Annotated in this window: 45 protein-coding genes and 2 tRNA genes (1 of these 47 cut by a window edge); 31 read left to right on the top strand and 16 right to left on the bottom strand. The window is 72.3% G+C overall.

Translation table 11 applies throughout. The features are described from left to right. Nucleotides 1-525 precede the first annotated feature (525 nt). Together VF092_19810 and VF092_19805 are read left to right on the top strand one after the other, a co-directional pair. Entirely contained in the window at nucleotides 526-1671 is a 1146-nt protein-coding gene (locus VF092_19810; GenBank protein ID HEX6749551.1) for a serine hydrolase domain-containing protein, read from the top strand. Between the two features lie 275 nt (nucleotides 1672-1946). Continuing rightward, complete coding sequence (locus tag VF092_19805; protein ID HEX6749550.1) at nucleotides 1947-2537, top strand: hypothetical protein; 591 nt, start codon at nucleotides 1947-1949, stop codon at nucleotides 2535-2537. 164 nt (nucleotides 2538-2701) lie between these two features. On the opposite strand, the gene VF092_19800 is transcribed toward VF092_19805, so the two are convergent. The 3 genes from VF092_19800 to VF092_19790 form a co-directional block, all read right to left on the bottom strand. After that, nucleotides 2702-3475 carry an energy transducer TonB gene (locus tag VF092_19800; protein ID HEX6749549.1) on the bottom strand — a complete coding sequence of 258 codons (774 nt, stop codon included), beginning with the start codon at nucleotides 3473-3475 and terminating at the stop codon, nucleotides 2702-2704. 301 nt (nucleotides 3476-3776) lie between these two features. Beyond that, entirely contained in the window at nucleotides 3777-5204 is a 1428-nt protein-coding gene (locus tag VF092_19795; GenBank protein ID HEX6749548.1) for a DUF1214 domain-containing protein, read from the bottom strand. Between the two features lie 187 nt (nucleotides 5205-5391). Then, nucleotides 5392-6420, bottom strand: a complete 1029-nt coding sequence (locus VF092_19790) for a formylglycine-generating enzyme family protein (GenBank protein HEX6749547.1) — start codon at nucleotides 6418-6420, stop codon at nucleotides 5392-5394. Nucleotides 6421-7257: 837 nt separating this feature from the next. Here VF092_19790 and VF092_19785 point away from each other — a divergent pair. Next, complete coding sequence (locus VF092_19785; GenBank protein HEX6749546.1) at nucleotides 7258-7830, top strand: HdeD family acid-resistance protein; 573 nt, start codon at nucleotides 7258-7260, stop codon at nucleotides 7828-7830. Nucleotides 7831-8208: 378 nt separating this feature from the next. Here the strand turns inward: VF092_19785 and VF092_19780 are convergent, their stop codons facing one another. The 4 genes from VF092_19780 to VF092_19765 all read right to left on the bottom strand — a co-directional run bounded on the left by VF092_19780 (nucleotide 8209) and on the right by VF092_19765 (nucleotide 16452). Continuing rightward, on the bottom strand, nucleotides 8209-8787 hold the full coding sequence (locus VF092_19780; protein HEX6749545.1) for a hypothetical protein: 579 nt from the start codon (nucleotides 8785-8787) through the stop codon (nucleotides 8209-8211). 9 nt (nucleotides 8788-8796) lie between these two features. Continuing rightward, a complete protein-coding gene (locus tag VF092_19775; GenBank protein ID HEX6749544.1) occupies nucleotides 8797-11691 on the bottom strand; it encodes an ATP-binding protein in 2895 nt (964 codons plus the stop codon). 747 nt (nucleotides 11692-12438) lie between these two features. Beyond that, nucleotides 12439-13530 (bottom strand): sensor histidine kinase, encoded by a 1092-nt coding sequence (locus VF092_19770; protein HEX6749543.1) that lies wholly within the window; start codon nucleotides 13528-13530, stop codon nucleotides 12439-12441. 576 nt (nucleotides 13531-14106) lie between these two features. Continuing rightward, nucleotides 14107-16452: an MASE1 domain-containing protein gene (locus VF092_19765; GenBank protein HEX6749542.1), complete on the bottom strand. Its 2346-nt coding sequence runs from the start codon at nucleotides 16450-16452 to the stop codon at nucleotides 14107-14109. Nucleotides 16453-16651: 199 nt separating this feature from the next. Here VF092_19765 and VF092_19760 point away from each other — a divergent pair, with 199 nt between their 5' ends. From VF092_19760 to VF092_19650, 23 genes are all read left to right on the top strand, one after another. Continuing rightward, entirely contained in the window at nucleotides 16652-16840 is a 189-nt protein-coding gene (locus tag VF092_19760) for a hypothetical protein (protein HEX6749541.1), read from the top strand. 1392 nt (nucleotides 16841-18232) lie between these two features. Further along, nucleotides 18233-18895, top strand: a complete 663-nt coding sequence (locus VF092_19755; GenBank protein ID HEX6749540.1) for a response regulator transcription factor — start codon at nucleotides 18233-18235, stop codon at nucleotides 18893-18895. A gap of 209 nt (nucleotides 18896-19104) precedes the next feature. Further along, the gene (locus VF092_19750; protein HEX6749539.1) at nucleotides 19105-19911 is read left to right on the top strand and encodes an AraC family transcriptional regulator; all 807 of its coding nucleotides are present in this window, start codon (nucleotides 19105-19107) and stop codon (nucleotides 19909-19911) included. A gap of 186 nt (nucleotides 19912-20097) precedes the next feature. Continuing rightward, nucleotides 20098-20265: a hypothetical protein gene (locus VF092_19745; GenBank protein ID HEX6749538.1), complete on the top strand. Its 168-nt coding sequence runs from the start codon at nucleotides 20098-20100 to the stop codon at nucleotides 20263-20265. A gap of 44 nt (nucleotides 20266-20309) precedes the next feature. After that, on the top strand, nucleotides 20310-20870 hold the full coding sequence (locus VF092_19740) for a hypothetical protein (protein HEX6749537.1): 561 nt from the start codon (nucleotides 20310-20312) through the stop codon (nucleotides 20868-20870). 333 nt (nucleotides 20871-21203) lie between these two features. Next, nucleotides 21204-22094, top strand: coding sequence for a hypothetical protein (locus VF092_19735; protein HEX6749536.1), 891 nt, complete (start codon nucleotides 21204-21206; stop codon nucleotides 22092-22094). 540 nt (nucleotides 22095-22634) lie between these two features. Then, the gene (locus tag VF092_19730) at nucleotides 22635-23129 is read left to right on the top strand and encodes a DUF3011 domain-containing protein (protein ID HEX6749535.1); all 495 of its coding nucleotides are present in this window, start codon (nucleotides 22635-22637) and stop codon (nucleotides 23127-23129) included. A 563-nt stretch (nucleotides 23130-23692) separates the two neighbouring features. Next, nucleotides 23693-24892 carry a DcaP family trimeric outer membrane transporter gene (locus VF092_19725; GenBank protein ID HEX6749534.1) on the top strand — a complete coding sequence of 400 codons (1200 nt, stop codon included), beginning with the start codon at nucleotides 23693-23695 and terminating at the stop codon, nucleotides 24890-24892. Next, nucleotides 24889-25977 (top strand): glutaminase A, encoded by a 1089-nt coding sequence (gene glsA, locus VF092_19720; GenBank protein ID HEX6749533.1) that lies wholly within the window; start codon nucleotides 24889-24891, stop codon nucleotides 25975-25977. Before VF092_19725 ends, glsA begins: the two co-directional genes overlap by 4 nt. A gap of 88 nt (nucleotides 25978-26065) precedes the next feature. Then, on the top strand, nucleotides 26066-27403 hold the full coding sequence (locus tag VF092_19715) for a hypothetical protein (GenBank protein HEX6749532.1): 1338 nt from the start codon (nucleotides 26066-26068) through the stop codon (nucleotides 27401-27403). 35 nt (nucleotides 27404-27438) lie between these two features. Then, the gene (locus VF092_19710; protein ID HEX6749531.1) at nucleotides 27439-28635 is read left to right on the top strand and encodes an amidohydrolase family protein; all 1197 of its coding nucleotides are present in this window, start codon (nucleotides 27439-27441) and stop codon (nucleotides 28633-28635) included. Between the two features lie 420 nt (nucleotides 28636-29055). Continuing rightward, entirely contained in the window at nucleotides 29056-30690 is a 1635-nt protein-coding gene (locus tag VF092_19705) for an L-serine ammonia-lyase (protein ID HEX6749530.1), read from the top strand. A 60-nt stretch (nucleotides 30691-30750) separates the two neighbouring features. Beyond that, complete coding sequence (locus VF092_19700) at nucleotides 30751-32118, top strand: hypothetical protein (protein ID HEX6749529.1); 1368 nt, start codon at nucleotides 30751-30753, stop codon at nucleotides 32116-32118. 425 nt (nucleotides 32119-32543) lie between these two features. Next, nucleotides 32544-35090: a BamA/TamA family outer membrane protein gene (locus VF092_19695; protein HEX6749528.1), complete on the top strand. Its 2547-nt coding sequence runs from the start codon at nucleotides 32544-32546 to the stop codon at nucleotides 35088-35090. Nucleotides 35091-35908: 818 nt separating this feature from the next. Then, nucleotides 35909-36625: a hypothetical protein gene (locus tag VF092_19690; protein HEX6749527.1), complete on the top strand. Its 717-nt coding sequence runs from the start codon at nucleotides 35909-35911 to the stop codon at nucleotides 36623-36625. A gap of 133 nt (nucleotides 36626-36758) precedes the next feature. Continuing rightward, nucleotides 36759-37553: an aquaporin gene (locus tag VF092_19685; protein ID HEX6749526.1), complete on the top strand. Its 795-nt coding sequence runs from the start codon at nucleotides 36759-36761 to the stop codon at nucleotides 37551-37553. A gap of 215 nt (nucleotides 37554-37768) precedes the next feature. After that, on the top strand, nucleotides 37769-38977 hold the full coding sequence (locus VF092_19680; GenBank protein HEX6749525.1) for a hypothetical protein: 1209 nt from the start codon (nucleotides 37769-37771) through the stop codon (nucleotides 38975-38977). A 156-nt stretch (nucleotides 38978-39133) separates the two neighbouring features. Further along, nucleotides 39134-39904 carry a DUF2092 domain-containing protein gene (locus VF092_19675; protein HEX6749524.1) on the top strand — a complete coding sequence of 257 codons (771 nt, stop codon included), beginning with the start codon at nucleotides 39134-39136 and terminating at the stop codon, nucleotides 39902-39904. A gap of 11 nt (nucleotides 39905-39915) precedes the next feature. After that, entirely contained in the window at nucleotides 39916-40650 is a 735-nt protein-coding gene (locus VF092_19670) for a hypothetical protein (GenBank protein ID HEX6749523.1), read from the top strand. Between the two features lie 416 nt (nucleotides 40651-41066). Further along, nucleotides 41067-41573: a sigma-70 family RNA polymerase sigma factor gene (locus tag VF092_19665; GenBank protein HEX6749522.1), complete on the top strand. Its 507-nt coding sequence runs from the start codon at nucleotides 41067-41069 to the stop codon at nucleotides 41571-41573. Continuing rightward, on the top strand, nucleotides 41570-42145 hold the full coding sequence (locus VF092_19660; protein ID HEX6749521.1) for a hypothetical protein: 576 nt from the start codon (nucleotides 41570-41572) through the stop codon (nucleotides 42143-42145). The genes VF092_19665 and VF092_19660 overlap by 4 nt, the downstream gene beginning before the upstream one ends. Before the next feature lie 133 nt (nucleotides 42146-42278). Next, the gene (locus tag VF092_19655) at nucleotides 42279-44489 is read left to right on the top strand and encodes a DUF5916 domain-containing protein (GenBank protein HEX6749520.1); all 2211 of its coding nucleotides are present in this window, start codon (nucleotides 42279-42281) and stop codon (nucleotides 44487-44489) included. A 322-nt stretch (nucleotides 44490-44811) separates the two neighbouring features. Further along, nucleotides 44812-45273 (top strand): hypothetical protein, encoded by a 462-nt coding sequence (locus tag VF092_19650; protein ID HEX6749519.1) that lies wholly within the window; start codon nucleotides 44812-44814, stop codon nucleotides 45271-45273. 258 nt (nucleotides 45274-45531) lie between these two features. Here VF092_19650 and VF092_19645 read toward each other — a convergent pair whose 3' ends face one another. Together VF092_19645 and VF092_19640 are read right to left on the bottom strand one after the other, a co-directional pair. Continuing rightward, nucleotides 45532-47697 carry a GMC oxidoreductase gene (locus tag VF092_19645; protein HEX6749518.1) on the bottom strand — a complete coding sequence of 722 codons (2166 nt, stop codon included), beginning with the start codon at nucleotides 47695-47697 and terminating at the stop codon, nucleotides 45532-45534. Nucleotides 47698-47986: 289 nt separating this feature from the next. Next, the gene (locus tag VF092_19640) at nucleotides 47987-48361 is read right to left on the bottom strand and encodes a DUF1259 domain-containing protein (GenBank protein HEX6749517.1); all 375 of its coding nucleotides are present in this window, start codon (nucleotides 48359-48361) and stop codon (nucleotides 47987-47989) included. Between the two features lie 88 nt (nucleotides 48362-48449). On the opposite strand from VF092_19640, the gene VF092_19635 reads away from it, so the two are divergent. The 4 genes from VF092_19635 (at nucleotide 48450) to VF092_19620 (ending at nucleotide 52805) form a co-directional block, all read left to right on the top strand. Next, nucleotides 48450-49496: a YncE family protein gene (locus VF092_19635; GenBank protein HEX6749516.1), complete on the top strand. Its 1047-nt coding sequence runs from the start codon at nucleotides 48450-48452 to the stop codon at nucleotides 49494-49496. Nucleotides 49497-49501: 5 nt separating this feature from the next. Further along, entirely contained in the window at nucleotides 49502-50494 is a 993-nt protein-coding gene (locus VF092_19630) for a chromate resistance protein ChrB domain-containing protein (protein HEX6749515.1), read from the top strand. A gap of 128 nt (nucleotides 50495-50622) precedes the next feature. Then, on the top strand, nucleotides 50623-51609 hold the full coding sequence (locus VF092_19625; protein ID HEX6749514.1) for an ornithine cyclodeaminase family protein: 987 nt from the start codon (nucleotides 50623-50625) through the stop codon (nucleotides 51607-51609). Further along, the gene (locus VF092_19620; GenBank protein ID HEX6749513.1) at nucleotides 51606-52805 is read left to right on the top strand and encodes a chromate transporter; all 1200 of its coding nucleotides are present in this window, start codon (nucleotides 51606-51608) and stop codon (nucleotides 52803-52805) included. Before VF092_19625 ends, VF092_19620 begins: the two co-directional genes overlap by 4 nt. A 147-nt stretch (nucleotides 52806-52952) precedes the next feature. On the opposite strand, the gene VF092_19615 is transcribed toward VF092_19620, so the two are convergent. From VF092_19615 to VF092_19600, 4 genes are all read right to left on the bottom strand, one after another. Further along, nucleotides 52953-53026: transfer RNA gene (locus VF092_19615), tRNA-Arg, on the bottom strand. Between the two features lie 34 nt (nucleotides 53027-53060). Continuing rightward, nucleotides 53061-53133, bottom strand: a tRNA-Lys gene (locus VF092_19610). A gap of 226 nt (nucleotides 53134-53359) precedes the next feature. Beyond that, nucleotides 53360-54571: a PepSY-associated TM helix domain-containing protein gene (locus VF092_19605; protein HEX6749512.1), complete on the bottom strand. Its 1212-nt coding sequence runs from the start codon at nucleotides 54569-54571 to the stop codon at nucleotides 53360-53362. A 174-nt stretch (nucleotides 54572-54745) separates the two neighbouring features. Further along, complete coding sequence (locus VF092_19600; protein ID HEX6749511.1) at nucleotides 54746-55930, bottom strand: acyl-CoA dehydrogenase family protein; 1185 nt, start codon at nucleotides 55928-55930, stop codon at nucleotides 54746-54748. Nucleotides 55931-56238: 308 nt separating this feature from the next. Here VF092_19600 and VF092_19595 point away from each other — a divergent pair, with 308 nt between their 5' ends. Next, nucleotides 56239-56430, top strand: a complete 192-nt coding sequence (locus VF092_19595) for a hypothetical protein (protein HEX6749510.1) — start codon at nucleotides 56239-56241, stop codon at nucleotides 56428-56430. 78 nt (nucleotides 56431-56508) lie between these two features. Here VF092_19595 and VF092_19590 read toward each other — a convergent pair whose 3' ends face one another. The 3 genes in view from VF092_19590 to VF092_19580 are tightly spaced (at most 11 nt apart) and all read right to left on the bottom strand, a layout consistent with a single transcriptional unit that may run on beyond the window. Next, nucleotides 56509-56730: a hypothetical protein gene (locus VF092_19590; GenBank protein ID HEX6749509.1), complete on the bottom strand. Its 222-nt coding sequence runs from the start codon at nucleotides 56728-56730 to the stop codon at nucleotides 56509-56511. Nucleotide 56731: 1 nt separating this feature from the next. Continuing rightward, entirely contained in the window at nucleotides 56732-57055 is a 324-nt protein-coding gene (locus VF092_19585; GenBank protein HEX6749508.1) for a hypothetical protein, read from the bottom strand. Nucleotides 57056-57066: 11 nt separating this feature from the next. After that, nucleotides 57067-57389, bottom strand: the 3' portion of a protein-coding gene (locus VF092_19580; protein ID HEX6749507.1) for an isocitrate/isopropylmalate family dehydrogenase. Its footprint extends 694 nt past the window's final position; only the last 323 of its 1017 coding nucleotides appear in the window; its start codon lies off the right edge, out of view — the gene reads right to left on this strand; the stop codon is at nucleotides 57067-57069.

Raw genomic sequence — 57389 nt, 5'->3', positions numbered from 1 at the left:
AGGCATCCGACCTGCCGAAGGGGCACCGCTACCGCAAGCGAACCCCCGCAATGGCCATCGGGCTGAGCGGCCACGTCTGGACCTGGGAGGAATTCCTGACTCGGAGAATTCATCACTGATGAGTAGAGTCACTACCGATCTGTGGGCGGCGCCCGCGCCGAAAGCGGCCTTCGGTGCCGGCGCAGGGCCACAGATCCTTCGGGCTGCACGGTATCGGCGTGGCCGAGGTTGCGGTCTGTCCGCCCTCAGGATGACGTCTCGTGGGGCCCCGCAGGGGTCATCCGGTCACCGCCTCCCACAGCCCCTGCAGGTACGCGGCGCCGAGGGCGCGGTCGTACAGGCCGAAGCCGGGGCGACCTGCAAGCCCGTCGCGGGAACGCCGGCTCCTAGACTAATCAGGTGATATTAGGAATGTGTGAGCGCAGGCTGTCCAGTGCGCCGGCCTCGGCGCCGGGCCTTAAACGCGGCGCGGATCCGGTGCATCCAAGCAGCGCGCGAGACCGTCACCCACCACCCGGAGAGTCCATGCCGCCGCTCGCCCTCCTAGCCATCCCCGCTGCGATCCTGCTGGATACCGTCCGTCCCCCGGTGCTCGGCCCGGAGATCTTCCGCGCGGCGGACTCCATCGCGGCGGCGGAGTTCGCGAAGGACAGCCTGGGCAGCATCAGCGTCGGCATCGTCTCGGGCCCGGCGCTCGTCTGGACCGCCAGCTACGGGTTCGAGGACCGGGCGCGCACCCGGCCGGCCACGCCGGCGACGGTCTACCGCGTCGCCTCCCTCACCAAGCAGCTCACGGCCATCATGCTGCTGCAGCTGGCCGAGGCGGGACGGCTGCAGCTTTCCGACCCCGCCGAGCGCTGGCTCCCGGAGATCCGCCGGGTGCGCGGGAGGCCGCCGGGGAGCGCGCCGCCCACCCTGGTGCAGCTCGCCACCATGACCTCGGGGCTCGCGCGCGACCCGGACGACGGGCGCCGTTCGCAGCGGGGCCTGCCCGCGGAGTGGGAACGGTCGCTCGCGGCCGCGCTCCCGGCGACGAGCTACGCGGCGCCCCCGGGCACGCGCTACCGCTACTCGAACATCGGCTACGCCATCCTGGCCGCGGCCCTGGCGCGCGCGTCGGGCGAGCGCTACGTGCCCTGGGTGGAACGCCACCTCCTGCGCCCGCTGGGGATGAGCGGCTCGGGCTTCGAGTTGACCCCCGCCTTGGCCGGACGGCTGGCCACCGGCGTGGACTGGGACGAGCTCCTCCCCGACACCCTCAACTACGCCGACGCCGCCGAGGACCACCGCACCGGGCTCGGCTTCGGCGTTGCCAGCGGCGGGCTCTACTCCACGGTGGGAGACGTGGCGAAGCTGGTGGCGTTCGAGCTCGGCTTCGGCCCGGCGGGAATCCTCCGCCCCGAGACGCTGGCCGCCCGCGAAACGGTGCCGGTGGCCGCGGCGGCGAGCCTGGACTACGGCTACGGCCTCGGGTTCCAGGCGTACCGCTGGGGTGACGTGACGGCGGCGGGGCACTCGGGGAACCTGGCGGGCTACACGGCGCAGGTGATGTACGACACCCGCCGCGGCTTCGGCGTGATCGTGCTGCGCAGCGCGGCGGGCGGCCAGGCCGATGCCGGACGGCTCGCCGTCCGTGTGTTCCGGCGGATCCGCGCGGCGCTGCCGGAGTGATCGCGACGTCGCGCCCTCAGGCGTGGTCCACCTCGCCGCGCGCCAGCGCCTCCCACAGGCCCTGCAGGTACGCGGCGCCGAGCGCGCGGTCATAGAGGCCCTCCCGGAGCGTTCGCACCTCCTTTTCCCACCCCTCCCGTTCTCCGCGCCGCGGCGCCAGTCCGCAGCGTGGCCCTGCAACTTCATACAAGACCCGACGGTGGCGGCGAGCAACACTGAGAGTGGCTGCCCGATCTTCCGTCCGCAGCCGCAAAGCGGGGACCGTGCCGGAGAAGGTGCTCACCGTGTCAGACATGTTCGTGCAGCTGATTGCCGCCGCCTTCCGCGACCGTACCGGCGCCTCGCGCGCGCTGGACGCGGTGCTCCGCGCGCGCGCCCACCTGCCGCGGGGGATTCTCGACGCGGCCGCCATCACCCGGGGCCCCGACGGCGCGCTGCTGGTGCAGGCCGCGGCTGAACGGGCCGGCGACGGCGGCTTCGCGGTGTGGTCGGTGACCGGCGTGGTGCTGGGGCTGATGGGAGGCGCCGCGGCGCTCGAGGCCGTTCCGCACGACGCGCTGCCGGCGCGGGCCACGCGCACCCTGAAGGGCCAGCTGCGCGACGTGGCTGCCCTGCTCACGCCGGCCACCTCGGCGCTGGTGGCGCTCGTGGGGCCCAGCGGCGCCGCGGAGGTGGCAGGCGTGGTGCTCGACGAGGCCGTGAAGCTGGCGGTAGAGGACCTCCCCGGCGAGACGGTGTTCGCGATGGCCGGCGAGCCCGCGCTGGTGTTCTCGGGCGCGCCCGGCGCCGCGGTGCTGCGCGGCACCCTTCCGGTTCCGCACACCGCGTTCGCGGGGCTGGCCCCGGCGCCGCTGCCGCCGGGGTGATTCGGCGGCCCTCCTCCTCCCACCCGTCTCCATCCCCATCCCCCCGCATCGCCCGAAGGCGGGCGACGGTCGACCCACCTTCATTGAGTGCTGAGTGCACTGGGCACTGGGCACTGGGCACTGGGCACTGGGCACTCAGGAACTTCCTCTCCCCAAATTGAACGTCAGGATCCACCGAGGATCCAGGTGACGGGAAGCGTGGCGCGCACCCGGACGGGAACGCCGTTCAGCGCGGCGGGGCGGAAGCGCATCCGCGCCAGCCCCTTGAGTGTGGGCTCCACGAAGCCGGGGTCGGTGGCCGAGAGGATCTGCACGCTGTCCATCTCCGCGCGGCCGTCGAGCCCGATGATGAACATCATCACCACCTCGCCCTCCGTCCCCCGCACGCGGAAGCGGAAGGGATACAGCCGCCCGAGCACCTGGGCGATCTCGTGGCGGTTCACCATCTGTGGGGGCTCGGCCAGGACCCCGGCGTCGACCACCGGCGTCCCGGCGCTCCCGGCGGCGCCCGCCCGGCTGGCGCCGCTGTCGGGAACGGCGCCCGCCTCGCCCAGGCCGCGCAGGCGCGCCAGGTCCAGCGCCGGCGGGTCGCCCGGGTGCAGCACCGCAACCACCGGCGCGCGAAGGAGCGGCTCCACCGCGTCGCGCGGGCGCTGCGGCTCGGGCGTAGGCGCCGCGGCGCGGAGCAGCCCGGGCTGCAGCGTGCGGGTGCGGGCGGGCGCGCGCACCTGGCGTGGCAGGGCGGGCGCCGGCGGCGGCGGCGGCGAGTAGAGCAGGAGGATGGTAGCCGTCTCGGTCGAGACCGGGGTGGGCTGCCCGGGCGGCGTGGCGACGATCGCGGCGGCCACCAGCACGTGCGCACCTACGGAAGCCGCGATCTCGCGGGGCCCGAGGCCGATCCGCCGATCCGCCCGCCGCCTGACGGCCTTCTCGAACATCGCTCCCTCCGGGCGGCTGCCGCGACCCGTCCCGCGCCGCCGCGGGTGCCGCGGAGGGGCGGATCGCACACCACATCTGTTCATGCCGCGGCGGCGCACCAGAGCGCGTAGCTCGTTGTGCCGCTTCGACTTGAGCATATTCCGGAGAGGCCGCGGCGGTCTTGCACGGGTTTGCCAGCGACCGGGAGAACGAGTTGGGGACGGGGTCCGGGAGAGGGGACGAGGGGAGGAGATCAGGCCGGAACGCGGACGGGCCGCTCCCGTCGCCGGAAGCGGCCCGTGGGCGGGGATGCGCGGCGGGTCACGCCGGCGCGCGGGCCACCGGCGGCGGAGTCCACCTGCCGTCGAGGATGGCGGCGTCGGGCCAGTAGGCGCGCAGCACCAGGGAGAAGTCGCGCCCCGGCGGCGAGGGGAGCCAGTTCGCCCGGTCCGCGGGATCGTCGGGCTCGTCGGGCTGCAGGTAGAGGGTGACCGATCCGTCCGCCGCCGTGCGGAGATCGTGGCTGCGGGTGCCGACGGAATGCCGGCCGAGGGCGTTCGCCGGGGCAAAGTGCCACTCGTCGTACAGGGCGAGCGACCACGGCCCCCGCACGGGCGGAAGCCGTCCCTTGAAGAAGGTGACCTCGTAGCGCGAGCGTGAGTTGAGGCGCACGCCGTGCGCGTCGCGGTCCTGGCAGAAGCACTTCACCTCGTTGGGGCGGTTGAGCGGGAGCTCCGATCTCCCCACGGCCGTGCGGGTGAAGTAGTCGGCGCCGAAGGCCGCGCCGTTCTCGGTGGTGGTCCAGTGGTGGGGGAGCGGGACGCCGTAGTTGCGGAACTCGGCCAGCGGACCCACCACGTCGCAGTCGGCCATGCGAACCTCGTGTAGCACCGCGCTCGCGAGCGCGTCGTCACCGGCCGCGGCGGCGAGGACGGCCAGCATCTCGGCGTAGTGCGCCTCCTCGCCGGGGAGCGGCGGCGCGTCGCGCAGCACCCGCGGCAGCCGCTCGAGGAACTTCGCCGGGTCCACCCGGCGGACCTCGTCCACGTCGCCGGGGAGCGTGGCCGCGCGGCGCCAGTCGCGGCGCTTCCAGCTGCCGTCGTACTCGGCCAGCGGGTACATCACCACGCCGCTGAGCAGCGACCCGGCGGCCTCCCGGTCGTCCTCGGTGTCGTCGACGAACACCTGCGCCTCGACCGCGCCGGTGCTGGTGGTGGCCTGGAAGACGCGGCGGATCCCCGTCGGCGCCTCGCCGCGCCAGGCCGGACCGGCCAGCAGGTAGAACCCCGGCGCCGTGCCGTACATCGCGCCCAGCTCGGCGAAGCCGTCGGTGCGCAGGTCGACCGCCTCGTACACCCAGAAGCGGCGGCCGAAGTCCGGCACCTGCACCACCACCGGCGTGTCGTCGAGCGCCAGCACGCCCATCCCGTGCACCACGTCCTGGTCGGGGCAGGCCCGCCAGCGCTCGCCGGGGTCGAGCACGTCGGCCAGCATCGCCAGCCGGCCGGGCGGCGCGGCGGGCATCACCCCGCCGATGCGCCCGGGGCGGCGCAGCCGGGCGAAGGCGAGGCGCTGGTTGTACAGGGCCAGCAGCGGCCACGCCCAGAAGTACGCCTCGCGCGCCACCATGCGCGCATATCCCTCGGTGATGCGGGTTCCCGGCGCCGGCGCGGCCGGCCAGCCGGGGCGCGACGGCGCCGGCGGGTCGGCCGGGGCCGCGGCTCGCGGGCGTGCGGCGGTGGTCCTCATCTCCAGATCTCCTCCTGCGGCGCTCCTCCCCGACCGTCGCCGGACTCGTGCACGCCCCCGGATGGTCTCCCGCGCGGACCGTGGAGCAGCGGGGAACGAGGGGCCCCGGCCAGGGATGCGCCCCCCGCGCCCCCGCTGCTCCAAGACGCCGCTCCTCCGGCCGCGTCCGGCGCGGCGGCGGCGCCCGTCACTGCGGCGGCGCCGCGCCTCCCCTCTCTGCCGGGACGCGGACGACGCAGCGGAAGCCGACGTGCCCGGTAGCCGTGCCCACCCGCTGCGGGATGCGCGCGGCCGGGCGGTAGCGCGCGCAGTAGTCCGGCGCGCACAGGTACGAGCCGCCCTTCAGCACCTTGCGCGGAAAGCGGAGGTCGGGCGTGTCGAGGTCGACGCTCGCCTTCCGGTCGGCGCCGGAGGGAACGACGCCGGTGCAGCAGGGGCCCTTGGCCCCGGCGTGCCACCGCCACCAGTCGGCGGTCCATTCCCACACGTTGCCGATGACGTCGTACAGCCCGTAGCCATTGGGCGGGAACGCGCCCACCGGCGAGGTGCGCTCCCACCGCCGCCCCGCCGCGCGCGCCGACGCGAAGCCGTCGCGCCACACGTTGGCCATCGCCCGCCCGCCGGGCGCCAGCTCGTCGCCCCAAGCGTAGGCGCGGCCGTCCAGCCCGCCGCGCGCCGCGAACTCCCACTCGGCCTCGGTGGGGATCTCCTTGCGCGCCCAGCGGGCGTAGGCGGCCACGTCCTCCCACGCCAGGTGCACCACGGGATGCCGCTCGAGCCCCGACAGCGAGCTGCCGGGCCCGGCTGGCCGCTGCCAACTGGCGCCGGGGACCCACGTCCACCAGTCGACCGGGTTGCGCAGCTCGGCGCGGTCGGGCGGTGGCAGGAACACCAGCGAGCCGGGCACCAGACGTTCGGGAAGGGCGCCCGGATAGTCGGCCGGGTCGGGGGTGCGCTCGGCCACGGTCAGGTAGCCGGTGGCCGCCACGAAGCGGTTGAAGCGCGCGTTGGTCACGGGATGGCGGTCGATCCAGAAGCCGCGCACGACGACGCGGTGGACGGGCGCCTCCTCGGGATAGAAGTCGTTGGAGCCCATGCGGAAGCTGCCGCCGGGGATCCACACCATCCCCGGCTCCGGCGGCGGGCCGGGGGGGCGGCGGTCCACGGGCGGCCCGGGAAGCCAGACTAGCCTGGTGGTCTGCAGCGGCCTGCGCACGCGCTCCTCCCTTTCCTGGCGTTGGCCCAGCTTCTCGCGTCTCCCGGCGAGCGACGGCGGCCATCCGGGCCTCTCCCGCGGCGGCGCATCGTGCCGCGCCCCGCCGCCCGGCCACCGCCTCGCCGCCATGCGTCCCCCCGAAGTCCGCTTCGTGCCGGGGCGCCGCGGGACCGCGGACGCCGGATCTCCCTTTCGCGAAGGATGGGATCCACGCGTCCGCCCCGCTTGCACGATGTTGCCGAACCCCGCCGCACGCCGGAGCCGGTCCGGCCGCGAGGGATGCAGCGCCGCGCATCCGGCCGCTCCCGCTGCGCGACGAGGGGCAAGGACGTACAACCGAAGCCGCCGGCCGGCGTCCCGACGCTGGTGCGGGTTCAGGGTGGGATGGTCCGCGGCAGGACGGCCGAAGGGGCGGTGGCGTTCGGGGGGATCCTGTCCGCCGCGGCCCGGCGGCGCCGTGGACAGGCACGCGCAACGCCGCATCCGGGGAAGAACTCGTCCCGGGCCGCGGCTCAGGGAGCGCGACTCGAGATCGCTAACTGCGTCATCAGGGGAGATCGGTGCGGGGCGAGCCCTCGTAACCTGCGTCCGAGCGACAGGCGGACTGTGGCTCGGGAGCCGGCCACAGATTCCTCAGGCGCCACGGCTTCGGCATGGAGGATAGGTCGGTGCGGCGCCTTCGGAATGACATTCCATTCCTGTTCCTTCCTCCCATGCACAGTCGATCCGACGGTTCGGTGTGAGACGTCCCGCCGGGCGAAAAGTTCGTGCAAGCGCGCGAGCCGCGGCCGCGCCGAGACTGGTGCGACGTGACCGCGAGAGGCAAAGGAGGAGGAGATGGAGACGATCAGGAAGCGGCTGGCCACGATCCTGTCGCGCAACTGGTGGGTGCTGCTGGTGCGTGGCCTGGCGGCCGTGGCGTTCGGCATCCTCTGCTGGCTCCGACCCGGGGTCTCGCTCGGCGCGCTGGTGGCGCTCTTCGGTGCCTACGCGCTGCTGGACGGCCTCCTCCTGGTGTGGACCGCCTTCGGGGGATGGGAACCGGACGAGAACGGCTGGGTGCTGCTGCTCGGCGGAGCGGTGGGAATCGGCGTGGCGGTGCTGACCTTCGCCGCGCCCGGCGTGGCGGCGCGGGCGCTGCTCGCCTACATCGCCGTGTGGGCGCTGGGCAACGGCGTTCTCCAGCTGGTGGCCGCAATCCGCCTGCGCAAGGAGATTTCGGGCGAGTGGCTGTACATCCTGGGCGGCCTGTCACTGGTGGCGCTGGGCGTCCTGCTCGTTGCGCGGCCGGGAGAGGGGGCGCTGGCGCTGCTCTGGGTGATCGGCGCGTGGTCGATCGGCTTCGGCGTGCTGCTGGTGGTCATGTCCTTCAAGGCGCGCGGATTCTCCAGGCGGCTGGCGTCGTCCTGACCGCTGTCAGCGCGCGGAGGGAACGGACGCAGCGAAGGTCGGAGCGCGAATCCCCCCTCTCCTGCCGCCCGTCCCTCCGCGCGCCACGTCCGTGCTCCCCTCGAGGTCCCCGATCCCCGTCGGACTCCCCCAATCCCGCAGCGAATGATCCCCGCGGTCCTCCGAGGGATCTCCGTCCCCCTGAGACTGGAATCCGGCGGGGAATGCCGAGGCATCGCACCAGCTCACGTGCGGCCTCGACCGCAGGTTCTCCATCCTGCAAGCTGTTGTGTAGCCGCGAGTTACGGCGTGGCTGGCATCGAGATGATGTCATGCCGTCGCGGTGCGGATGCGTCGACTGAATGCGATCGTGGAGATCCCCCGATCCTCATCCCGCGATCACGGCCCGCTCGGAGCGAAGCGGCGGGCGGTGCGGGCCAGGAACAGGAGCATGGCGCCCGACGCCAGCAGGTCTCCCCCCACGAACAGCCCCACGGGAGAGAGGGAGTTGGCCGGGCGCACGGCCCACAGCCCGAGGCCGAGGAGGAGCGTGACCGCGCCGTGCGCGGCCGAGGCGCGGCGCCCCGGGACGGCGGCGCGGAGCGGCCAGAGCAGCCGCAGCGCCCCGCCCGCGATCAGCACCGCGGCCATGGTCAGCGTGACGGCCGCCACCGGCGCCGGCCCGCCCGCGGTGACCAGCACGCCGCACACCAGGTACAGCACGCCGGCCACCAGCGCGGGAACCACGCCGGCCCAGCCGCTGCGCCAGAGGCGGAGCCCCTGCGCCGTTTCCACCACCCCGGCCAGCACCAGCAGCCGGCCGAACACCCCCAGCGAGAAGAAGGGGGTGGCCGCCGCCAGCAGCACGGAGAAGGCGCCCAGCACCGCCAGCGCGCCCCCGGGCACCAGCAGCCGCCCCCGGCTGCGCCACAGCTCCGCCGGGGGCGAGGCCGGGTCGACGCCGGCGCGCGCGGTCATGGGCGGGGCCTAGTCGGCGGGGAGCGGGAGGGCGAACCAGAAGGTGCTTCCCACGCCCGGCTCGCTCTCCACCCAGATCCGCCCGCCGTGCGCCTCCACGATCCCCTGGGCGATGGCCAGCCCCAGCCCGGCGCCGCGGCGGTCGCCGTTGTCGGCCTTCCAGAAGCGGTCGAACACCCGCACCCGGTGCTCGTCGGGGATCCCCGGCCCCTGGTCGGCCACTCCCACCCGCACCTCGCCGTCGGCGGCCTCGGCCAGCAGGTGGATGGAGCCCCCCCGGCGCGAGAACTTGACCGCGTTCCCCAGCAGGTTCACCAGCACCCGGCGCAGCTGCCGCTCGTCGAAGCTCGCCTGCGGGAGCGCGTCGGGAAGGTCGCACTGCAGCACCAGCTCCTGCGACTGGCAGAGCGGGCGGAACTGCTCGCAGCACTCGGCCAGGAGCGTGGTGAGGTCGCTGCGCGCGGGCGCCACCTCGAAGCGCCCCGCCTCCATGCTGCTCACGTCCAGCAGGTCGCCGATCAGCGAGTCCATCTGCGCGGCGGCGCGGCCGATCACCCCCAGCCAGCGGCGGGTTTCCTCGCGCCGCTCGCGGGTGATCTCGGACAGGAGCGTGGCCGTGGTGACGATGGTGCTGAGCGGGCTGCGCAGGTCGTGCGACACCACGCCCAGCACCTCCTCGCGGGCGCGCAGGGCGTGCTGGGCCGTCTCGTAGAGGCGCGCGTTCTCCAGCGCCAGCGCGCCGCGCTGCGCCAGGTCCTTGGCCAGCATCAGGTCCATGGGCCCGTAGCGGCGGCCGCGCTGGCTGATCCCCAGGGTGAGCACCGCCAGCACCTTCTCGTGCGCGGTCACGGGCACCACCATGTACGAGTGGGTGCCCAGGCGGCGGGCGTTCCCCGCGCCCAGGGTGGCGTCGAGCACGCCCAGCGCCGGCTCGTCGCACTCGGCGCACAGCACCGGCTCGCCGGAGCGCGCCACCTGCGCCACGGGGTTGCCGCGCCCGTCGGCGCCCGGCGGCACGGCGGCGTCGGGGGCCAGCAGCTTCTCGCGCGAGGGGCGCACGTGGGCCACCGCCTGGCGCTGCACGCCGCCGTCGGGCTCCACCGTGTCGAGCATGCAGAAGTCGCCCAGCACGGGAACGCACAGCCGGGCCAGGCTGGCCAGCGTCACCTCCACGTCGAGCGCCGAGTCGAGCACGGCGCCGGCGCGGGCCAGGAAGCGCTGGCTCTCTTCCGCGCGCTTGCGCTCGGTCACGTCCACCATCCACCCCGTCACCCGCACCGGCTCGCCGCGCTGGTTGCGCATCACGTAGGCGCGGTCGTGCACGGTGGCGTAGGTGCCGTCGCCGCGCAGGAAGCGGTACTCGTCGGTCCAGGCGGCGGCCACCCCGCTGATGGCCTCGTGCAGCCCGGCCACCACCCGCTCGCGGTCGTCGGGGTGCACGCGCTCGAAGTGCCACTCGGGCGAGGCCCGCACCTCGTCGGCGGTGTAGCGCAGCCGCAGGGCGCCGGCCTCGTTCCACGACAGGCGGCCGGTGGCCAGGTCCCAGTCCCAGGTCACGTCGTTGGTGGCCAGCTCCAGCAGCCGCAGCCGCTCGTCGCTCAGCTGCAGCGCCTGCTCGCGCAGCGCGCGCTGGGTCACGTCCACCAGGTAGGCGCGGAACTCCAGCGGGCGCCCCGCCTCGTCGAAGTCGGCGGCCAGCCGGGCCACCACCCGCACGCGGGTGCCGTCGCGCCGGGCGAACTCCAGCTCGTCGGGCCCGGTGACGCCGCCGCTGCGGCGCAGCCGCTCGACCCGCGCGGCCAGCTCGCCCGGCTCGGCCTCGAGCCGGTTCAGCTCCACCCCGGCCGCCGACTCGGGCGAGGGGAACCCCGCCAGGCGCGCGAACTCGGCGTTGCACACGATGATGCGGCAGTCGGCCGAGGCCACCACCGCCCCGCACAGGTCGTCCTCGAAGGCCCGGCGGTAGCGCGCCAGCTCGGCGCGCAGCGCGTCGTCGCCGGCCAGCGCGGGACCCAGCTCCTGCGCCGCGCCCACCACCGCCACGCGGTCGCCCAGGGCGATGCGTCCCAGGTGCAGCTCCATCCGCGCCTCGCTGCCGTCGCGCCGGCGCACCGGGGTGCACACGTGCACGCTCCCGGCGCCGGGCTCCAGCGCGCGCGCGGCGGCCAGCAGCCGCTCGCGGTCGTCTCCCTCGAACAGCAGGTCTTCGGGGGCGTCCATCGCCGTGATCTCCTCGAGCGTGTGGCCCACGATCCGCGCGAACTCGGGGTTCGCCCAGCGGACGCGGCCGCCTTCCAGCATGAACAGCCCCACCAGCGGCTGCTCGGCGATCCCGCGCATGGCGTCGGCGCCGGTCAGCGCCTCGCGGGCCGCCCGCAGCGCGTCGCCCACCTGCCGCGCCTGCTCCTCCACGTCCATCCGCTCCACCTCGTGGCAGGCGAACGCAGCCAGCTCCTGCAGCACCAGCACCTCGTCGTCCACCCAGGCGCGGGGGAGGTAGTCGAAGGCCGCCAGCGCCCCGCGCACCTTCCCGTGCCCGTCGAGGAGCGGCTGGGCCAGGCACGCCACCACCCCCGCGTGCGAGAGCGACGCCAGCCGCCGCCCCGCGCCGCCGCGGCGCGAGTCACGCACCGACAGCAGCCCGTGCCCGCCGCTGCGCCGCGGGAAGGCGCGGGTGAGCGGGAGCGCGGCGCCCACCCCCAGCGCGTCGCGCAGCCCGGCGCCGGCGGCCACCGTCTCGCCGTCCTTCCCCACCAGCGTGACCACCGCCGTGGGCGTGTCGAGCACCCGCGCCGCCAGCCGCGCCACGCGCTCGAGCTCGGGCCCCGCCTTCCCGTCGGCCGCCGGGGGGGCGGCCGCCGGCGCCTGCGGCAGAATGACAGCGGGTGCGGCTGTAGTCGTCACGGTGGTACCATCCCCTCGTCGAGCCAGGGCCGGGCACGCTGGGTGGAACTCGACTAAACATCTGGGAGATGGCGGTTTGGAGATTGCATAATGTTGTCGGGAGCGCACCGGTCCACCGCGCCCGCCGGCTCCGCGGCACGGAGACCGTGGTCGCCGGCGGCAGCGGGGGGATGGAGACGGGCGGGACGAGCGAGCGTCGACGGGCGTACGTTACGGCCGCGCCGCCCCGGGCGATTGGACAGGATTGGCAGTCGGCGGAAAAAGCCGTCCCCTCGCGGGCGACGGCCAACCCGGTGCCGCCGGTCGGCGGTGCCGCGCCGGCGGGTCACACGGATCGGGGAATCTGTCGATGCCTCCGGACGATGCCCCGGACGTCATCCCGAGGCCGGCCAGACCGTAATCAGCGCCTGTGCAAGCGATGCAGGCCGAAGGATGCATCGCGCGCCGGCACGGGGATTCGGTCGGACGCATCGCGATCGTTTCACCCGGACCTGGCCTCAGTCATAACGGCTGCCGCAATTATTCAGCGACGCCGCTGCTCTGGATCTCAGATCGCGCCGAAGCCGGGCGGCGCCCGGGGAATCGGTGGCCTGCGTCCGAGCGACAGGCGGACTGTGGCTCGGGAGCCGGCCACGGATTCCTCAGGCGTCACGGCTTCGGCATGGAAGACAGGGCGGCGCAGCGTCTTCGGAATGACGAGCCGATTCCTCCCTCCAATGCACGGTTGATCCGGCGATTCGGCATCAGTCAGGTGGCCTCGTCGTGGTCGTCGGCCTCGGGCTCCGGCTCCGCCAGCGGGATCCAGGCGCGGATCACCGTCCCCTCGCCCGGGTCGCTGTGCACGGAGAAGGTGCCGCCCAGCAGCCACACGCGCTCGCGCATCCCCACCAGCCCCAGCCCCGGCGCCGCCAGGTCGGGGTCGAAGCCGATCCCCCGGTCGCTCACCACCAGCTCCAGCCCCTCGCCCAGCGGCGCCACGGCCAGGGTGGCCCGCTTCACGCCGGCATGCGCCAGCACGTTGCCCAGCGCCTCCTGCGCCACGCGGAACAGGCACAGCGCCGCGTCGGGCTTCACCGGCGGGAGGTCGTCGGCGGCCACCTCGACCTCGAAGCGGGCCAGGGTGCGCAGCTCGTGGCAGTGGCCGCGCAGCGCGGCGCCCAGCCCCGCCAGCTCCAGCACCGGCGGGTGCATGGCGTGCGACATGTGGCGCACCCCGTGCACCAGCTCACCCAGCACGTCCAGCACCTGCTCGAGCTGCCCCGCCGCGGCGGCGTCGTCGCGCAGCCGGTACTGCAGCCGGCGCAGCGAGATGCAGACGGCGGCCACCCGCTGGCTCACCGCGTCGTGCAGCTCCAGCGAGATGCGCCGCCGCTCCTCCTCCTGCGCCGCGATCAGCCGCCCCGCCAGGGTGGGGGAGCGTGCCTGGTCCCCCATGGGCAGCGGGTATCCGGCGTCACGCCAGCCGCGTTCCCGCTCCATCCGGCTGCGCTGCACCGCCACCGCGCTGCGCTCCAGCTGGATCCGGCACTGCTCCATCAACGTGAGATGGCGGTCGACCAGCGCCTGGACGAGCTCGGCGTCGCCCCCCTCCCGCTCCACCCCGTCGGCCTCCGCCGCCTCCGGAGCGGCCTCCCCCGCGCCGGCGGGCGGTGAGATCGCGTGGCCGGGAGTCCCGGCGTCGGCCGCCTCGGCGGGGGCCGCCTCCGCGGTACCGAGCCCGCGCGGCGGGCCGTGCTCACCCTTGCGTTCGGCGCCCGCCATCGCCTTGCGACTCTTTCCGATGCCTTTGGGAAGGGGGCCCGCCGCCGGCGGCAGCCGCAGCCATCCGGGAACCAGCACGATCACTTCCGCCCGGCCCGCTCCGCTCCGGGGCGGAGGCTCGCTTCGCGGGGTCGAGCACTCCAGTGCGTCCATGGGATTTCGCCGGGTGGAGGTGTGGCCCGTCTGCCGAAAGCGTCCGTATGGAGCACTTTCCTCCAACGTTGGTGGATAATATGGACGCGTCAATCCGTAAAAATAACAATTATCGAAAAACGTCTGATACCATCTTCTGTATCAGGCTCTGAAAAAGTGGCGTGGCCGCTCGCCGTGTGAGTTGTAACGAGGTAATTCGACAATCGCTGCCCGGAGCTCAGGTGAAGGAAGTAGACAAACATGTTTAAACCCTAAAAGATCTTTAACGAGGAAATCGACGCTCGCTTGTAAATGGACACCTGCGGAGCCGGAGTTGTTAAGGGTTCGTCCAACGGGTCTTCGCGTCGATGCCGACAAAGCCTGCTCGGCTAGCGGAAGGAAGGGCGGAACACGCTGCGCCGCATCCCCCTGGATGCCGGTGCGGCTCCCCCTGCCTGTGCGGCCATTTTGAGCGGACGGGGGATGGAGATGAAAGGGTGGGCCCCTGCGACGACGTCCGGCTCAATCGCCACGCGCGGGCGCCGGGTGCCCGGGGGGCGGGGCGGGGAGCGGGAAGGTGCGTACGGGGAGGCGGGCCTCGATCGAGGTTCCGCCGCGCGAGGGCGAGGTCACCCACAGCGTGCCGCCCACCAGGCGGGCGCGCTCGCGCATGCTCACCAGCCCCAGCCCGCCGGGCGCCGGCGGCCCGTCGCGCATCCCGCGGCCGTCGTCGCGCACGCGCACCCGCAGCTCGCGCCGCACGCGCGACACCTTCACCCAGGCGTTGGCCGCGCCGGCATGCCGCACGTTGCGCAGCGCCTCCTGCACGATGCGGTAGGCCGCCAGCGCCGTGTCGTGGGGAACGCGCTCCATCCGCGGGCCCACCTCCAGGTGGATGGCGATCCCCATCCCCTCCGCCGCCTCGGCGCAGTGCGAGCGCAGCGCGGCCGCCAGCCCGGCGAACTCGAGCACCGAGGGGTGCAGCCGGTGCGAGATCCCGCGGATCCCCGCCGCCAGCGCCTCGATGGAGCGCTCGAGCGTGGCCAGCGCGTCGGTCTCTTCCGGGTGCGCGGCCTCCAGCCGCCGCTGCAGCGCGCTCACCTCGAAGGCCAGCGCGGCCAGCTGCTGCCCCGCGTCGTCGTGGATCTCGCGCGCCACCCGGCTGCGCTCCTCCTCCTGCGCGGTCAGCAGGCGCGCGGTGAGCGCCCGCAGCTGCTCCTCGCGCTCGGCCAGCGCCGCCTGCGAGCGGCGCTCCTCGGTCACGTCGCGCACGATGCTGAGCACCGCGTCGGTGCCGCAGCGCACCAGCCGCGCCTCGTAGTGCCGCGTCCGGCCGTTCATCGGCAGCGCGTACTCGGTGACCTCGGGGCCGCCGGTCCTGAACGTGGCCTGCAGCACGGGGCGCAGCTGCGCCGACAGCTCCGGCGGCAGCACCTCGTCGAGCCGCTTTCCCAGGAACTGCTCGGGGGGCACCAGCAGGTCGGCCACGTCGCGCGCGTAGTAGTCGAGGTAGCGCCCCTCGCGGTCCTGCAGGAACATCAGGTCGGGAAGCGCGCGCAGGATGGCGCGCGTGCGGGTTTCGCTGGCGCGCAGCGCCAGCTCGGCCTCCTTGTGCTCGGTGATGTCGACGTTCACCCCCACCAGGTGCTCGGCCCGGCCGTCGCCGCCGGCCACGGCGCGCCCCGAGGTGCGCACCCAGCGCACGCGGCCGTCGGGGTGCAGCACCCGCAGCTCGGTGGTGAACCCCCCCTCGCGCAGCGCCACGGCGGCCTCCATGCGCACCCGCCTGCGGTCGGCGGGGTGCACCCGCGCCCAGAACTGCCGCGCGCCCGCCGGCTCGCCCTCGGGAAGCCCGAAGATGCGGTAGTTGGTCTGCGAGCACACCACCCGCCCGGAGTGCACCGCCCACTCCCAGGTGCCCGTGTGCGACGCCTCGAGCGCCAGGCTCACCCGCTCGTCGGCCAGGCGCTCCCGGGCCGCCGCCGCGTTGCGGTCCTCGACCAGCGCCGCCAGGAGCAGGACGGGAAGCGACACGGCCACCAGGAACGCCTGCACGGGAAGCGGCTCGCCCGACGCCGCGCCCGCCTGGTGGGCGGCGCCCATCAGCGTCACCGTCAGCAGCAGCAGGGCCGTGGCCGCGCCGACCCGTCCGAAGCGCACCGCCGCCCACACCAGGAACGGCAGGGGCAGCGTGGTCCGCTCGGCGTGCACCGCGGGGCCGCCGAACAGCTCGGCCGCGGCGGACAGCCCCGCCCCCACCAGCCCCAGCCCCAGCACCGCCGCCTCGGCCACGCGCGCGGGGGGGCCGCGCCACACGCGCGGCCACTCGCGCACACCGAAGGCGGCGGGCACCAGCACCGCGAACCCCAGCGCGTTGGACAGGAAGTCGCGCCACCAGAGGACTCGGAGGGCCTCGCCGCTGGTGGGAACGCGCAGCCACGCCGCCAGCAGCGCCGCGGCGGCCGGCGCGGCCAGCGCGCCCACCCCCAGGTACAGCGCCATGCACCGGAACCGGTCCAGGGGGGGCTGCACCCCGTTCAGCCAGCGCACGCCCCCGGCGGCCAGGAGCGCCAGGACGCAGTTGTGCAGGTACTGGAGGGCCTGCTGCGGGAGGGGAACGCCGGGGTGGGTGAGCAGGTGCGCCGCCGCGCCCGCCGCCAGCAGGAGCGGCCACAGCCGGGTGCGCGCCGCCAGCAGCGCCGCCAGCAGCACGGCGTTGGGCGGCCACGCCAGCGCGATCCCCGCGACCGCGAGCGACCGCCCGGCCCATACGCCCAGCGCGTAGGCCGCCGCCACCCCCAGCATCCACCGGGCCGGGGGAGCGCCGTCGTGCGTGCGTTGAGGCTGCCGCGCAGGGTCCTGGATCATCTCCCGATCTCCGCAGGCGCACTAACGTTTACGCTCGCGGGCGACGCGGCACAACCTGCGCCGGAACGTTCCGGCCGCGGCGGCGCAAAAACCTCCAAGCCCCGTGCCCGGCCGCGCGCTATCCTGGGGAAAGGCGCCGGGGCCGGGCACGCCGGCCGGCTCCGGGTGGACACGTCGGGTCGAAGGAAGGAGCGACGCCATGCCGTACCCGGCCGAATGGCCGCGCGAGCGGATCGACAGCCCCTACTTCGGGTCGGGATGGGACGACGAGCCCGTCCTCCCGCTCCGGGGCCTGGACGCCCACGACGCGCCGCGCACCGACGAGGCGCGGCGGGCCGCGGAGCCGCGCCGCCGGCGCCGCGCCGGCGACCGGCGGCGGGAGAGCTGACCGGGCCTTCACGCGCGTGTGGTGCGGGCCGGCCTGCTGTCGGCCGGCCCGCGAGCCGGGTGCGGGTCCGCCACGCCTGTCCCGGAGCGGCGACCGTCCGGCGCAGTACCGGAGCCTGCCGGTCGGTCCCACCCGCCGCGTGAAGGCCGCGCCGCGGTCCCCCCCTCGCCGGTTCGACGCGATGATCACGAGGACGCGCGGGAGAGGCGGCCGCTCCACCGCTGGGCGGAGCTTCGGGGGCGGTGCGATCCGCACCGTCCGCGGCCGGCGAGTCAACCTCCGCGAACCGCCGCCGCCCGCCTCCCCCGCCCCCGGGCCGCCGCCGCACGCCGGCCGGCTCACCGCGGCCATCCGCCGCCTCTTTCCCCTCCCCGGATGAGCGCGCCGGCGCACGGGCCCCCACGAAGCGGTGGGAAGGCCCGGCGCCGCGCGCGGAGCTCGTATCGCCAGGATGGGGATGAGCGAAGGTCCGGCCGGGAGTGCGGGACGAGGGGTGCCGCGACGAGCGAGCGGCGGCCCCCCGTCCCGCGTGCCTCGCGGGTGATCCCGCCGCGCGAGGCGGCAGGCGGGCGGGAGATGGGCGTCTCCCGTGGAGAGGAGGGTGCGGCGGGCCCGGCCCGCAGCGGAGGGGGCGGGTCCGGGAATCTCCGCCGCGGGGAACGAGCGGGCTCGCGCCCGCGCCGAGGCGTGGAGACGGGGTGCGCGCCCGCCGCCGGAGCCGGAGTCCGACGACAACCCCCACCCGGACGGGACGCCCGGCCGGCGGCGGACGCGCACGACCAAGGTGCGGCCGGGCGAGGCGGGGGTCTTGTACGTCCTTGCCGCTGCCTCCCTACCCTCACCTACTGCGCCGGTCTTTTGCGAAAAACGGGCAGAGCGCCCCCCTCTCCTCTCCCCCTCCATGCGCCGTCACACGAGGCGTAAGCGGATGAAACGGATTGCGTCGCTTCTCCCGCCAAGTGGACCAGTTTCGAGGATTCGTCTTCCCGGTCCGCGCGTTTTCGGCCGGGGCGGGCGCTTCTCAGCGCATTTTTTTGTTGCCCTGCGGCCGGAATGTCAGCATAGTTGTGCAGGGAGCACTCCGAACAGCTTGGCATCCGGCACAGTTCCGCGCGTCGCGGTTCGATCCCCCGTGGCGCCGCTAGGCAGCCGCGTCTCCGCCGCCTTCCCGGCGCCGCCGGGGAGACGCACGGGCAAGGAGATCCTAGGGAGGGCGGCGGAGCAGGCCGCAGAATTACGGAGTGGAGTTTACGTGGCTTCCACCGTGCCCCGGGCCTGGGAGATGCGTTCCGTGGGGAGTCCGCCTCGGAGGGCGGCACCGCGCGAAACGGCTCCGCCCGCGGCCGGGAAGAGGAAGGTCCCCCATGGCGTCGAGAGACGAGAGGAGGACGCGTGGAAAAGCGGGTACGAGTGCTGCTCGCCGACGACCACACCCTGGTGGCCGACGGGATCGCCGCGCTCCTGCGCGAGGAGTACGAGCTGGTGGGGCGGGCAGCCGACGGGCGCGAGCTGGTGGAGGCCTCGCGCCGGCTGAAGCCGCAGGTGGTGGTCACCGACATCTCCATGCCGGTGCTGAACGGGATCGACGCGTTGCGCGAGCTGAAGCGCGTGGTCCCCGAGACCCGCGTGGTGGTGGTGACCATGCACGCCGACTCGCACCTGGCCGCCGAGGCCGTGCGCGCCGGCGCCGCGGGATACGTGCTGAAGCACTCCGCCGGCGGCGAGCTGCTGCAGGCGGTGCGCGAGGTGATCGGCGGACGCGTGTACATCACGCCGCTGATCGCGCGCGAGCTGCTGGACACCCTGTCCACCGTGCAGGGGATGGACCCGGGGCCGCGGCTGACCGCCCGGCAGCGGCAGGTCCTGCAGCTGGTGGCCGAGGGGCACACCATGAAGCAGGTGGCCGCCATCCTCAGCGTGTCGCGCCGCACCGCCGAGGCCCACAAGTACCAGATCATGGAGCTGCTCGACGTCCACTCCACCGCCAAGCTGGTGCAGCACGCCATCCGCATGGGACTGGTCTCGATCGACGGGCCGGAGCTGTCTCCGCGTTAATAGCCGCTCCTTCTAAGCACAATTTCGGATAGCCGCACCCCCTGTTCGATGCGTACTCCTTCATCTGCGGGGCGCTGATCCGCGAAGCCTGTGGCCGCACCGGGCGGAAACGGTGTACCGGACCCTCAGCGTTCTTTACACGACTTTACGTTCTTGGCGATGGCACTCCCGGGGTCCGGTGGGAGAGGCGCGCCGGAGGGGAGGCCATCATGGAGGCAACCCATGTCGGAGCGGGCGCGAACGGCGTGCGGCGGCTCCCGGGGGGGATCGAGATGCAGGCGGGGACGGCGCGGGGGCACGCGCAGCGGGTGCTGGACGGGCGCGACCTGCTGCTGCTGATGGACCACCCGGGCGCGCGGGTCCGCTGCCGGCGCCGGGTGGACCCGCTTCCCCCCGCCCTGCTGGCCCTGGGCGAGCCGGGCGAGGTGCTGGCGCTGGACCTTCCCGCGCCCACCGGCTTCCGCGCCATGCGGATGGCGCCGGGGCTGCTGGCGGCGGCGGCGGGGCACCGCGCGCCCCCCGCGGCCAACCACGCCAAGCCGGGGGTCGTGGCCTGCCTGGCCGCCGCCGAGGGGCTGTGCGACGAGGCCGACGCGGTCGACGGCGAGGCGGCGGCCTGCCGCCTGGCCGAGCGGGTGCTCTCGTCGTGCGGGTGCACGGTGCGGGTGCCGGCGCACGAGCGCATGACCCACGCGGTGATCGCCCGGGTGCGCGACCACCTGCGCGCCAACTGTGGCCGCCGCGTGACGCTCGACGAGCTGGCGCGGCTGGCGGGGATGTGCCGCTTCGCGCTGGTGCGGGCCTTCACCAAGGAGGTGGGGATCCCCCCGCACGCCTACCAGACGCACCTGCGCGTGGCGCTGGCCCGCGAGCTCATCGCCGGCGGCCGGCGCCTGACCGACGTGGCGCTCGAGGTGGGGTTCACCGACCAGAGCCACATGAACCGCCACTTCAAGAGCCTGGTGGGAACCACGCCGGGCGAGTTCGCCCGCCTCTTCGCCGCGCGCCGCGCCTGATCCGGGGGGATGGCACGGATCGCGGACCGGCGGCGGGCGACCGGCCCGTCGCCGGCCCGCGACGGGCGGCGGGTGACGGGCGCGGGCAAGATCCTTCAAGCCCGCGGCGGCCGGGGCGGCCACCTTAGCCGGCGGAAACGGACGCGGCCCCGCCGGCGCCGCCCCACCGCCAGGAGCCAGGGAGCGATGTGGTTCTGCAGGCAATGCTGCAACCCGGTCGGCCTCGCCGCGCGGCGCTGCCCGCGCTGCCGCCGCCGCTGGCCGGCGGTGACCGGGCGGCTGCTGCGCCGCGACTTCGCCCTGGTGCTGGTGGGGGTGGTGCGGCTGGCGTGGTGGGCCGCGCCCGGCCGCTGAGCCTGGCGGTCCCGCGCACCCCGTACAGCGTTGAGGGAGACACGATGGATGCGACGATGCCCACCCGCCCGTCCCTCCTGGGCGCCTCGGAGCTGGACCACGAGGCGGGCCCCCCCGCGCTGATCCGCGAGCTGGGCGCGGTGCTGCACCTGCAGCACGAGGACGGGCCGCGCGGCGGCAGCTGGGCGGTGCGCGACGAGGTGGGGAAGCAGGTGTACTCGCTGGGCCACCGGCCCAACGGGGGAACGCGGGTGGGCGTGCGCGACGCCTCCGGCGCCGAGCTGGCGTCGCTGGGCGAGCGCGTGCTGTCGCTGGTGGAGCACTTCACCATCTGGCACGGCAACCGCCCCTGCGCGCGCGTCTACCGCCCCGGCGGCGGCGCCCACCGCGGGCGCTGGTTCGTGGAGGTGGGCGGCCAGCAGGGATGGGTGGTGCTGACCGACGCCTCGGGGTTCCGCGTGTTCAGCGGCGGGGCCGAGGTGGCGCGGTCGCTCCGCCGCGAGCTGTCGGGGATGCCCAGCCGCGTGGACCTGGCGCCCGGCGTCGACGTGCCGCTGGTGCTGCTGCTGGCCGAGCTCCTGTCCGTGGCGGGCGAGTTCCCATAGGCGGCCCGCGTTCGGGCGCGCGGGGACAACGACGTCCAAGACGATCCGCGCGCGCCGGGGCAACTTGCATCACGGCGCGCCGGCCTTCCGCAAGAACGATCCGGCTTGGGGGGTGAACGGGAGGTCGGCGCGCCACCATCTCCATCCCCCTCTCTCATATCACAGCCGTCCTCGCTCCACACCTCTCCTCCGCGGCACCGCCTCTTCTCCATCGCCAACCTTCTCCAAGCCGCCGGGTCTTCCGCGCGCCACTGTTCGCGTGCGCCGGGGACGGGTCCCCGGCCAGGGCGAGCGCGTGGGGAAACCCCGCGCCCGGTGGAGAAAGGCGGGGCGATGACGCTGGCGAAGGTGATTCCGCTGCTGCTGCAGGCCAGCATCGTGCTGACCGTGGTGGGGCTGGGGCTGCAAACGAAGAGCGGCGACCTGCGGGCGCTGTTCCACGACCGCCGGCGGCTGGTCCGCTCGCTGGTGGCGATGAACGTGGTGATGCCGGCGCTGGCGGTGGCCATCGCCGTGGCGTTCCACCTGCACCCGGCGGTCGACGTGGCGCTGGTGACGCTGGCGGTGTCGCCGGTGCCGCCGCTGCTGCCGGGGAAGGAGCTGAAGGCGGGCGGCAGCGGCCCCTACGCGGTGGGGCTGCTCTTCGCCACCGCGCTCCTCTCCATCGTCACCGTTCCCGCGGCCGTGCTGCTGGCCGGGGCCTCGTCGCACCAGGCGCGCCCGCTTCCCCCGGCGGAGGTGGCCCAGCTGGCGCTGGTCACCGTGGTGGCCCCGCTCGCCGCCGGCGCGGCCCTGCGCGGGCTGGCGCCCGGCGTCGCCGCGCGGGTGGCGGCGCCGATCGGGCACCTGGCGTCGGTGCTGCTGGTGGTCAGCTACGTGCCCATCGTTGCCACCTCCTTCGGGCAGCTCGTGTCGCTGGTGGGAAACGGGACGCTGGCGGCCATCGCGCTCTTCATCGCCGCCGGGCTGGCGGTGGGGCACGTGCTGGGCGGCCCACACCCCGAGGACCGCGTGGTGCTGGCGCTCTCCACCGCCTCGCGGCACCCGGGCGTGGCCGCCGCCGCCGCCACCGCCATCGCGCCGCAGGAGAAGCTGGCGCTGGCGGCGGTGCTCCTCTACACGCTGATGGGAATGCTGGGCACCAGCCTGTACGTCCGCCTGCACCACCACGCCCCGCCCGGCGAGCCCGTCCCCACCCCGCCCGTGGGCGGAACACCCTGCTGACCGATGGATCCTGGCGGATCCGGAAAAACAACGGGTCTCATACCGAATCTGCGGATTAATTGTGCAATCAGATCAACAGGATGACTCACACGGAGGGAACGGAGGAAACGGAGGATGATGAGTAAACCTCCGTTTCCTCCGTTCCCTCCGTGTGAGACTATTCTCATCCGTGGCATGCGTCCGAGCGCCAGGTGGACTGTGGCTCGGGAGCCGGCCACAGATTCCTCAGGCGCCACGAGTTTGGCATGGAGGACAGGGCGGCGCAGCGCCTTCGGAATGACATTTCCTCCTCAAGTGCACAGTTGATCCGGAGATCTGGTCTCACACGGAGTCAGCGGAGTCAGCGGAGGGGATGGCCCCGACCCGGGTCCTCCGATGACTCCGTGTGATTCCTTCTCATTCTTCCGAATCCCCGCGGCAAGTTCCTCCAAGACGATCGCCGCGCGCCACGAGGAGCTTATCCCGTGGACGCGCCGGGGCTCGGTGCCGGCTCGAGGCGCGCGGGGCAACGCGAGGGACCGCGAACCCGGGGGGTCTCCGATGAGAAGGACGACGTTCTGCGCGGCGCTGTCGGCGGCGTGCCTGGTATTGCTCCCGTTCCGCGCGCACGCGCAGCGCAAGATCGAATGCGAGTCGCAGGCGGGGCGCCGCACGATGTGCGAGGCCGATACCCGCGGCGGCGTATACCTGCACGAGCGGGAGAGCGCCGCGCCGTGCACCTACGGCCGCACCTGGGGCTACACGGGCAGCGCGGTGTGGGTCTCCGACGGGTGCCGCGCCGAGTTCATCGTCGACCTCCCACCCGTCGTCGCGCCGCAGCGGCCGCTGAGCGCCGCCGACGCCCTGCGCGTCTGCCGGAACGCCGCGGCGGCGCGCCTGGGGCTGACCGACCCCTCCGCGGTGCGGATCGACGTGCAGCCGCCGGACGCGCAGGGCGGGCGCGCCATCGGGTGGAGCATTGGCCGGCGCTCCGGAACCTGCCGCGTGAGCGCCACCGGCCAAGTCACCGGCTGGACCGTCCGCACCCAGCGCTGAGAAGCCCTTCCTCGTCGCGGAGACGTCCGGCGAAGGTGACCACCCCGATCGTCCCCTCCGCCGCGGCGGCCGCCGGGGGCGCCCGGGCGGCTCCGGCACCCCCGATCCCATCTCCGGAAAATGCCGGATTCCCGCACGATCCGGCCGCGCTCCGGTACGCCCTGGAATCCCCGCATCTCCACGCGGAACGCGCCGATCTCCCCTCCCGCCCCGCGCGGCAAAATCCTCCAAGACGCCATCCCCATCCCTGGCGAAGTTCCGCTCCACGGATCGCCCGGGCGGCCCCGCGCTCCCTCGCAGACGGGGGATGCGCACCCGCTCGAGGCAGCCTCTCCGCCTGCCCCGTCGCCACGCGCCGCGGCGGCCGGACCGGCGGCCGGCCGGGATGGCGGGGAGCAGGATCGCAGCTTCGGCCGCACGGGTGCGGCCGCGAGACGGCTACGTGGTGGTGGCGGTGAGGGGACCCACGACTCGCACGCACCACGGAGACCGCCGTGACGTGCCTGACGCGGGCGCCAGGAGCGTCGTTCATCGCCCTCATCCCTCCACCGAAAGGAGGCGGCGTGAAACGCACCACCCTCACAACCATCCTCTGCGGGCTGGCCATGCCCGTGGCGGCGCAGGGGAACGCGCCCAAAACCACCTTCGAGGTCTACGGCCACGTGATGACCGACGCGGGATACCAGGTCGAGACCAACGACCCCCTGTGGTTCGACGTCCTGCGCCCCACCAAGCTTCCCTCGGAGCCCGGCGAGTTCGCGCCCGACGGCAGGAGCTTCTTCGGCGTGCGGCAGAGCCGCTTCGGCGTGAGGACGAACACCCCCACCCCCGCCGGCCCGCTCAAGACGCACTTCGAGTGGGAGCTGTTCGGCACCGGCGTGGACGCGGGACAGACCACCCTGCGCCTGCGCCACGCCTTCGGCGAGCTGGGGCACTTCGGCGCCGGGCAGACCTGGAGCCCGTTCATGGACATCGACGTGTTCCCCAACTCGCTGGAGTACTGGGGGCCGAACGGGATGGTGTTCTTCCGCAACATCCAGATCCGCTACATGCCCATCCAGGGCCCCTCGCGCGTGAGCATCGCGCTGGAGCGGCCCGGCGCCAGCGGCGACGGCGGCGTCTACGCCGACCGCATCGAGCTGGCCGACGTCCGCCCGCGCTTCCCGTATCCCGACCTGTCGGCCGAGGGGCGCTTCGCGCGCAAGTGGGGATACGTGGAGCTGGCGGGGATCCTCCGCTGGATCGAGTGGGAGGACGTGGGCGACGACGCCTTCGACCTGTCGGGTGACGCGTGGGGATGGGGATTGAACCTGAGCTCGAACCTGAAGCTGACCAAGAACGACGTGGTGCGGCTGCAGGCCGTGTACGGCGAGGGGATCGAGAACTACATGAACGACGCCCCCGCCGACGTCGGCATCCGCGACAACCCGGGGAACCTGGTGACGCCGGTGACCGGCGAGGCGCTGCCGGTGCTGGGGCTGGTGGCCTTCCTCGACCACACCTGGGGCCCGCGCTTCAGCACCTCGCTGGGCTACTCGCGGGTCGACATCGACAACTCGCCGCAGCAGGCCCCCAACGCGTTCAAGACCGGGCAGTACGCGCTGATCGACCTGCTCTACTACCCGATCAAGAACGTGACCATGGGGATCGAGGGGCAGTGGGGGCACCGCGAGAACCACTCCAACGGCTTCGACGCCGACGATTGGAGGATCCAGCTCGGGTTCAAGTACAACTTCTCTCACACCTGGGAGGTAACCCCATGAACGCGTGGAAGCTTCGCATACGGCGGTCGGCGTGGGCGGCGGGGCTGGCCGTGCTGGCGGTGAGTGGATCGGCCGCGGCCCAGCCCACCCCCGCCTCGCAGCGCATGCCGCGGCCGGCCGCGCCCGCGGCGCTGTCGCCCCCCGACATCCAGGCGGCGGTCGACGCGGCGTTCCAGCGCTACCGCGGGCTGCAGGAGGGAAAGAACGCCGACTACATCCCCGTGCTGGCACAGGTGGACCCGAAGCTGTTCGGGATCGCGCTGGTGACCGCCGACGGGCGCGTGTACACCGCCGGCGACGCGCAGACCGAGGTGTCGATCCAGTCGATCTCCAAGGTCTTCACCATGGCCGAGGTGATCCGCGAGCTGGGCCCCGACACGATCGAGAAATCGATCGGCGTCGACGCCACGGGGATGCGCTTCAACTCCATCGTGAGCATCGAGCTGGCGCAGAAGACGGGGAAGTCGGAGCTGAACCCGCTGGTGAACCCGGGCGCCATCGCCGCCACCAGCATGGTGCGCGGGAGCACGGCCGACGAGGTGTGGGCGCGCATCCTGGGGATCCACAACGAGTTCGCGGGGCGGCCGCTGCGCGTGCTGAACGACGTGTACCGCTCCGAGTCCGACACCAACCAGCGCAACCAGGCCATCGGCGCGCTGATGCTGGCCTACGGCTACATCAAGAGCAACTGGCAGCAGGCGGTGGACCTGTACACCCGGCAGTGCTCGATCGGGGTGAACGCGCGCGACCTGGCCACCATGGCGGCCACGCTGGCCTTCGGCGGGCACAACCCGGTGACGCAGAAGCAGGTGATGGACCCGGCGCAGGTGCCCAACGTGCTGGCGGTGATGGCCACGGCGGGGCTGTACGACGACTCGGGGAAGTGGCTGTACACCACCGGGCTGCCGGCCAAGAGCGGCGTCGGCGGCGGGATCATCGCCGTCTCGCCGGGGAAGTTCGGGATCGCGGTGGTCAGCCCGCCTCTGGACGAGGCGGGAAACAGCGTGCGGGCGCAGCGCGCCATCGCCGACATCTCCAACGCGCTGGGCGGCAACCCGTTCGCCGCGGGCACGCCGGCGCGCTGAGCGCCGCGGCGGGCCGCCGCTGGAGGCGCGCGGCCCGCCCGGCGTGGTGCCATCCATCGACCGATCAACGGCAGACAAGGAGGAGGGGATGGCGGGACGGATGCTCACGGCCGCGCTCCGGCGGGCGGCCCTGCCGGCGATCCTGCTCGCCGTCCTCGCTCCCCGGCTCGCCGCGCAGGACGAGGCGCCGACCACCGCGCCCGCCGAGGCCGCGGCTGACACGGGGTACCAGAACACCTCCGCCGGCGAGTTCACCCCCGCCAAGGGGTTCGACATCCTGCGGACCGAGCGGGGGAGCCTGAACGTGAGCTTCTACGGGCTCTTCCGGTACATGAACCAGCTCCCCGGCGAGCAGACGTTCACCGACCACCTGGGGCGCGAGCGCACGGTGAAGGCGCGCAACGACCTGAACTGGCACCGCACCTTCATCTGGCTCACCGGCTTCTTCTGGACCCAGAAGTTCCGCTACAACATCTCGCTCTGGTCGCTCCCCACCACGCAGCAGACGCTGCTGTTCGGAAACCTCCAGTACCGCTTCGGCCGGGCCGCCACCATGGGCGTGGGGATCGTGCCCAACCTCACCGCGCGCTCGCTGCAGGGCTCGTGGCCGTTCTGGGCGTCGAGCGACCGGCAGATGGCCGAGGAGTTCTTCCGGGGGGGCTTCTCGTCGGGGATCTGGGTCACCGGGCAGCCGGTGCCGCGGCTCTACTACAACGTGTCGCTCAGCAACAACATCAGCCAGCTGGGGGTGGTGGCGGCCAACGACACGCGGAACCTGTTCTACAGCACCAGCGCCTGGTGGATGCCGACCACGGGGGAGTTCGGCCCCCGCGGCGGGCTGGAAGACTTCGAGCACCACGAGCGGCTGGCCACCCGCTTCGGCGTGTCGGCCGGCGCCAGCCGCGAGGCGCGCTACGCCAACGACAGCGTGCCCCCCAACGCCACGCAGATCAAGCTGGCCGACGGGGTGAACCCGTTCGACACGGGCGCGCTGGCCGAGGGGGTGACGGTGCAGAAGCTCGACTACCGCGAGATCGCCGTGGACGTGGGGCTCAAGTACCGCGGCGCCTCGTTCCAGGGCGAGGCGTACTGGCGCACCCTCTCCAACTTCCAGACCGACGTCCCCCTCCCGCCCGCGGCCGCGGCCGACGTGGACGACCGCGGCTTCCAGCTGCAGGCGGCGTACATGGTGGTGCCGCGGCGGGTGAACCTGCACGCCACCTACGGCTACGTCGACGACCAGTACGGCCGCAACCCGTGGGAGCTGTCGGGCGGGGTCAGCGTGTATCCCAGCGGCACGCGCAGCTGGCGGCTGAACCTGCACCTGATCCGCATCGAGCGGAGCCCCACCGCGTCGAGCTTCGGCTTCTACGCCGCGGGGCAGAGCGGCACCACCGTCTCGATCGGCACCGACATCCTGCTCTGACGGGCAGCGGGCCCCCGATCCGGAGGAATGCTTCGATGGCACCCTCGCGTCCTCTCCGCCGCGCCGCCGCGGTCCTCGCCGCGGCGCTGGCGGCCGCCGCGGGCCCGGCCTCCGCGCAGGCCGCGGCCGCGCCCGAGTTCGACGACTCGCACTTCCACCTGACCAACTACGTGCAGGAGGGGACGGACGTCCACGACTTCCTGCGCATCATGGGCACGCGCGTGGGGCGCTCCACCCTGTTCGGCATCCCCCTGCAGCAGATGTGGTCGTACGCCAACTCGGGCGACCAGGCGCCGACCTACTACCTGCAGAGCGACGCGCCGCTCTACTACTACTCCTTCACCGACGCCTACATCGCCCAGGCGTACCGCTCGCTGACGGCCGCCGAGCAGGCGCGGCTCGACCCCATGATCACCGGCTTCAACCCGGCCGACATGTACGCCGCCGACCACATCCGCCGGGTGCTGCTGACCTTTCCCGGCGTGTTCAGCGGGATCGGCGAGTTCAGCGTGCACAAGGAGTTCGTCTCGTCGAAGGTGGCGGGCGAGGTGGCCAGCCTGACCAACCCGGCGCTCGACCGCATCCTGGCGCTGGCGGGCGAGGCGGGGCTGGTGGTGATCTTCCACAACGACATGGACGTGCCCTTCGCGCGCGCCGGGGCCGAGCCGGCGTACCTGGCGCAGATGAAGGCGCTGCTGCGGCGGCACCGCAACGCCACCATCATCTGGGCGCACATGGGGCTGGGGCGGGTGGTGCATCCGGTGCAGGCGTCGAGCGTGGCGCCGGTCACCGAGTGGAACCCCAACCACGGCACCATCGTGGAGGGGATCCTGGCCGACACCACGCTGCGGCACGTGTACTTCGACCTCAGCTGGGACGAGGTGGCCAAGTACCTGCTGGCCACCCCCGAGGTCACCCGCCGCTCGGCCGCGCTGATCAACCGCTATCCCAGCCGCTTCCTGTTCGGCACCGACGTGGTGGCGCCCAGGGACTCGGCCCAGTACTTCGCCGTGTTCGACCGCTACCGCCCGCTCTGGGCGCTGCTGACCCCCGAGGCCGGCGCCATGGTGCGCCGCGGCAACTACGAGCGGCTGTTCGACGCGGCGCGGCAGAGGGTGCGAGCGTGGGAGGCTCGCGCGAAGCAGACGGAGGCCAACCACACCTCCGCGCAGATCGTCATCCCGCCGTCGCCGCCCCCTCCACCCCCGCCGTCGCTGCCGCCGACGCCCTGACGGAGCCCGGCGGCCTCCGCTTCCTGAAAGGGATTTCACGCAGAGGCACAGAGACACGGAGGCACGGAGAACTCATCGCGGGGAGTGAGATCATCCCGGTCGATCGGCCATGCATTTCCCACCGGCCAACAGCATGTCATCACACGGAGGGAACGGAGGGAACGGAGGGAACGGAGGAAAAACAATGATCCTCCGTTCCCCTCCGCGTGACCGCTGCCAGCATTCCCAGCAACCGCCCGCGCCGCGTCCAAGTGGCGCTCCTGGCGCAACTTCCGCCACCCGGCCATCCACGCGTCCGGTCATGGGCCAATTTCTCCCAATACCAGTCGCCACGGCTCGCCTAGCTTCGCAACGAGTCATCGGACGGCCCGAACCAGGTGCGCCGTCGTTCCCTGAACGTACCACGAGCTGAGGAATGCCATGTCCAGCAGAGACGACATCAAGGACGATGACAGCGATCTGTTCGACCCCGCGCCCCAGGTGGCCATGGTTCCGGCCGGCCTCGACCGTAGGAAGTTCCTCATGCGCAGCGCCGTGATCTCGGCCACTGCAGTGATGACCGGCTGTGAGCGATCGGACGTGGAAGCAAAAGCCCCTCCGCCGGCCGCCGAGGGCGAAGCGGCACCGCCGGCCGGTGGCCCCCAGGTCCCCTTGTCTCCCGACCTGGACGTTGTGAAGAAGGGACAGGGGCCGGTGCTGACGACCGTGGACGAGTTCTACAAGGTGGGCCCGGGGCCTTCCAGCTCGCACACGATCGGTCCGATGCGCATCACTTACGATTTCTACCAGCGAGCTGCCAAACTGCCCGCCGAGAAACTGGAGAAGGCTACGAAGCTTCGGGTGAACCTGTTCGGAAGCCTCAGTGCGACAGGAAAGGGCCACGGCACGGAACGAGCCGCACTCGCAGGGCTGGTGGGGAAAGAGCCGGCTACGGTCGACCCTGCGTTTCTGGACAGCCTGCGAGACAAGCCCGGTCAGGTGTTCCCGGTGAAGCTCGGCAACAAGTCGATCAACGTGAGCCTCGCAGACGTCGTCTACGATGCCACCAAGGGCAATTTCAAACACCCGAACACGATGACGGTCAAGCTTCTCGCCGGGGACGAGGTGTTGCTCGAGCAGGAGTACTACTCGGTGGGCGGTGGATTCATCGAGTGGAAAGGCTATACGCCCCCGAAGAAGAACCCGCCCAGGTACCCGTTCCGCACCATGAAAGAGCTGCGGGCGCATGCCGACCGCAACCACACCACGATCGCCAGGATCATGCTGGCAAACGAGATGTCGATTGCGGGCAGGTCGGAAGCGGAGGTCTACGCCTTCGTCGACAAGATCATCGACGCCATGCTCGCGACCGTGAAGTCGGGGCTTTCCATGCCGGAGAACAACGTCCTCCCCGGCCCGATCAAATTGCACAGCAAGGCCGCGTCGGTATACAAGCGCGCCCTGGACGACAGGTACGAGTCGGATCGCGGGATCGGCGCACTGTCGGCGTTCGCCCTGGCGGCCTCGGAGGAGAACGGGCGAGGACACCTCGTCATCACCGCGCCGACGGGCGGTTCCGCCGGCGTCATGCCGTCGCTGGTCTATGCGCTGATGGAGGTCCGGAAAATCGACCGGCAGAAGATCCGCGACGGCATGCTCGCCGCGGCTGCGGTGGGCTACCTTTGCAAGCACCATGCGACGCTGTCTGCGGCCGAGGGCGGTTGCCAGGCAGAGATCGGCGTGGCCTCGTCGATGGCCGCAGCCCTGACCGCTTCGGCACACGGCGCCCCGTCACTGGTCGTCGAGAACGCGGCCGAATCCGCCCTGGAGCATCACCTGGGCATGACGTGCGACCCGGTCGCCGGTTACGTGCAGGTTCCCTGCATCGAGCGATGCGCCTTCGGCGCGGTCAAGGCCTGGACGGCCTACCAGATCGCCAGCAACGAGATCGCGTCCAGGCACCGCGTCGATTTCGACGAGACGGTGATGGCTCTCGCCCAGACGGCAAGAGACATGAACTCCAAGTACAAGGAAACCAGCGAAGCCGGCCTCGCTCAATCCGTGACCCTCTGCTGACGCAAGGGGGCTCCTCGCTCGAACCTGGCTCGCGGAACAGTTCTGCGGAGAGGCCGCACCATGGCCCGTCGAATGTCGATACCCGGCGCATTCGTCATGCTTTCGGTCGCAGTCGAGTTGACGTGCGTGACGCTCTTCGTGCCTTCGGTCCATGGACAGTCTCCGGCCCCTCCGGCGGCGGCGGATTCAGCACGCGCCGGCGGGCAGCCGGAAGCCGCCGATACGACCGAGCCCAACGGCGGTCGTTTCGACGGAATCATCATCGCGCAGAGCCCCAGGGGCGCCCGCGTGCCGTTTCTGCTGAAGTTCAACGACGATACACAGCTCCGGTATCTCAACACGGTTTCGTCCGACAGTACGTTCACCGATCACCTCGGCAATGTCCGTGAGGTTCATAGACGGAACGACATCACGGTCAATCGCCAGATGTTCAACTTCAGCGGCTACGTTTTCGACGAAAGGCTCCTCTACAGCCTGAAGATCTGGACCTCGGCCGGCGCCGCCTCGATCGTGATCACCGGCAACCTCGGCTGGCGCTTCAGCAAAGCCTTCACGCTCACCGCGGGCTACACCGGGGTCCCGGGCAGTCGATCGCTGGTCAACACCTTCCCGTATTTCCAGACGATCGACAGGACCATGGCGGACAACTTCTTCCGTCCCGGTTTCACCCAGGGGGCCTGGGCCAGCGGAGAGCTCGGGGCGGGGGTGAGCTACCTGGCGTTCGTCGGCAACGGGATCAATACGTTGAACATCTCCGCAGCCAAGATCGATACCCGTCTGGCTCTTTCGGGAAGCGTATGGTGGGAACCGCTGGGGCCCTATGGAGAACCGGGCAAATCACGCCAGATGTACGATGATTACTTCTCCTCCAGAACACCGCGCGTTCGAATCGGTACCTCGTATACGAGATCCCGCGAGGACCGTTTTTCGAGTCTCGATCAGTCGATTCCCGAGAACACGTCACTCTACAATTCCGACGGCGTGCTCGCCTTCTCGACGGGAGCGTTTGCGACGGATGTAACGCTCGCGGAGGCGTTGTATCAGATGTGGGCGATCGATGCAGGCGTCAAATGGAACGGGCTGACGGTCAACGGCCAGCACTTCATGCGCTGGCTGAACGATTTCGTCGCCGACGGACCGCTTCCAGTCGAATCCACCTTCGACCGCGGCTTCGAGCTGACGGCGGGGTATTTCGTAGTGCCCAGGAAGCTCCAGCTCTATGGCCGCGGGGCTCAGGTCTTTGGAGAATTTGGCGATTCTTCCGAGTATGGCGGTGGGGCAAGGTGGTATTTCCTTCCCACCGAGCGGATGTGGCTCAACGCGGAGCTGCTCCGGGTCAACCATGCTCCCTATAGCGGGACCTTCACTCCGTACACCGCGGGTATGAACGGCTGGGTGCCGATGCTCCAGGCGGTCCTCGCTTTTTGAAGATCGGCACCGACACCGGGGGTGATATCATCCCGGTCGATCGGCCATGCATTTCCCACCGGCCAACAGCATGTCATCACACGGAGGGAACGGAGGGAACGGAGGAAAGACAACGAACCTCCGTTCCCTCCGTTTCCTCCGTGTGAACCTTTTCGATGGATCGTGATGCGCGGTCGCCTGTCTGCTCCGGGATGAGTTCTCTGTGTCTCCGTGTCTCTGTGCCTCTGTGTGACAAAAGATTCTGTTTCTGCTGACTCTGCTAACTCTGCGTGAGACAATCTCTTCCCTCACCCCGCGCCGCCCATCAACCCCATCCAAGCGTCGGCTCCGATCGCCCCGGTAGCGTTCGCAGGACGGCGCACCGGCGGCACCGCGCATCGCCGTGCCCCGCGCGGGGCCCGCGTGCGCCCGGGAGGAGATTGACGATGACGCCGAGACTCCGTTCGCTGCGAGCGGCGCTGTGCGCCGTGCTGGCCCTGGCCCCCGCCGCGGCGCGCGGCCAGCCGCCCGCCGGCTCGGGAAGCGCGGACCTGCCCGCCGGGTGGGCGCGCGCCGCGGCGGGCCCCCGGTACCGCGCCTCGGGCTTTCGCCTGTGGCTGATGGGCGAGAGCTACCGCCCGCTGTGGGACACGCCCGTGGCCGTCCCCGTGCTCCGCCCCGACACCTTCGCCGGCGGGCTCGCCGTGGACCGCGCGGGCGGCGGGCGGTCGACCGAGGCGCTGCGGCTGAAGGGGCGCAACGGCGTGGAGTACGTCTTCCGCTCCGTCGACAAGAACCTCACCCCGGCCATGCCGCCGGACCTGCGCGGCACCCTCCCGCACGCCATCGCGCAGGACCTGGTGGCCGCCGAGCACCCCGGCGCCGCGCTGGTGGCCGCCCCGCTCCTCGACGCGGCGCGCGTCCTCCACGCCACGCCGCGCCTGTACCTGATGCCGCCGCACCCCTTCCTGCGCGAGCACCGCGAGCGCTTCCACGACCGGCTGGGAGCGGTGGAGGTCCGGCCCACCGACGGCTTCGCCGGCGCGGCCGACGTGCAGGGGTGGGAGGACTTCCGCAAACTGCTCGAGGACGACCCGCGCAACCGCGTAAACGCGCACAACCTGCTGGCCGCGCGGCTGATGGACGTGTTCCTGGGCGACTGGGACCGGCGCTGGGACCAGTGGCGCTGGGCGCGCTTCGACGCCGACGGCATCCGCTGGTGGAAGCCCGTCCCCCGCGACCGCGACAACGCCTTCTTCGACGCCGAGGGGGTCGTGGCCTCCCTCGCCCGCGGCTGGGTTCCCACGCTCACGCGCTTCGGGCCCGAGTACGACGCCATGATCCGCTACCACTCGCATTCGGCCGAGGTGGACCGGCGCCTCCTTTCCGAGCCCTCGCGCGCGGTGTGGGACTCGCTGGCCCTCACCCTCCGCACGCGGCTGACCGACGCGGTGATCGACGACGCCGTGCGCCACCTTCCCCCCGAGTACCTGGCGCAGGGGGGCGAGGAGCTGGCCGCCACGCTCAAGGCGCGGCGCGACGCCCTCCCCGAGGCCGCCGGCCGGCTCTACCGCCTCCTCGCGCGCGAGGTCGACGTGCACGCCACCGACCGGGCCGACCGCGCCGAGATCGTGCGCCGCCCCGACGGCTCGGTGGACGTGGTGGTGCACGCGGCGGCGGATCCCCGGGGGTGGCCGTACTTCTACCGCCGCTTCGTCCCCGGCGAGACGCGCGAGGTGCGCGTCTTCCTGCACGGCGGCAACGACGTGGCCATCGTCCGCGGCGCGCCGGGCGGCATCCTGGTGCGCGTGATCGGCGGCGGGGGAAGCGACGAGCTGCGCGACCAGGCCGCGGACCACGGCCGCACCGTGTTCTACGTCGACCGCGGCGAGAACCGCGTCTTCCCCGGCACCGGCGCCAGGGTCGACACCCGCGCGTGGGAAGAGCCGCAAATGCGCTCGCTGGTGGGGATCCCGCCGCGCGACTGGGGGACGGCGTCGTCGCTCTTCACTCCCTACGCCACCTGGGAGCTGAACGTGGGCCCGGTGGTGGGCGTGGGGCCCAGCTGGACGCGCTACGGCTTCCGCCGCACGCCCTACGCGCGGACGGTGGGGGTCCGCGCGCTCTGGGCGCCGCTGGAGGGTGGGTTCGGCGGCATGCTGCGCTACGACCGGAAGCTCACCAACCGCCCGGCCGAGGTGTGGCTGAGCGCGCGCGGCAGCACCTTCGAGAACGTGCGCTTCCACGGCCTGGGAAACGACTCGCCCGAGGATCCCGACAACGATGCGTTCGAGGTGCAGCAGACGCAGGTGCGCGCGCAGGCCGCGTACGAGGCGCGCCCCGCCCCGTGGGTCACGCTGTTCGCCGGCCCCGCCGCGAAGTGGACCGACCCCGGCGAGCTCGACGCGCCCCACGCGGGGGTGCGGGGCGACGAGTCGTTCTGGCAGGCGGGGCTCGCCGGCGGCGTGGACGTGGACGAGCGCGACGACGTGGTGGACCCGCGCCACGGCGCGCGCATGTGGATGACGGCGGAAGGATACGGCAGCGACCTGGGGAGCCCGTTCGCCCGCCTGGAGAGCGAGGCGTCGGGGTTCCTCTCCGTTCCCGGCTACGCGGGACCCACGCTGGCCCTGCGCGCTGGCGGGCAGGTGGCCATGGGCGACTATCCCTTCCAGGAGTCGGCGTTCGTGGGCGGGCCCGGCAACCTGCGCGGCTTTCCCTGGCAGCGCTTTCGCGGCGACCTGGCGCTGTACGGCTCGGCCGAGCTGCGCGCGCGGATCGCCTACGTGAACCTGGGGCTGGCGCGGGTGCACCTGGGCGCGTTCGGGCTGGCCGACGCCGGGCGCGTGATGCTGGACGGCGACTCGCCCGGCGGCTGGCACGCGGGCTTCGGCGGGGGCGTGTCGCTGCGGACGCTGGGCCACTCGGGCACCATCGCCTACGCGCACGGCGAACGCGGGATCATCTACGTCACCTTCGGGATGCCGTACTGATCCGGGGACACTGCGATTCCCGGCGCGATGCCCGCGGCCGGATCACGGGGAGGCACGGAGGACCGCGGCCGGTTCTCCGTGCCTCCGTGCGTGTCGCCGCCACGGACGTCGTCCCGGGCCCCGGCTCAGGTAGCGCGGCGCCAGATCGCCAACTGCGTCATCAGGGGAGATCGGTGCAGGGCCAGCGCTCGGCCGTGCCCGCCGGCCCCTTGCCGGATGACGATCGGCCTGGCTCCTCCCCTCTCGCATCCGATCCGACATGCCGGAAATTTCCGGCACGTCGATTTCGAACACCGCTCCCCACTCGATCTCCCCACCTCGATCTCCATCCGCGCCGCGAAGTCCGTCCGCCGTCGCACCTCGATCTCCTCGAAGCGCCAATCTCCGCCGCATCCCCGCGTCACGGCAGCGCGCGCCTGCCGGTCGGGGTCGCCGCGCCGCCAGCTTTGCCAGCACAGTAATCACCATCTGATGACGCAGTTGAGAGCGCCGAGGCCCACGCCGGAGCCTGGGAGGAGGGTGAGATTGCCCGGCAGGCCGGCGATCTCTCCCGTCCGGCGCAGAAATCTTCCAGCGCCGCTCGGGATGAGGGCCATCGGGAGCGCGCGATCGATCCTGGAAGAAGGGGACGACCGGCCGGCGGGGGATGGCGGATCGGGGTGGAAATCCTTCCCCGGCAACGATATCCAATCCTCCGTCCCGTGGGTGGCCCGATCTTACGGGGCGACCTGGACGTGGTGCCGCGCGACGCCTCGCGCGACCCCGCACCGGGCGTATTCCGGGAAGCAGATCGGACACCACCGAAGGGAGGGGGGCACATGCAGACCCACCGGCTACGCCTGGGCGGCGTAATCGCCGCCGCCGTCGTCGGCCTGGCCATGATGGCCGCGTGCGGCGACGATGACTTCTCCAACCTCACGCCCGAGCAACGGGCCCACGCCATCCGCACACTGGTGCAGTTCACCCAGGGGGGCGGCGACCGCGTGCTGCGCGCCGGCCACGACACCCGCGTAGGGGCCCTGGTCACCGACGTGGCCGGGCTGCCGGTGGAGGGCGCCGGCGTGATCTGGTCGACCGCGCAGGGAAGCGGCTCGGTGGCGGCCGACGCCTCGGACACCGACGCCGACGGGTCGGTGCGCGGCACGTGGACGCTGGGCACCATCGCGGGGATCCAGGAGGTGGTGGCCACGGTCGACGGCACCAACGTTCTGGACCGCAACGACGTGGTGGTGTTCCCCGACTCGGTGGTGGGGTCGCTGACCGTCGCCTCGCGCGCCTCGATCGTGCACGGCGACACCACGCGGGTGCTGGTGACCGACGCGCGCGACCGCTACGGGAACGCGTACGTGCTGACCGGCACCTCGGCCGCCAATCCCCCGCCCATCGAGTTCACCAGCCTGACCCCGTCGATCCTCACGCTGATCTCCACCACCTCGCGCAGCGCGCTGGTCAGCGGCGTGGCGGCGGGCACGGGGGTGATCGTGGCGCGCAGCGACGGCAAGGCCGACACCGTCACCATCCAGGTCACGCCCTGACGCCCCGGGGCGGGAAGCTTCCCGGCGCGGCGCCCTCCGCCCGGCGCCGGGAGCCGCTTCCCTCCTCCACGCCGGCGGAGAAGCGCGCCGGCGCTACCCTTCGTCCTGTCGATCGATTCGCACGGAGGCCGCGATGGAACGCATTCCGCCGATGAGGAGCCTGCCGCGCCGGGCGGCCGCCGAGGCCGTCGGCACCTTCGCGCTGGTGCTGGTGGGCACCGGCGCCGCCATGGTCGATGCGGGGACGCGCGGCTCGCTGGGGCCCGTGGGCGTGTCGCTGGCCTTCGGCGGCGTGGTGGCGGCGATGGCCTATGCGCTGGGCCACGTCTCCGGCGCGCACATAAACCCGGCGGTCACGGTGGCGCTGTGGTCCATCGGCCGCTTCCCGCGCGGCGACGTGGCCGCGTACGTGGTGGCCCAGTGCGCCGGCGCCACCGCGGCGTCGCTGGCGCTGCGGGCCGTGCTGGGGATGGTGGGCGGCCTGGGCGCCACCCTTCCCGCGCTGGGCGAGGCGCGCTCGTTCGCGGTGGAGTGGCTCCTGTCGTTCCTGCTGATGTTCGTGATCGTGGCCGTCACCACCGACGAGCGGGTGGCGCCCGGGTTCGCGGGGCTGGCGGCCGGCCTGGCGGTGGGATTCGGGGTGATGGTGGGCGGCCCGCTCACCGGCCCGTCGCTGAACCCCGCGCGCTCGCTGGGGCCGGCGCTGGCCGGCGGCCCGTGGACCGGCCACTGGGTCTACTGGGCCGGGCCCGTCGCGGGGATGCTGGCGGCGGTCCGCGTCTACGACTTCCTGCGCCCGGGCGGCACGGTCGCCCCCGCCGCGGACAAGCCGCTGGGCGTGGAGGGCCCGGTGATGCCGTCGCACGCCTGGCCGCCGCCGCGGGTCACCGAATGGCAGGCCGGCGGAACGCACGTCCACGGCGGGTGACCCGCATCGGCCGCGGCGTGGCGAACCGCGGCCGTGGCCCGGGGAGAGGGAGACGAGAGTGGCGGGAGGGTGACGTCCTGCCCCACGCGTGGCGCGCCGGACGTATCGGTGGACCGGATCCACGGATCCCTGGCGCGCGCCTGCAGCCGGTGTTCCGAACGCGAAGGCGTCGCCCCACCGCGCCGCGGCAGGTGAAACCCCGGAGGCGTGACTCGATGCAGCCGCGAGACCATGCGACGGCCGGGGCGGACGCCGGTCACCCGCGCGAACCGTCGCCCGGATACCCGTTCGACGCGGGGCCGCTGCCGCGGCTGCGCGCCGCGCTGCACTGCCCGGCCGAGGCCCGGCGCCTGGCGTGGCGCCGAGCGGCCGCGGCGGCCGCCGTGGCGTGGCTCCCGCTGCTGGTCCTCTCCTCGCTTCCGTGGACGGCCGGGCCCTCCGCCCGCCCGCTCTTCCTGCGCGACGTGGCCGCGCACGCCCGCTACCTGGCCGCCATCCCCCTGCTGGTGGGCGCCGAGCCGTGGTGCCTCCCGCAGCTGGCCTCGATCGTCCGCCACTTCACCGGCAGCGGGCTGATCGCCGGCGCCGACCGCGCGCGCTGGGACGCGCTGGTGGCCCGCGCCCGGCGGCTGCTGGACGGCCGCGGCGAGGAGGTGGCGCTTCCCGTGGCGGCGTACCTGGCCACGGCGCTGCTGGCCGGCGTGGTGTACCCCCACGCCGGCGCGGGGTGGGTGGCCCCGGGGGGCGCCATCTCGGCCGCGGGGTGGTGGCGGGTGCTGGTCAGCCAGCCGCTCTTCCTCCTCTGCCTGCTGGGGTGGCTCTGGCGGGTGGCGGTGTGGGCGCGGCTGCTGTGGGGCGCCAGCCGGCTCCCGCTGCGGCTGGTCCCGTCGCACCCCGACCTGGCGGGCGGGCTGCGCTTCGTGGCGGTGTCGCTGCGCGCCTTCGCGCCGGTGGCGCTGGCCATCGGCACCGTGGTGTCGGGCACGCTGGCCGGCGAGATCCTGGCGCACACCGATCCCGCGCCCCGGCTGGGGAGCGTGGCCACCGTCGCGGTGGCGCCCGCGCTGGCGCTGGCGCTGTTCGCCGCGCCGCTGCTGGTGTTCGCGTGGCCGCTGCACCGGGCGCGGCTGCGCGGGACGCTGGACTACGGCGCGCTGGCCGGCGCGCTGGGCCGACGCTTCGAGGAGCGCTGGATCCGCCCGGCCGACGCGGTGGACCCCGGCGCCCTGGAGGTGCAGGACTTCTCGGCCACCACCGACCTCTACTCCATCGTCGCCAACGTGCGCGGCCAGGTGCTGGTGCCGGTGGGGGTGAGGGACCTGCTCACGCTGGCGGCGTGGGCGCTCCTCCCCTTCATCCCCCTGCTGCTCCTGCTGATGCCGCTGAGCGAGGTGCTGTCGCGGATGGCCGAGCTGCTCCTGTGATCTCCCCAGCCCCTCGTCCGCTGGCCGGAGACCCGGGACGGACGGGCGGGGGCAAGAGCCTCCTATCACCTGTAAATGGCTGCCTTAGCTTGAGATGCAGCCGACGCCCGGCCGGGTGGCCCGACGGCGCGGTTCAACCCCGGGAGGAGGAAGACGATGATGAAACACCGGACCAGAGCTGCCATCGCGCTGGCGCTGGCCGGCACGGTGCTCGGCGGGGGCCGGGCAGCCGGCCAGCAGGCGGTGATGGACACGGCCGCGACCAACGCGCTCGGGCGGATGGGCCAGTACCTGGCCCAGCTGACCGAGATGCAGGTGAACGCCACCATCACCAAGGAGGACGTCCTTCCCGACGGCCAGAAGGTGCAGACCTCGGGCACCGCCGACCTGGTGGCGGTGCGCCCCAACCGCCTGCGCGTGGCCATCGACGGCGACCGGCAGCAGCGGCTCCTGCTGTACGACGGGACGACCTTCACCGTGTGGGCGCCCAAGCTGCGCTACTACGCCAGCGCCCCGGCCCCCCCCAGCATCATCCAGCTGGCCGATACCCTCGAGGACCGGTTCAACATCGAGCTGCCGCTGGTGGACCTGTTCCGCTGGGGCACGCCCAACGCGCCGCTGTCCGAGATCCGCGGCGCGCGCGACATCGGGCCCAGCGCCGTGGGCGGCGTGACCTGCGAGCACTACGCCTTCCGCCAGAACGGCCTGGACTGGGAGGTGTGGATCCAGAAGGGCGAGCACCCGCTCCCGCGCAAGCTGGTGCTGAACACGCTCAACGACCCCGCGCGGCCCCAGTACACGGCCACCTACACCTGGAACCTGGCGCCGTCGTACGGCAGGGACTCGTTCACCTTCGTGGCGCCGCCGGACGCCCGCGCCATCCCGTTCAGCCAGATGCGTCCGGCGTACGCACTGGGACAGCAGTGAAGGAGGGAGAGATGATGAAGCTCGCGCGGTGGCTGGTGGTGGTCTTCGCCACCCTCCTGCTCGTCCACCTCGAGGTGTCGGACCTCGCGGCGCAGCGGCGCGGCGGCGGCGGCGGGCGTGGCGGTGGTGGGTTCCGCGGCGGCGGCGGCGGAGGCCGTGGCGGCGGGGGATTCCGGGGCGGTGGCGGGGGCGGGTTCCGCAGCGGCGGCGGGGGGTTCGCGCGGAGCACGGCGCGCAGCTCGGTAAGCGCGCGTCCCTCGCGCCCCAGCTTCGACCGGGGATCGTCCCGCCCGTCGTTCGGCAGCGGCGCCTTCGGCAACCAGAGGCCCAGCCGGCCCGAGCGCCCGGCCCGCCCCGAGCGTCCGGCACGCCCCGAGCGTCCGCAGCGTCCCGAGCGGCCCGACCGCCCCGACCGCGGCGACATCAACAGGGGAGACTTCAACAGGGGAGACTTCAACACGGGCGACATCAACATCGACCGTGACATCGACATCGACGACGGCGGCTGGTGGGACAACGACTACGGCTGCTGCGACCATCCTCTCGCGGCGACGGCGGCGCTGGGCGCCGCGGCGGCCATCGGCTACGGGGCGGCCAGCTACGGCGATGTCTACACCACGCTTCCGGGGTCGTGCGTCGAGACCATCGTCAACGGGGTCTCGTACTGGCAGTGCGGGAGCGACTGGTACCAGCCGCAGTTCTACGGGACCGATACCACCTACATCGTAGTGGCGCCCCCGCAGTAGCCCGCGCGAGCCCTCGGGGGCGCTCGAAACCAGGACGGGGCCGCCGGCATCGCGCCGGCGGCCCCTTCTCTCGTTCCTCCTGCGGGACGGGAGATTCGGTCATGAGAATGACTCACACGGAGGGAACGGAGGAAACGGAGGATTTACTCATCATCCTCCGTTCCTCCGTTTCCTCCGTGTGAGTCATTCTGTTGGTCTGATTGCACAATGAATCCGCAGATTCGGTATGAGGCGCGCCCGGAGAGATTCGAACGCCCGAGCTTCTGATCCGTAGTCACCCCTCCCCTGGATGCGGAAGGCATCACCGCGGCGATCCGCGAAAAGCTTGCGCCAGCCGCTGCGGGTGGGGAAGCTTTCCCTTGTGAACGGCGTGTCGCGGGCCGTCCGGCCCCGGAGCTCTCGTCCTGTTTCCGCGCATGCAAGACGTCGCGGGCCCGGCCCGGCGGTTCGACGAGGTCGTGCGGGAGCACGGCGCGGCCCTCGCGCGCCTCGCCGCGGTCTACGCGGCCGAGCCGGCGGACCGGGACGACCTGCTGCAGGAGATCTGGGTGGCGCTCTGGCGGGCGCTCCCCCGCTTTCGCGGGGAGTGCTCCCTGCGCACGTTCGTGTACCGGGTCGGCCACAACCGCGGCCTCACCTTCCGCGCGCGGCAGCGGCGGAATCCCTCCGCCGAGCTGCCGCCCACGCTCGCGGACCCGCGCCCCGGACCCGACGCGGAGCTGGCGAGATCGCGCCGCCACGAGCGTCTGCTGGACGCGGTGCGCCGCCTCCCCGAGCCGCAGCGCCAGGCGGTGACGCTGTCGCTGGAGGGGCTCTCTCACGCGGAGATCGCCGAGGTGGTGGGGACGACGGAGAACAACGTCGCGGTGCGGCTCTCCCGCGGGAGAGCCGCGCTGCGGGAGCTGCTGGAGGCCGGGGGATGACGCAGCCCGAGAGCGATTGGGAGAGCTGGCGGAGCGACTGGCAGGCGGATGCCGGGCCGCTTCCCGACGCGCGGGAGCTCGTCGCGTCCGAAACTCGTCGCGTACGCCGCGCCGCGGCGGCCGAGATCGCCCTGGCCGCCCTGGCGGTCGCAGGACTGGCCGCCGCGCTGCTGCACACCCCGGAACGCGAGGACATCGTGCGCGCCGTGGCGGTGGCCAGCCTGATCGTGCTGGCGCTGGCGATCCGGCTGGTGCAGCGCCGGAACAGGCCGTCGGGCGGAGAGGCCACCGCCGCCTTCGTGGAACTGTCGCTGCGCGGCCGCGTCCGACAACTCCGGGCCATCCACTTCGCCTGGGTCGTGGTGGCGCTGGAGCTCGCCTTCCTGGTGCCCTGGTGGATCGACGGCTTCCGCATCCACCGCGAGGCGCTCACCGCGCCCGTGTTCATCGCGGCGTGGTGGCTTCCCGCGCTGCTGCTGGCCGCGCTCCTCGCCTGGACCTTCCGCCTGCACCGGCGCCTGCGTGGGGAGGTGTCCCGGCTCGAAGCGCTGCGCGCCGAGCTGCGCGCGTAAGGTTTTCGCGCCGCGGGAGACTATCTGGATCGCGAACCCGGCTGGCCGACGGTCGGCGCCCGCGATCACCCCAGGTCGGCCCGGGCGCGGCAGGCATGCGCTCCCGGCTCACCGCGTGCCGGAAGAGGATCCCGTGGTTCCTCGCTTCGTCTCCATGCGCCTGGCCGCCGCCGGGCTCCTCATCTCCACCACCCTGGCCGCGCAGACCGCCGCGCCGGCCCGTCCCTCGCTCCGCGCCGGCGCGCTCCCCGCCGGGCTCGCGCTCGACGGGAGGCTGGACGAGACCGCGTGGCGTGAAGCCGACTCCATCCCCGCCCTCACCGAGCTCGAGCCGCGCGAGGGCGGTGTTCCCGCCGGGCGCACCGTGGTCCGCGTGCTGGCGGACGCCGACGCCCTCGTTTTCGGAATCAACGCGCGGTACGCCGACCCGGCCGGCCTGGTGAGCTTCGCCCGGCAGCGCGACGCGTCCTTCTCCAGCGAGGACCACGTCCGGCTGGTGCTGGACACCTTTCTCGACGGTCGGTCGGGGTACGTCTTCGCCGTGAATCCCGACGGGGCGCGCTACGACGCGCTGGTCTCCGGCGGCGGCGAGGACGAGAACGCCGACTGGGACGGCGTGTGGGAGGCGGCCACCGCGCGCACCTCGTCCGGATGGTCGGCCGAGATCCGCATCCCCGTGAAGACCCTCATCTTCGGCCGGGGACTCGACGCCTGGGGCTTCAACGTGCAGCGGCGCGTCCAGGCGCTGCAGGAGACCGACCGCTGGGCCAGCCCCGCGCGCGACTACGAGGTGACGCAGACCAGCCGCGCGGGGCTGCTGACCGGGCTGCCGACGTTCTCGCTGGGGCTCGGCCTCGGCGTCCGCCCTTCGCTCACCGCCGGCGCGGGCGAGGCCGGTCCCGGCGCGCGGCTGCGGAGCCGCGCGGAGCCGAGCCTGGACGCGACCCAGCGGCTGGGCACCAATCTCCTCGCCTCGCTCACCGTCAACACCGACTTCGCGGAGACGGAGGTCGACACCCGGCGCACCAACCTGACGCGCTTCCCCCTCTTCTTCCCCGAGAAGCGCACCTTCTTCCTGGAGGGCGCCGACGTCTTCGAGTTCGGGCTGGGGATGGGCACGGACGTGATCCCCTTCTTCAGCCGCCGCATCGGGCTGTTCGAAGGGCGCGAGGTGCCGCTCCGCGCGGGCGTCAAGCTGAACGGCCGCGAGGGAGGCACCAGCCTGGGCGCGCTGGCGGTCCGCACCGGCGCGGTGCGCGGGCTGCTGCCGGACTCGACGCGCGGAACGCTGGTGCCGGACGCCACCATGGGCGTGGTGCGCGTGCGGCAGAACCTGCTGCGCGAGTCGTCGGCCGGCGTGATCGCCACCTTCGGCGACCCGCAGGGGCGCGCCGGCAGCTGGCTGGCGGGCGGCGACTTCACCTACCAGACCTCGCGCTTCCGCGGCGACAAGAACTTTCTGGTGGGGATCTGGGGATTGGCGATGGGCCGCGAGGGGCTCGCGGGTGACCGAACCGCGGCGGGGATCAAGGTCGACTACCCGAACGACCTGTGGGACGTGGCGCTCACCTTCAAGCGCGTCGGCGACGGCTTCCAGCCCTCGCTGGGCTTCGTCCCCCGGCCCGGCGTGAACATCGCCTCGTTCAGCCTGGAGTACAGCCCGCGCCCCGACTGGGGGTGGGTGCGGCAGATGTTCTACGAGCTCGAGACGCTCTACGTGACGGACCTGTCCGGACGCTGGCAGAGCTACGAGGTGTTCACGGCGCCGGTGAACTGGCGGCTGGAGAGCGGCGACCGCTTCGAAGCCAACTGGGTGCCCGTGGGCGAGCGGCTGGACGAGCCGTTCGAGGTGGCGGACGGCGTGGTGGTCCCCGCCGGCACGTACCGCTGGACGCGCTACCGGCTGGAGGCGGGCACGGCGGCCAAGCGGCGGCTCTCCGGGCAGGCGACCTGGTGGTTCGGGGGATTCTACGGCGGCCGGCTGCACCAGCTCGAGCTGGAGGCGGCGTGGCACCCGTCGCCGCTGGTCACCGTGGAGCTGGAGGGGGAGCGGAACATCGGCCGGCTACCGGGCGGCCGCTTCACCGCCGACCTGGTGGGAACGCGCCTGCGGCTGAACGTCAGTCCGGACCTGCAGGTGAACGGCTTCGTACAGTACGATTCCGAGAGCCGCTCGCTGGGCGCCAACACCCGGCTGCGCTGGAGCTTCAGCCCGCTCGGGGACCTCTTCGTCGTCTACAACCACAACCTGCGCGACGTCGAGGAGCCGGACACCGGCATCCGGCGGTGGGAGCGCCAGTCCGCCCAGCTCCTTCTCAAGGTCGCTTACACGCTCCGCTACTGATACCGAATTGCCGGATCAACTGTGCATTGGAGGAAGGAATCGGCATAGGCATGTCATTCCGAAGGCGCTGCGCCGCCCTGTCTTCCATGCCGGAGCCGTGGCGCCTGAGGAATCTGTAGCCGGCTCCCGAGCCACAGGCCGCCTGTCGCTCGGACGCATGCCACAGATTCCTCGGACGCCGCCCGGCATCAGCGCGATTGAAGATTCGGAGCAGCGGCGCCGCTCGGAATGACATCCGATCGGAATGCACAATCAATTGCGGCAGCCGGCATGAGCCGGTGAGCCGGGCGCCGGCGGGATGCCTGAACCAGCGAGGCGAGCCATGCAACGAACGATCGACACCCCGCAGGTCCAGCCGGTCCCCGTGTCGCGGAAGAGCGTCGGCTGGCGAGTGCTGGCGGTTGCGGCCCTGGTGCTCGGCCTGCTGATGGTCTACGGCGGCGGCGGGCATCTCCTGGCCGTGATCGGCGCGAAGGTGCGGCAGGGCAAGCCGTACGATTTCCGTTTCGCCGCGCTGGTCACGAACGGCGTCATCCTGCTCGGCTCCGGGCTCACCCACCTGGTCGCGAGCCACGGAATCGCACGCGGCCAGGGGTGGGCGCTCCGCGCGAGCGCGCTCGCCGCGGCGCTCGTCAGCGCGTACTGCCTGATCCTCCTGCCGGTCCGCACCGCACGCGGCGCCGCCCTCCCGGCGCTGGTGCTGAACCTGGCGTTCCTGGTCTGGCTCGTGGCCGCGACGTGGCGAGCCGCTCGCGGCCGGAAGCACGCCGACCACGTCGGGTGAGCCCGGCCGTCATACCGGATTGAACGAATGGCCGTGCATTCGATTGGATCTGACGAGAATAGTCTCACACGGAGGGAACGGAGGAAACGGAGGGTTTTCTCATCATCCTCCGTTTCCTCCGTTCCCTCCGTGTGAGCCATTCTGTTGGTCTGATTGCACAATCAATCCGCAGATTCGATATCAGGGCCCCGCGGCATCGAAGCCGCGGGGCCCGGCCTGTGTCGATCCGTGCCGCTCTCCTCGAGAGGGCTGCTGGATTCACGCGCCCGGAAGCACCGGCACCTCCTCGCCCACCACGCTGAAGATCGGGCCCACCTGCCGGCATGCGGACGGATCACCGGCGGGGTCGAGCTCTTCGACGATCCGGTCCGCGCAGCGGAGAGCCAGCGCCGCGATGGTGAGCGATGGATTGACGCCCAGCGACGTGGGCACGATCGCGCCGTCGGCGATGTAGAGCCCGGCGTGGACGGCGTTCGGCCCCGACTTCGAGGTGTCGAACACGCGGCCGTACTCGTCCACGACGCCCTCCGCGGCGCCCTGCGCGATCCGGCATCCGCCCAGCGGGTGGCTCAGCGAGACCGACTTGGCCTTGAGCGCGTCGGCGGCGTCGTTCAGGAACGGGCTCAGGAAGGTGCTCCCCTTCTTCCCGGTGAGCACCTCGGCGAAGCGGTCCAGCGACGCCTTCATGGACCGGTAGATCGGGTCTTCGTGGAAGGGCTTCCCGTCGTCGCGCCGCACCCGCAGCGTGGACTGGCCCCGCCCGCCCAGCCGGAACTCGCCCCGGGCCTCGTCGCGCCCGATTCCCGCCACGCACATCATCCGGCTCAGCCGCTCGTCCTCGGACTCGAAGAACTCGCTGCGGCGCGTGTGATCGGTCCAGATCCCGCGCCACATCCGCGCGACGTACTTCACCCCGTAGAAGAGTGCAGCCTTCAGCACCAGGTACCACGGACGCCGCCCGTTCGCGAGCGAGCGCAGCAGGGGGATGCCGGCCCCCACCAGCGTGGCGAACGGCCGCGGGATGCCGTTGTCCTCGATGGTGTGGAACTGCGCCGGGTTCGGCGCGGGGCCGCCGGTGATCGCCGACTGCGGGGTGTTGAAGTGCCCGAACGAGGTGGTGATCGGGCCGCGGGTGAGGTTCACGTGCTTCTCGGTGTCCTCGACGAACCCGAGGTAGTCGCCGTTCGTCGAGAAGCCGTAGCCCAGCCGCGGGCTGAGGTTCTTCAGCGTGCCGCGGTCGCGGCTGCGCAGCATGATCTCGTTCGTTCCCACGCACCCGGCCGCCACCACCACGCGCTTCGCCTCGACCATCAGGCGCGTCACCCGGGTGGGCTTCTCGGCGTCGCGGACGACGTAGTGGATCCGGTAGCCGCCCGTGGCCAGCTCCTCGATCACGTCCACCTCGGCGAGCGCGCGGACGTGAAGCCGGTCGTAGAACGGCTTCACCGGCGTGCCGTCGGGCTTGGGCGTGCCGCCCAGCGAGGCGCGCATGAGCTGCTTGTTCAAGGTGAAGCGCGCGCCCGGCAGGCACCCCACGATGCAGCGGCCCTGGCGCTCGCAGAAGTTCACCGGCGCGGGCTCCGGCTGCATCGGGTGCGACTCGATGTTGCTGATCGACGAGTCGACGGTGCCGTAGTCGCCGGTGATCCCGGCCATCGCGTTCTGGAACACGCGCGCCCGGTCGATCCAGTTCTGGTGCTGCGGGTCGGGCGCGGGTCCGTGCGCGTCGACGCGGCGGACGGGATGGGCCGGCTCGTCGGGGTTCTGCACGATCTCGAAGTGCGGATCGAGCAGGATGGTGCGTGTGGCGATGTTGCTGAGGCCCGGGTTGACGTTGACCTTCTTCAGGTCGTCGGGCGAGGCGCCCTTCCGCTTGGACCGTGCCCACAGCACGCCGTGGCCGATGGAGTCGCGGGCCAGCTCGAAGTACCAGTCCCGCTCGGGCTTCGACCACGCCGGCCAGCGCGGGTCGTCGAAGATGAGCTCCGGCGGGCGGATGGTGACGTTCGCGTACACCAGCGACCCGCCGCCCACGCCGCAGGCGCGCAGGATGGAGACACCGTCGCTCCTTCCCCCGAAGCCCAGGAAGCCGTTGGTCCCGAAGCGCGTCAGCTCGAACACCCCGTCCTCGTTCCCCTTGCGGCGGAAGCAGCGCAGCAGGAGGTCGACGGCGCCGCGGAAGTGGTCCACCGACGACCAGTACTGCACCGGCTGGCCGTTGTCCCGCAGGAACTGCGGCGTCTTCACCTCGGGATCCTGCACGGTGCCGACCGGCGTGCTCCACCAGGTGCCGCGCTCCAGCATCAGGATCGACTCGCCCTTGCCGCGGCACTTGAAGGTGTCGGCCACGGTCAGCGCCGTCATGGTGCCGCCGAAGCCGGTGCCGATCACCGCCACGTCGTACCGGTCCAGGTAGGTGGTCATGGGGACCTCTCGGGAGGGGGAAACAACTGAGGGAACTGCGCATGATCTGCCGGGTGCGCCCTTCACCGCCGCACCGGTGCTGCCGGACCGGACAACACCTCTGCATGGCTCACGCCGTGGCGCCGCCACGCCCGCAAACGCTGCAAAAGCTGTGGCGACAGGCACTTGCACGTGAAGTACACGCGCCGCCCATCGCCACGACGGCCCCCGTAGGGACACCTGTTCCACATCGGACCTGCCCCGCTCCCGCCCCATGAAAGCGATGGAGCGGCGGACGCCTACCGCACGCTCATCCGCGCGAGTGCGGCGCGCAGCCGCGGGCCAGGTTCACCGCGTCGTCGTTCGCCCAGAAGTGCATGAAGACGAGGCGCGGCTGCTCGCCCAGCAGGTGGGAGTCCAGCGCCGTGACCTCGATCCCCTTGTCGCGCAGCGCGCGGATGACGGGGTTCACCTCGGCGGCGGTCATCACGAAGTCGCCCATGATCGCGGCGCGGCCGCCGCCGGTCGGCTGGAAGTAGATGAGAGCGCGATCCTGTCTCCCATCCCGATCCCCTCCTCGATCCCGGAGTCCGGCCCTCGGAACGATTTCCTTGATCCGGCGAACGCTTGGTGATACAGTTGTTACAGCGCGTGAAACAGCATGCCAGATCACGATACTGCCCATTCGCCAGGTGCGCGCGCGACGGCGACGTCCTCCGGAGAGGATCATGCCACTCCTCGATCGCTGGCGGGCCCTCACGCGAGCTGGAACGATGGTGCTCCTGGCCGGCGTCGGCTGCGGCTCCGTCCGAGGCTCGGATCCCGCGCCGCCGCCGGACTGCGGCGCGGGCGCCGTCGTATCGGAGACGGGCACGCTGCCGGCCGACACCGCGTCACGGAAGCAGGGGCCGCCGCTCCGGACGGTGGCCGACGTGGCGCTTCCGGGACCGGCGGTGCGCTTCGACTACCAGGCCGTGGACACGGCGGCCGGGCGCCTCTACGTGGCGCACATGAACGCCGGCACCCTGCTGGTCTTCGACACGCGGGCGCGCCGGGTGATCGCCGACCTGCCCGGGTTCGCGTCCGTCCACGGCGTGTGGGCCGTCCCGGAGCTCGGCAAGGTGTACGCTGCGGTCACGGGAGGACGGCAGGTGGCGGTGCTCGACGCGGGGACGCTGCAGGTGCGGGCACGACCGGGGCCGATCGGCTATCCGGACGGGATCGCCTACGCGCCCGCGGTGCGGCGCATCTACGTCTCCGACGAATCCTCCGCCGGGCGAGAGCTGGTCGTCGACGGGCGGACGGACCGCGTGGTGGCGACGGTGGCACTCGGCGGCGAGGCCGGGAACACGGTCTACGATCCAGGCGGGGGCTGCGTCTGGGTGGCCGTGCAGACGCGCGACGAGGTGGTCGCGCTCGATCCCCGCGCGGACAGCATCGTGGGCAGGTATCCGCTCGACGGTGCACGGCATCCGCACGGGCTCTCCATCGATCCCCGGCGGCGGCTGATGTTCGTGGCGAACGAGGGCGACGCCACGCTGCTCGTCGTCGATCTGCAGACGATGCGGGTGATCTCGACGCACCCGGTGGGAGACGACCCGGACGTCCTCGCCTTCGACTCCGGGCTCGGCCGGCTCTACGTCGCCTCGGAATCCGGCACCGTCTCCGTCTTCCGCGCGCGGGGGCGGGACCTCGTCCACGAGGGCGACATCCGGATGCCGCACGCGCACACGGTCGCCGTCGACCCGGCCACGCACCTCGTCTACCTCCCCCTCCAGAACCTGAACGGCCGCCCCGTGCTGCGGATCATGGAGCCGTGACCAGCGTGCAGACATCGACTTCGGAACGCCGCGAGGAAGGGGAGCGCGCCCCGTGGCTCTTCCTGATCCACCAGATCCCGCCCAAGCCGGCATACCTGCGCGTGAAGGTCTGGCGCCGCTTGCAGCGCCTGGGCGCGGTGCCGGTGAAGAACTCGGTCTACGTGCTCCCGAACAGTGAGCAGGCGCGCGAGGATTTCGCGTGGCTGCTGCGCGAGATCGTGGACGAGGGGGGAGATGCGGTCGTTGCCGAGGTCCGCCTCGCCGCCGGGCTGACCGACGCGCAGGTCCAGGCCCTGTTCCGCGCGGCGCGGGACGAGGACTACGCCGAGCTGGCGCGGGAAGCGGGCGGGCTCGCCCGCACCGTCGAGGCGGACGCGGAGGGCGCCAGGTCCATTTCCGCGGGGCTGGCGAAGCTGCGGAAGCGCTTCGAGGAGACGGCCGCCATCGACTACCACGGCGCGTCCGCCCGGCGCGACGCGGAGGCCGCCTTCGCGGCGCTGGAGTCGCGGCTGCGGCGCGCCGAGTCTCCGGCCGAGGGCATATCGGTGGCTCGCGCGGAGCTGCGCGGCCGCACCTGGGTCACGCGCGCGGGCGTGTTCGTCGACCGCATCGCGAGCGCGTGGCTGATCCGCCGCTTCGTGGACCCCGCGGCCACGTTCCGCTTCGTCGCCGAGGCGCGCCACCGCCCCGCGCCGGGGGAGATCCGCTTCGACATGTACGAGGGCGAGTTCACGCACGAGGGCGACCGCTGCACCTTCGAGGTGCTCCTCGACCGGCTCGGGCTGGAGGACGACGCGGCGCTCGCCGCGGTCGCCGCCGTGGTGCACGACATCGACCTGAAGGACGGCAAGTTCGGCCGCCCCGAAACCGCCGGCGTCGAGCTCCTGCTGGCCGGGATCGCCCGGTCGGAACCGGACGACGAGCGGCGGCTCCAGGCCGGCGCCGCGCTCTTCGACACCCTGTACGCGTCCTTCACCCCTCCTCCCACCGGGGAGTGAACCGGCCTTCGCGCCGCACCCGGCCGTACCCGTTCGCCCCGGCGGAATCGCGGCGAGTGGCTGAGGCCGGCGCGCTGCCGCCATCGCTCACCCCGGTCGTTCACCGCAATCCCGGAAGGCTGGCGATCATGGAGACCCTCCTGCTCACCCGCTCCGACGTGGTCCGGCTGCTGCCGGTGCCCCGCTGCATCGACGCCGTGGAGGCCGCCTTCCGCCTGCTGGGCGAAGGAAAGGCGCAGCCGCCGGCCACGCTGGCGGTTCACGCCGAAGGCGGCTCCTTTCACGGCAAGGCGGGGCTGCTGGCGTGGAGCGGCCGGGTGTACTTCGCGGGGAAGATCAACGGCAACTTCCCCGTGAACGCCGGGCGGGGACTGCCCACCATCCAGGGGGTGGTGATGCTCTGCGACGGCTGCGACGGCCGCGTGCTCGCCGTGATCGACACCATGGAGCTGACGGCGCTCCGCACGGCCGCCGCCACCGCGGTCGCCGCGCGCGTCCTGGCCCGGGCCGGCGCCACGGTGGCCGCGGTGATCGGGTGCGGAATGCAGAGCCGCCACCAGCTGCGCGCGCTGGCCGCCGTGCTGCCGCTTCGCCAGGTGGCGGCGTTCGACCTCGACCCGGAACGCGCCCGGGCGTTCTGCCGGGAGATGGCGGCCGAGCTGGAGATCGAGGTGGTGGCCCGGCCGGACGTGGCCTCGGCCGCGCGGGGGGCCGACGTGGTCGTCACCTGCACCACGTCGCGCGAGTTCGTGCTGGGGCCGGACGACGTGGGTCCGGGCACGTTCGTGGCCGGCGTAGGGGTGGACAGCGAGGCCAAGCGGGAGCTGCACCCGGCGCTCCTGGCCCGGGCGCGCGTGGTCACGGACCTGCGCGACCAGTGCGCTCGCATGGGTGACCTGCACCACGCGCTGCGGGCGGGAGCGCTCACCCTCGCGGATGTCCACGCCGACCTGGGAGAGGTGGTGGCGAGGCTGCGGCCGGGGCGGATCGGCGACGACGAGATCACCGTGTTCGACTCCACCGGCATCGCGCTGCAGGACGCCGCGGCGGCGGCCGTGGTCTACGAGGGAGCTGCCGCCGGCGGTTCGGCGCGATCCATGGCATTCGGCCGATGAGCGTGGCCGAGGCGGACGAGACGCCGACGGAGGCCGGTGCCGGGAGCGCCGAACCGGTGCCTTACTCGCTGTGGGAGCTGGTGAGGTATTTCCTGCGGCTGGGCACCATCGGGTTCGGGGGGCCGGTGGCGCTGATCGAGTACATGCGGCGCGACCTGGTGGAGCAGCGCCGGTGGATCCCCGCCGACGAGTACCGGGACGGGCTCGCGCTCTCCCAGCTCGCGCCCGGGCCGCTCGCGGCGCAGCTCGCCACCTACCTCGGATTCGTGCACTACGGGGTGCAGGGCGCCACGCTCGTGAGCCTTGCCTTCGTCCTCCCGTCGTTCCTGATGGTGGTGGCGCTGGGGTGGGCGTACGTGGCGTACGGCGGGCTCGCCTGGGTGCAGGCCGTCTTCTACGCGGTAGGCGCGGCGGTGATCGGGATCATCGCCCACAGCGCCTGCAGGCTCACCCGCAGCTCCATCGGCGCGGACCGGCTCCGCTGGGCGGTGTACCTCGTCTCCGCCGCGGTAACGATCGTCACGGAGTCGGAGATCGTCTGGCTCTTCCTGGCGGCCGGCGTCGTCGTGTGGCTGGCGAAGGCGCCGCCCCGCCGCTGGGCGCCCCGGCGACTGGCCGCGGTGGCGTTGCCCGCCGCACCGCTCGCGGTGGCGGGCGCGGATGTGGGGATGCTCGGGCGGATCTTCGGCTTCTTCCTCTACGCGGGCTCGTTCGTCTTCGGCAGCGGGCTTGCCATCGTGCCGTTCCTCTATGGCGGGCTGGTGAAGGAGCGCGGGTGGCTCACCGACCACCAGTTCCTGGACGCCGTGGCGGTGGCGCTCATCACGCCGGGGCCGGTGGTGATCACCACCGGCTTCATCGGCTACCTGCTGGCGGGGCTCGCGGGTGCGTGCGTCGCGGCGCTGGCCACCTTCCTCCCCGCCTACCTGCTCACCATCCTGCCCGCCCCGTACTTCAAGCGCTACGGGAAGCGGCCGGGGATCGCGGCGTTCGTGGACGGGGTGACGGCCGCCGCCATCGGCGCGATCAGCGGGGCCGTGGTCGTGCTCGGCCGCCGCTCCGTGGTGGATCTCCCCACCCTCCTGATCGCGGCCATCGTCCTCGTCCTGCTCTGGCGGAAGAAGGTTCCGGAGCCGCTGATCGTGCTGGCGGCCGCGCTCGTCGGTCTCGTCGTGCACCCGCTGGTGCGCGGGTAGCGCCGGGGGTGTTTCCCTCTCCGGGAAAGGAGGAAGCGATGCGCTGGGTGACCCGCAGGAACGCCAACGTGGACCGCGTCGCCTGTCCACCCGGCACGGACAAGCGAAGCCCCGCCAGCGTAACCGCTGGCGGGGCTTCGTATGAGGCGCGCCCGGAGAGATTCGAACTCCCGACCTTCTGATCCGTAGTCAGACGCTCTATCCAGCTGAGCTACGGGCGCATGTCCAGCGATCTACACACTCGAGACCGCCGAGTGCACCGGGAAGGAATCGAACCTTCAACCTTGGGATTAAGAGTCCCCTGCTCTGCCAATTGAGCTACCGGTGCGTTTTCAGCACAGGCCGGGAAATGTATCCAAACTGCCCGTCACTGTCAACCCGTCCCGGACCATTCCGGCCGGGCCGGGCTCCGCGGCGCTGGGTCCGCCGCGGACGCTAAATATAGCGAAATGCTGGGTTTGATTCAACCCGACGCCTCCATCCATCGACGGGGGATCGGATAAGAAGCGGGGACCCCGGCACAGCGCGCCGAAGCCTTCCTATCCCCGGATACCTCACGCCGCGGCTTTCGCGCGGACCTTCGCGGGGCGGCGTTCGTCGTGGGGGCCGAAGCGCTGGCGGCGGTGGCGCCAGGAGCGCCAGCGGCGGAACGAGAGCCAGAGGCCCGTCCACACCATCAGCGCCGCGCCGAGCGAGACCAGCCCCGCCAGCGTCTGCCCGGCGATGCCGAGCACCTCGCCCGTGTGGGCGAAGCGGAGGATCGAGCGCGTCCGCGCGCCGGGCGTTCCCGCGGAAAACGGCTGCCACTTCACCTCGCGCCCGGCGCGGCCCAGCGTGAGGGACGCGCGCTTCTGCGGCTGGCCCCCGGTACCGCGGTCGATGTTGAAAACCACGGGCGCGGACGCCGACTTCGGCACCTGCAGGGTGATCGTCCGCCAGCCGCCGACCTTCGCCTGCGCGCGCGCCAGCAGCGGGCCGGTGCCGGCGAGCACGTCGCCGCCAGCCGATGCGCCGCCGCCGCGAGCACCCTCGCCGGACGGCGCGGGGCGACCCTCACCGGGGCGCGCGGGCGGGTCCTCGCCGAAGGCGCGGTACACGGCGTTGCTGGCCCACGGATAGGAGATCACCACTGCCGAGGCGACGATCACGGCCAGCGGGAGGAAGGACCAGAAGCCGATGGTGTTGTGCCAGTTGAAGTCGCGCGCGCGGGCGCGCAGCCCGCCGCGGAACCAGGTGACGTTGCGCACCGCGCGGCGCGACCAGTTGCGCGGCCACCAGAGGAAGATCCCGCTCAGCACCAGGAACAGGAACCCCAGGTTCGAGGCGCCGGTGATGGCGCGCGCCCGGTTGCGGTTCTCGCCTTCGGCGGCCAGCCAGCGGTGCCAGCCGGTGACGCCCGCGAAGAACTTCTTCAGCTTCACCGCCCCCTGGCCCAGCACGGCGCCGGTCCACGGGTCGACGAACACGGTCTTCTCGCGCCCGAACGCCACCTCGACCGGGCGATCGGCGCCCGCGCGGAAGACGACGGACGTCGGCTCGCCCTGCTCCACCCGGCGCACGCGCGCCACCAGCTCGTCGGGCGCCAGCCGCGGCGCCCCCGGCGAGGGCGGCGCGACGGTGTACGCTCGCGCGTTGGCGGACTGCGTCATCTGCTTCTCGTAGGTCAGCAGCACGCCCGTCACCGACATCACCAGCACCACCAGCCCCACCGTGATCCCCGTGGCCAGGTGGCACCAGAACAGCACCGTGCGAAACCATCCCCGCATCACGCCTCTCGATCCATCCGTCGGGAAACTCGTCGCGATCGCTCGCACCGGACTCAAAGACACGCGAAGTGCGTGAGATCCCCATGATCCCACGCACTTGCCGTGCACCAGCCTCCACCCCGTGCCGCGCCTCTCAGGACACCGGCCGTCGCGCTCGAGTTAAAAGCGCAGCGCTTAGAACGCGGGGATGCCGGTGATGTCGTTGCCCAGGATCAGGCCGTGGACGTCGTGCGTGCCCTCGTACGTGTACACGGATTCGAGGTTGGCCATGTGGCGCATGGCCTGGTACTCGACCAGGATGCCGTTTCCGCCCAGCAGCCGCCGCGCCTCGCGCGCGCACTCGCACGCCATGTGGACGTTGTTGCGCTTGGCGAGGGAGACCTGCTCGGGCCGCATCGTCCCCTGGTCCTTCAGGTTGCCCAGGCGCCAGCAGAGGAGCTGCGCCTTGGTGATCTCCGTCAGCATCTCCGCCAGCCGCGTCTGCTGGATCTGCGTGGCGGCGATGGGCTTGCCGCCGAACTGGACGCGGTTCTTGGCGTACGCCAGCGCCTCGTCGTAGCAGGCCATGGCCGCGCCGACCGCGCCCCAGGCGATGCCGTAGCGCGCCTGCGTCAGGCACATCAGCGGGCTCTTGAGGCCGCCGGACTTCGGCAGCAGCGCGCTTTCAGGGACACGCACGTCCTGCAGCACCAGCTCGCTGGTGTCGCTGGCGAGGAGCGAGAGCTTCCCCTTCTGGTCCTTGGCGCTGAACCCCGGCGTGTCGGTGGGGACGATGAAGCCGCGGATCGACTTCGTGTCGTCGAGCTCGCCCGTCTTGGCCCAGACGATGGCGATATTGGCGGTCGAGCCGTTGGTGATCCACATCTTGGCGCCGTTCAGCACCCACCCGTCGTCGGTCTTCCGCGCCCGCGTCACCATCCCGCCGGGGTTGGAGCCGAAGTCCGGCTCGGTCAGCCCGAAGCAGCCGATCACCTCGCCGGCCGCCATGCGCGGGAGGTATTCGCGCTTCTGCTCGTCGCTGCCGAACGCGTAGATGGGGTACATGCAGAGCGCGCCCTGCACGCTGGCGAACGAGCGGATGCCGCTGTCGCCGCGCTCCAGCTCCTGCATGATCAGGCCGTAGCTCACGTTGTCGAGCCCGGCGCAGCCGTACTCCTCCGGCAGGTTCGCGCCGAAGACGCCGAGCTCGGCCATCCCGGGGATCAGCTGCCTGGGCAGGTAGCGGCCGATGTACGCGTCGTTGATGACGGGGAGGAGGTTGTCGTCCACCCACTCGCGCACGGTGTCGCGGATCATGCGCTGCTCTTCGGTCAGCAGCGCGTCGATTTCGTAGTAGTCAACGCCCTGGAACTTCGCCATCTCAGCGGCTCGTTTCGTTTGGGTCGATAGGGTCCGGAAAGAGGCGGGGGAATATAGGCAGGGTGCGGGTCGCGGCAAGGAAACGGATGAGCGAGCCCGGATCGTCCGGCGCCGTCCCCGACTGCGGGTTCCACCGCACTCCCTCGGCCAGCGCACAATCCGCGATCAGGCAGACTAAACATTCGCAGTTTAGTCCCTATAACGCACTTTCTTGACGCAAAAATTTGACTTGGCTATCTTGCCTCATCCTCTTTGCGACACAACGGTCCGCAGTGGGGATTGAACTCATCTCGGGAGGAGTTTTGTCAATGGACAAGATCAAGCTGAAGCTCGAGGACATCCAGGTGAACGGGTTCGAGGTGCTTCCGGCCGAGGCCGCCGGCGCCGGAACGGTAAAGGGCGCGGAGGACGGAATGCTCACCGAGAATACGCGCTGCGAGCAGTACACCTGCTGGAACGGCAGCTGTGGCACGGGCAACCCGTGCCGGATTTGCCCCTGAGCCAGGGAAACCTGATCCGTGAAACAACGGCGCCCGGTCGCGTGGACCGGGCGCCGTTCGTACGCAGGGATTCGGAAGCTATTCCACCGTATGCCCGTGTGTCTCGCTTTCCGGCGTGTCGCGGCGGGCCTTGCGGCGGTCGGAGACGGCGTACCAGAGCACGAGCAGGCCGACCAGGGCGAGCACGCCCGGCGCGACCGACGGGTGGTTCGCGAAGCGGCCGAGGCCGAAGCCGAACATGATGCCGCCGAGGATGGCGGCCACGATGTTCAGCCAGGGTCCGGTGCGGAAGGCGGCCATCTCAGCCTCGCCTGGCGCGGACGCGGACGCCGCGGCTGCGGACCACGTCGAAGAACACGCGGCGGGCCACCTTGAACGCCACGTACCCCAGCGCCAGCCCCAGCGCGATCCACACGATCAGGAAGGTGGAGTCCCAGAGACCGAAGTGGTCGAGCAGCCAGAGGTAGAGCGCCAGCACCACCACCCCGGGGAAGACGGCCATGATCGTCGACCGGCGCACGACCGCGGCGCGGCACGCCTTGCACCAGCCGTGGCTGTCGGGCGTCTCGCCCGTGATGGTGCGGCCGCAGCTGCGGCAGTCGAAGCTCTCGCCCGCGTCGCTCATCGCCCCGTCTTTCACCCCAGCCGCCGCACGACCGCGTCGGTGAAGGTCTGCGTGGTGCCGCTCCCCTTCAGGTCCGGCGTCAGGCTGTCCTTTTCGCGGATGGCGGCCTCGAGCGCGGTGCGGATGCGCTGCGCCGGCTCGCGCTGCCCCAGGTGGTCCAGCATCATCAGCGCCGCCATCAGCAGCGCAGCCGGATTGGCCTTCCCCTGCCCCGCGATGTCGGGCGCGGAGCCGTGCACCGCCTCGAAGATGGCCGCGTCCTCGCCGATGTTGGCGCCGGGCGCCAGGCCCAGCCCGCCGACGAGTCCCGCGATCTGGTCGGAGAGGATGTCGC

The sequence above is a fragment of the Longimicrobium sp. genome (assembly GCA_036377595.1).
Lineage (GTDB): Bacteria > Gemmatimonadota > Gemmatimonadetes > Longimicrobiales > Longimicrobiaceae > Longimicrobium.
This window is presented reverse-complemented; position numbering and strand designations above follow the sequence as displayed.

Bases quoted from the DNA above. Each gene is read 5' to 3' on its own strand.
- VF092_19750 (HEX6749539.1), top strand. From the start codon at position 19,105: ATGGAGGCAACCCATGTCGGAGCGGGCGCGAACGGCGTGCGGCGGCTC.
- VF092_19585 (HEX6749508.1), bottom strand. From the start codon at position 57,055: ATGAGCGACGCGGGCGAGAGCTTCGACTGCCGCAGCTGCGGCCGCACC.
- VF092_19695 (HEX6749528.1), top strand. From the start codon at position 32,544: ATGACGCCGAGACTCCGTTCGCTGCGAGCGGCGCTGTGCGCCGTGCTG.
- VF092_19625 (HEX6749514.1), top strand. From the start codon at position 50,623: ATGGAGACCCTCCTGCTCACCCGCTCCGACGTGGTCCGGCTGCTGCCG.
- VF092_19690 (HEX6749527.1), top strand. From the start codon at position 35,909: ATGCAGACCCACCGGCTACGCCTGGGCGGCGTAATCGCCGCCGCCGTC.
- VF092_19670 (HEX6749523.1), top strand. From the start codon at position 39,916: ATGATGAAGCTCGCGCGGTGGCTGGTGGTGGTCTTCGCCACCCTCCTG.
- VF092_19650 (HEX6749519.1), top strand. From the start codon at position 44,812: ATGCAACGAACGATCGACACCCCGCAGGTCCAGCCGGTCCCCGTGTCG.
- VF092_19705 (HEX6749530.1), top strand. From the start codon at position 29,056: ATGTCCAGCAGAGACGACATCAAGGACGATGACAGCGATCTGTTCGAC.
- VF092_19685 (HEX6749526.1), top strand. From the start codon at position 36,759: ATGGAACGCATTCCGCCGATGAGGAGCCTGCCGCGCCGGGCGGCCGCC.
- VF092_19660 (HEX6749521.1), top strand. From the start codon at position 41,570: ATGACGCAGCCCGAGAGCGATTGGGAGAGCTGGCGGAGCGACTGGCAG.
- VF092_19785 (HEX6749546.1), top strand. From the start codon at position 7,258: ATGGAGACGATCAGGAAGCGGCTGGCCACGATCCTGTCGCGCAACTGG.
- VF092_19680 (HEX6749525.1), top strand. From the start codon at position 37,769: ATGCAGCCGCGAGACCATGCGACGGCCGGGGCGGACGCCGGTCACCCG.
- VF092_19800 (HEX6749549.1), bottom strand. From the start codon at position 3,475: ATGTTCGAGAAGGCCGTCAGGCGGCGGGCGGATCGGCGGATCGGCCTC.
- VF092_19635 (HEX6749516.1), top strand. From the start codon at position 48,450: ATGGTGCTCCTGGCCGGCGTCGGCTGCGGCTCCGTCCGAGGCTCGGAT.
- VF092_19730 (HEX6749535.1), top strand. From the start codon at position 22,635: ATGAGAAGGACGACGTTCTGCGCGGCGCTGTCGGCGGCGTGCCTGGTA.
- VF092_19735 (HEX6749536.1), top strand. From the start codon at position 21,204: ATGACGCTGGCGAAGGTGATTCCGCTGCTGCTGCAGGCCAGCATCGTG.
- VF092_19715 (HEX6749532.1), top strand. From the start codon at position 26,066: ATGGCGGGACGGATGCTCACGGCCGCGCTCCGGCGGGCGGCCCTGCCG.
- VF092_19640 (HEX6749517.1), bottom strand. From the start codon at position 48,361: ATGGGCAGTATCGTGATCTGGCATGCTGTTTCACGCGCTGTAACAACT.
- VF092_19600 (HEX6749511.1), bottom strand. From the start codon at position 55,930: ATGGCGAAGTTCCAGGGCGTTGACTACTACGAAATCGACGCGCTGCTG.
- VF092_19675 (HEX6749524.1), top strand. From the start codon at position 39,134: ATGATGAAACACCGGACCAGAGCTGCCATCGCGCTGGCGCTGGCCGGC.
- VF092_19740 (HEX6749537.1), top strand. From the start codon at position 20,310: ATGGATGCGACGATGCCCACCCGCCCGTCCCTCCTGGGCGCCTCGGAG.
- VF092_19810 (HEX6749551.1), top strand. From the start codon at position 526: ATGCCGCCGCTCGCCCTCCTAGCCATCCCCGCTGCGATCCTGCTGGAT.
- glsA (HEX6749533.1), top strand. From the start codon at position 24,889: ATGAACGCGTGGAAGCTTCGCATACGGCGGTCGGCGTGGGCGGCGGGG.
- VF092_19780 (HEX6749545.1), bottom strand. From the start codon at position 8,787: ATGACCGCGCGCGCCGGCGTCGACCCGGCCTCGCCCCCGGCGGAGCTG.
- VF092_19765 (HEX6749542.1), bottom strand. From the start codon at position 16,452: ATGATCCAGGACCCTGCGCGGCAGCCTCAACGCACGCACGACGGCGCT.
- VF092_19595 (HEX6749510.1), top strand. From the start codon at position 56,239: ATGGACAAGATCAAGCTGAAGCTCGAGGACATCCAGGTGAACGGGTTC.
- VF092_19645 (HEX6749518.1), bottom strand. From the start codon at position 47,697: ATGACCACCTACCTGGACCGGTACGACGTGGCGGTGATCGGCACCGGC.
- VF092_19605 (HEX6749512.1), bottom strand. From the start codon at position 54,571: ATGCGGGGATGGTTTCGCACGGTGCTGTTCTGGTGCCACCTGGCCACG.
- VF092_19665 (HEX6749522.1), top strand. From the start codon at position 41,067: ATGCAAGACGTCGCGGGCCCGGCCCGGCGGTTCGACGAGGTCGTGCGG.
- VF092_19620 (HEX6749513.1), top strand. From the start codon at position 51,606: ATGAGCGTGGCCGAGGCGGACGAGACGCCGACGGAGGCCGGTGCCGGG.
- VF092_19745 (HEX6749538.1), top strand. From the start codon at position 20,098: ATGTGGTTCTGCAGGCAATGCTGCAACCCGGTCGGCCTCGCCGCGCGG.
- VF092_19700 (HEX6749529.1), top strand. From the start codon at position 30,751: ATGGCCCGTCGAATGTCGATACCCGGCGCATTCGTCATGCTTTCGGTC.
- VF092_19795 (HEX6749548.1), bottom strand. From the start codon at position 5,204: ATGAGGACCACCGCCGCACGCCCGCGAGCCGCGGCCCCGGCCGACCCG.
- VF092_19710 (HEX6749531.1), top strand. From the start codon at position 27,439: ATGGCACCCTCGCGTCCTCTCCGCCGCGCCGCCGCGGTCCTCGCCGCG.
- VF092_19590 (HEX6749509.1), bottom strand. From the start codon at position 56,730: ATGGCCGCCTTCCGCACCGGACCCTGGCTGAACATCGTGGCCGCCATC.
- VF092_19760 (HEX6749541.1), top strand. From the start codon at position 16,652: ATGCCGTACCCGGCCGAATGGCCGCGCGAGCGGATCGACAGCCCCTAC.